Consider the following 56,235-nt stretch of genomic DNA (forward strand, 5'->3'; position numbering starts at 1 on the left):
GCATGTCCGCTGGTTGCGGCCGGCGCCCAAACCGCCTCGCCCTATCCGCCGATCACGATGCCGCTGAAGATCGAGCAGGTTCCGGGCAAGCCGGTCTGGTATTCCACGGGAAATCCCGGCATTCCCGGCAAGGACAACGAGGGCAATACGTCGAATGCCGGCTTCGTGGTCACGTCCGACGGCGTCGTGGTGTTCGACGCGCTGGGAACGCCGAGTCTCGGCTGGGCGCTGCTGCAGCAAATCCGCAAGATCACCGACAAGAAAATCCGCTACGTGGTCTTAAGCCACTACCACGCCGATCACATCTACGGCCTGCAGGCGTTCCGCGATCATACCGATGCGATCATCGTCGCGCAGGAGCGCTCGGGCGAATACAAGGACAATGACGAAATCGCCGACGAGAAGGCGAGCCAGCGCCTCGACCAGCGCCGCGCCGCCTTGTCGCCGTGGGTCGACGCCAACACCCGCGTGGTGCCGCCGGACATCACCTTCAACGAGCGCATGCGGATCACCCTCGGCGACCGGCGGCTGACGCTGATCTATGCGGGACCGGCGCACTCCTCCAGCGACATCATGATGATGGTCGAGCCGGACGGCGTCCTGTTCGCCGGCGATATCGTCCAAAACAGTCGCATCCCCTTCATGAACTCGGACGACGTCTCGACCACCCAATGGCTGCACGCGCTTGCCGAGGTCGAAAAGCTCGATCCGAAATTCATCATTCCCGGCCACGGCCGGACCTCGACGGAAGCCAAACAGGCGATCGGCTTTACCCGCGATTATATTCAATATCTGAGGGACAGGATGAGTGCTGCCGTGCAGAACTGGATCGATTTCGACGCAGCCTATAACGAGACCGACTGGTCGAAATACCGCGACCTGCCGGCGTTCGCGAGCAACAACCGCGGCAATGCCTACCGGATCTATCTGGAACTGGAGCAATCCCAGTTCAAAGCTGATAAACCCTGATTTTCGGATTAGACTTTTCCCAGGCGAGGCTGACATGGCCGAATATGTCGTGGAATTCGGCAAGGACGGAAGGCGGATCGAACCTGACGGTCGTCTCGACGCCGCTGCGTTCCACCGCAATCACCTGCCGATCCGGGAGGTGCTGCTGCGGCGGTTCGCCGGCAAAACCGGCGACGTCGTCGAGGCCGGCAGCGGCACCGGCCAGCATGCCGTCGATTTCGCCCGTCACATGCCCGATATCACGTGGTGGCCGAGCGATCTCAACGAGCAGCATCTCAGGAGCATCGATGCGTGGCGGGCGCATGCGGACTTGCCGAATATACGCTCGCCACTGCGGATCGACCTCTCCGATCCCGCATGGTGTCCCGAGATGCAGGATGGCCGCGGGCCAAAAAAATTGCTGGCGGTGTTTTGCGCCAATGTGGTCCACATCGCGCCGTGGCGGGTGACCGAAGGCTTGTTTGCCGGCGCCGGACGTTACCTCGGTGCGGACGGGCAACTCTTGCTGTATGGGCCGTTCAAGCGTGACGGCAAGCATACTGCGGTCAGCAACGCGGTGTTCGATACCAGCCTGCGCGAAGGCAATCCCGAATGGGGCGTTCGCGATATCGCGGATCTGGAACGGCTTGCCGGCAGCGCCGGCCTCGCGCTCGCCGAAATCGCCGAGATGCCCGCGAATAATCTGATCCTGGTGTTTGTACGCAAGCCAGGCGATTAAGTGCTTCGTGAGGCCCTGCGCAGCAAATGATTTTCCGCGCGGTTACGCCGCGCCGTCCAACCAGCCGATCTTGTTCCTCAGGAACGCATAGCCAAGCGCCGTGAAGGCGGCCCGTTCACTGTTGTCCTTGCCATAGCCGTGACCGCCGGCCGCGGGTTCGTAAAACCAGGCTTCATACCCCATCGCCTGCAGCTTGGCCGTCATCTTGCGGGCGTGTCCGGGATGGACGCGATCGTCGCGCCGCGTGGTGGCGATCAGGATCGGCGGATATTTCTGTCCGGGCCTTGCGGCGTGATAGGCGGAATAGGTTTGCAGCCACGCCCATTCCTCCGGCTTGTCGGGATCGCCGTATTCCGCGATCCAGCTCGGGCCCGCCAGCAGCTTTGAATAGCGGCGCATGTCGATCAGCGGGATCGTGCAGAACAGCGCGCCGAAGCGTTCGGGATAGCGTGTCAGCATGTTGGTGATCAGGATGCCGCCATTCGATCCGCCTTCCGCGGCGATTCGCTGCGGGCGCGTCACGCCGCGCCGTACGAGGTCGGCGGCCACCGCGGCGAAATCGTCATGCGTAAGCCGTTTCCCCGCAAGGCGCCCGGCCTCGTGCCAGCGCGAGCCGAACTCGCCGCCGCCGCGAATATTGGCGACGACACTGGTGCCGCCGCGTTCGAGCCAGAGCTTGCCGACAGCGGAATTGTAAGAGGGCCGCAGCGAAACGCCGAAGCCGCCGTAGGCGTTGAGATGAACCGGCGCATCGCCGGTCTCGGCGGCGGGTCCGGTCTGCACATAGGGAATGCGCTCGCCGTCGAGCGAAACGGCTTCGTGTTGGGTGACCACCAGCCCATCCGATGAAAACGTCCGCGGCGCGCGCTTGAGTACCGTCGGGCTTTTGACGCCCTCGATCAGCATCAGGGAGGACGGCGTCAGCGGATCCTGGACGTTGGCGAGCAGATCGCCGTTGCTTTCGGATTCCTCGGCATCGAGCGGCCAGACATCGACTACGCCGATCCCGGGCAGGCCGGGTATTCCGGCGCGGAACCAGCCATCGCCGGAGGGAGTCCAGACCTCGAACACGGGCCGCAATTCGTCGAGAATGGGCAGCACCAGTCTGCCGCCACTCCAGAAAAGGCCCTGCAATGCGCGCCGCGGTCCCGGCTCGAAAACAACTGCAAAATCGCGGTCACCCGCAAGATATGCCGACAACGAGATGCCGAGTACGGTATCCGGTGCATAGGTGCGTCCGCCCACCGTCCACGCCGTCCGCCGCTTGACGACCAACCAATCCCGATGAGCCTGCATCCAGATGTCGGTCGGCAATTCCAGTTTCGATTTCGCGCCGGTTTCGTCGCCGAGCCACAGATTGAAATTGAAGAAATCAAGCCGGTCGACGAACCACACGCGCGGCTTTGCGGCGGTCCGATCGATGTCGCAATAGGCCGCCATGTTGTCGGCGGCCGTTTCGAAAGCCACTGGCGCCGAATTCACCTCAGTGCCGCGGCGCCACAGCCTGACGGTTCTCGCGTAACCCGATGTCGTTGCCATTCCCTCACCATAGGCACTCGAAAGCAGGAGCGTATCGACGTCGAACCACTGGGCGCCGCCCTTGGCCTCCGGAAGCATGAAGCCGTCGGTGACAAAGCCCCTCGTATTGACGTCAAACTCCCGCAACGTGGCGGCATCGCTGCCGCCGCGTGAGAGGCTCAAGATCACGCGTGGACTCGTCCCCGGCTGGGCCTGTATCCAGGACCAGATCCAGTCATGACCCTCTTCGCGCGCAAGCTTGTCGACATCCAGCAGGGTTTCCCATTCAGGACTTGGCCCGCGAAACTCATCCAGTGTCGTTCGCCGCCAGATGCCGCGCGGATTGTCGACGTCTTTCCAGAGGTTGTAGAGGAAGCCGCCGCGCCGCCGGACATAGGGGATATTGTCCGGCCGATCGTAGATCGCCGCCAGCGTGTCGCGATCCCTGGCAAAGCCGGCGCCGCCGAACTTCTGCAGCGTCAGCCGGCTTTGCTGCTCGGCGAAATCCAGCGCGCGGCCGCCCTCGACCTCTTCCAGCCACAGATACGGGTCGTCGTCGGGAGCCGCGATCGTCGGCCGATCGTCGATTGCCATGGTTCGAACTCCACGAGCGCTCATCGCGCATGCCAGGAAACAGCATAAAGGGCAGGTTTCTGATTTACGCCGCGGCGCGTGCTCTGTGCAATGTGCATCGTTCGCATGGCGTGCGCCCGTTTGCGTCGGTTGATTGAGCGGACGCCTGCCGTCATAGTATCGGGAATCAATGGGGCCTGACCATAGTGGGCCGCATCCGGGCGGAAACCGCAGATGATCGACGTCACCGCAGCCAATGAGATTTCCGACGACGCCCGCGCGTGGTCCAATGTGCGGCGGCTGGCGGCGGCGCAGGCGTTGACCGGCGCCAACTCGGCGGTGATCTTCGCCACCGGCTCGATCATCGGCGCGACGCTGGCGCCCGACATGTCGCTCGCGACCGTGCCGCTCTCGATGTATGTGGTGGGTCTCGCCACCGGGACGCTGCCGACTGGCGCGATTTCGCGCGCCTATGGCCGCCGCGTCGCCTTCATCATCGGCACTGCTTGCGGTGTTGCGACCGGCCTGCTCGGATCGTACGCCATCCTGCACGCGTCGTTCGTCCTATTCTGCTGCGCGACCTTCCTCGGCGGGCTCTATGGCTCGGTGTCGCAATCCTATCGCTTCGCCGCCGCCGACGGCGCCAGCGTGGCGTATCGCCCGAAGGCCGTGTCGTGGGTGATGGCAGGTGGCGTGTTTGCCGGCGTGCTCGGTCCGCAACTCGTGCAATGGACCATGGATATCTGGCCGCCTTATCTGTTCGCCTTCTCCTTCGTGGTGCAGGCGGTGGTCGCGCTGGTCGCGATGGCGATCCTTTCCGGCGTCGATGCGCCAAAACCCGCGCCGGCGGATCTGCATGGCGGCCGGCCGCTGCTTGAGATCGTCCGGCAGCCGCGCTTCATCGCGGCGGCGATCTGCGGCATCGTCTCCTATCCGATGATGAACCTGGTGATGACATCGGCGCCGCTGGCGATGAAGATCTGCGGATTGTCCGTCAGCGATTCCAACTTCGGCATCCAGTGGCATATCGTGGCGATGTACGGGCCGAGCTTCTTCACCGGCACGCTGATCGCGCGCTTCGGGGCGCCCACCGTGGTTGCGATGGGCCTCGTGCTCGAAGCCGCCGCCGCCACGATCGGACTGACCGGCATCACCGCGATGCATTTTTGGGCGACGTTGATCGTGCTCGGGATCGGCTGGAATTTCGGCTTCGTCGGGGCGTCGGCGCTGGTGCTGGAAACGCACCGGCCGCAGGAGCGCAACAAGGTCCAGGCCTTCAACGACTTTCTGGTGTTCGGGACCATGGCGGTCGGCTCATTCTCGTCAGGTCAGTTGCTGGCGAATTACGGCTGGTCGGCCGTCAACATGGTGGTGTATCCGCCGGTGTTCCTGGGGCTGGTGGTCCTGACGCTGGCGTCGTTCGCAAGAAGGCGGCGCAGGCTGCGCGTCCTGCCGGACTTTCCCGAACCGAGTATCTGACCCGCCGCCTCCTGGAGGCTGACCGCTTTGAGCGCTGGAGGATCCATGCCGTCGCGCCAACGTCTCGATGAATTCATCGCCGTCGTCGAATCCGGCGATCACGCCGTCGCCATCGAGCGCTATTACACCGAGGATGCCAGCATGCAGGAGAATGCCGCGCCGCCGCGGGTCGGCCGCGACGCCCTGGTGGCCCACGAGCGCGGCGTGCTGGCGCTGATGTCGCATGTCGATTCCAGGGCGGTGTCGTCCGTGGTCGAGGGCGACCGCGTCGCCATTCACTGGATTTTCGAGCTGACGGACAAATCCGGCAAGCTGCGCCGTTTCGACGAGCTGGCCTTGCAGGAATGGCGCGGCGACAGGATTTTCCGCGAGCGCTTCTTCTATGATCCGTCCACAGTGAAGGCCTGATGACAACTGCTGACAGTTCGGCGGTGGTCGAAGCTTTGCGATGTCCGATCTATTATCTTTTGCCGTCATGGCCGGGCCTGTCCCGGCCATCCACGTCTTGGCCTCGTGAAGAAAGACGTGGATGCACGGGACAAGCCCCGGCATGACGGTGCAAAAGGCAGATGACGCCACATAGTTCTCATGACATCGCCATCGACGAAACCTCCGCCCGCTACGAGGGCTGGCGGATCGTCGCGGTGTGTTTTTGGGTGGCGACTTTCGGCTGGGGTTTCGGCTTTTACGGCCAAAGCGTCTACGTCGCCGAATTGCATCGCCTGCACGGTTGGCCGGCTTCGCTGATCTCAAGCGGCACGACGTTCTTCTACCTGTTCGGCGCGCTGATCGTGACCTTTGTCAACGAAGGGGTGCGGGCGTTCGGTCCACGCAACTGCCTGATCGGCGGGGTGATCGCGATGGCAGCAGCGGCCGCCATGATGGGGCAGGTCACAGCGCCCTGGCAGCTCTATCTGGCCGACGCGCTGCTGGCATTCGGCTGGGCCGGCACCAGCCTCGCCATCATCACCAATACGCTCGGCCTGTGGTTCGACCGCAAGCGCGGGATGGCGATCAGCCTGGCGCTGAACGGCGCAAGTTTTGGGGGCATCATCGGCGTGCCGCTGCTGGTGGCAGCGATCGGGCGCCTCGGATTTTCCAATGCCATGCTGGTCGCGGCCGGCACGATGCTGGTGGCGACGATCCCCGTCATTCTGCTTTTTGTCGGCCGTCCGCCCAGGCGGGGCGGCAACGCAGCGGAATTGGCGGCCGTGGCGGCACCGTCGCCATCGGCCATCCGCGCTCAAGCCTTGCGCGACGCAGCCTTCCTGACCGTGTCGATCTCCTTTGCGCTGGTGCTGTTCGCGCAAGTCGGCTTCATCGTTCATTTGATCGCGTTCCTCGACCCCTTGATCGGCCGAGGCAGTGCGGCGACAGCGGTCGCGCTGCTGACGGCGATGGCGATGGCCGGGCGCGTCGTGTTCTCCGCCGTGATCGACCGGCTCAATCAGAGGCTGGCTTCGGCGATATCGTTTGTGAGCCAGGCGCTGGCGCTGGCGATCATCATCCATTCGCGCGACGAAACGGTGCTGATCGCCTGTTGCGGGCTGTTCGGCTTTTCGGTCGGCAATCTGATCACGCTGCCGTCGCTGATCGTGCAGCGCGAATTCGATGCGCGATCGTTTGGCGTGCTGATCAGCCTGATCACCGCGATCAACCAGGTGGCTTACGCGTTCGGCCCCGGCGTCATCGGGCTGCTGCGCGATGCGTCGGGCAGCTACACATTGCCGTTCTACGGCTGCATCGCGCTGGAGCTGATCGCGGCGGCGTTGATCATGGTGCGAAAGCGCGCGTAGCCCGGATGGAGCGTAGCGCAATCCGGGGCAGGTATCACTCGGCCCTACCCATCCCGGATTGCGCTACGCTCCATCCGGGCTACGAAATTCTACATCTCCCGCTGCCGCAACAAATCCTCCAGATCGAGCCGGTGCGTGAACATCGCCAGCGATCCGTCCGGCTTGCGCGGCCATTGTTCCTTCGGCCGGTCCCAATACAGCTCGACCCCGTTCTCGTCCGGATCGCGCAGATAGAGCGCCTCGCTTACGCCGTGGTCGCTGGCGCCGTCGAGCGGAATTTTTGCCTCGATCAGACGGTGCAAGGCATCCGCCAGCGCAGGCCGTGTCGGATAGAGGATCGCGGTGTGAAACAGTCCCGTCGTGCCCGGCGGCGGCGGATGGCCGCCTTTGCTCTCCCAGGTGTTCAGTCCGATGTGGTGGTGATAGCCGCCGGCGGAAATGAACGCCGCGCCTGAGCTCAGGCGCTGCATGAGCTCGAAGCCGAGCACGCCGCAATAAAAGCCGAGCGCGCGGTCGAGGTCAGCGACCTTGAGATGCACATGCCCGATGCGTGTGCCGGCGATGATGGGTTGGTTTTCGGGCATATGTAATCTCCGTTCGGAAGCCTGCGTGCCCCGGATGCCGCGCAGCGCGTCAGCGGTGCGCTGCTAAGCCGGGGCCCATGCGTCGGTCCCGGCTCTGCGGTGCACCGCTGAAGAAGCGCTGCACCGCATCCGGGACACGTAAGAGGCTTTTCTCTTTAGACAAGCTCCGACACTTCCCCCGCCGGCAGTTCGAACTCGAACGTGTTCAGCGTCATCGACACCATGGTGTAGTAGCCGCACAGGCCGATGATCTCGACGATGCCGCGCTCGCCGACCAGCTTTACCGCTTCATCGTAGAGGCTCTTGGAGACGCCGTGGCCGTCGTGCAGCGACTTGGCGACGTCGTAGACGATCTGGCCCTTGGGATCGTCGAACTTTGGCGTGCGGCGGTCGCGGATGTCGTCGACGATTTTCTGATCCAGGCCGGCCTTGAGTGCGAGCCGCTTGTGGGCGAACCATTCGTAGTGCGAGGTCCAGTGCCGCGCGGTGACAAGGATCGCGATCTCCGACAGCTTATCGCCAAACACGGTGTCGAAGCGCAGGAAGCCGCCCAGCCGCGTGGCGTGCCGCGCCATCTCCGGGCTGTTGAGCCAGGCCATCATCGGCGGCGGCGGCCTGCCGCGCTTGCCGGCAATCGATTCATCGTAGGTCTGTTTCTGATCCGCGCTCATTTCGCCTGGCGAAAGCAACTTCAGCCGCATGTGGGTTTCCTCTGGTTTTTCAAGCGTTACGCAACCAGCGAATACACCCGATCGGCAATCGTGACCATATCCGTGGCGGCATGTGTCACGGCAGAGACATGTTGAATTCCGCACCGCGATGGCTAAGGTCGATCCAACATTTCAGGGAAACGCCATGACCGATCTGGAAAATTTCCGCCGCGAAACCCGAGTTTGGCTTGCCGCCAATTGCCCGCCGGAGATGCGCCGGCCGATGACCTCGGACGAGGACACGTTTTGGGGCGGCCGCAACACCAAATTCTCCTCCGAGCCGCAACGCGTCTGGTTCGAGCGGATGCGCGACAAGGGCTGGACCGTGCCGCACTGGCCAAAAGAATATGGCGGCGGCGGTCTCGACGGCGAGGAGACCAAGATCGTCCGTCAGGAAATGGCGGCGGTCGGCGCGCGGCAGCCACTGACCTCGTTCGGCATCTCCATGCTCGGCCCGGCCTTGTTGAAGTATGGCACCGAGGCGCAGAAGCAGGAGCACCTGCCGAAAATCGCCGCCGGCCTGATCCGCTGGTGCCAGGGCTATTCCGAACCGAACGCCGGCTCCGACCTCGCCTCGCTGCAGACCCGCGCCGAAAGCGATGGCGACGATTTTGTCATCAATGGCCAGAAAATCTGGACCTCCTATGCCAACTACGCCGACTGGATTTTTTGCCTGGTGCGCACCGACTCGTCGGCGAAGAAACACGACGGCATCAGTTTCATCCTGTTCGACATGGCCTCCAAGGGCGTCTCGACCAAGCCGATCCTCCTGATCTCCGGCCGCTCGCCATTCTGCGAAACCTTCTTCGACAATGTGCGGGTACCGAAATCCCATGTGGTCGGCACCGTCAATCGCGGCTGGGACGTCGCGAAATATCTCTTGCAGCATGAGCGCGCGATGATTTCCGGCATGGGCGAGCGCGGCGTCGGCCGGCCGCTCGGCCAGGTCGCCGCCGACTCCATCGGCACCGACGAACAGGGCCGGCTGGAGGATCCGATGTTGCGCGGCCAGATCGCGACCTTCGAAATCGACGAGGCGGCACTGGCGGCGGCTGCCGAGCGCGCGGTCGATCTGGCCAAGGCCGGCCAGTCGCATCCGGCGTTTTCCTCGGCGATGAAATATTACGGCACCGAACTGAACAAGCGCCGCTACGAAATCCTGATGTCGGCGGGCGGCATCGACGCGCTGGAATGGGAAAGCGAGCGCTCCAAGGGCGGCGCCCGCCCGCGCGCCTGGCTGCGCACCAAGGCCAACTCGATCGAGGGCGGCACCAGCGAGGTCATGCTCGGCATCGTGGCGAAAAGGATTTTGGATTTGCCGGGGGCGTAAGTCTCTCAGCGTCATTCCGGGGCACGCGAAGCGTGAACCCGGAATCTCGAGATTCCGGGTTCGCCGCTACGCGCCGCCCCGGAACGACGACCTAAACATCTCTAACTCGGAATTTGTCATGGCCCTCGTCCTCACCGAAGAACAGTCGATGCTGCGCGACAGCGCGCGCGGTCTCATCACCGACAAGGCGCCGGTGTCGCATCTGCGGCAGTTGCGCGACAGCAAGGATGCGACCGGATTTTCCCGCGATCTCTGGAAGAGCTTTTCGGAGATGGGATTTTCCGGCCTGCTGGTGCCGGAGGATTTCGGCGGAAGCGGGCTCGGCTGCGTCGAGGCCGGCGTGGTGATGGAGGAGATCGGCCGCACCCTGATGCCGTCACCATTCCTGGCCACCGCCGTGCTCGCGGCTTCCGCATTGTCGCGCGGCGGCAGTGCTGCGCAGAAATCCGAGCATCTGCCCAAAATCGCCGATGGTTCGCTGCTGGCGGCGCTCGCCATCGATGAGGGGACAAAACATCGCCCGCTGATGACCAAAATGCAGGCGGTGCGTTCCGGCAACGGCTTTCGGCTCAACGGCGACAAGGCGTTCGTGGTCGATGGCCACACGGCCGGTCTTCTGATCGTCGCGGCCCGTACCGCGGGCTCAGCCGGCGAGCGCGACGGGCTGACGCTGTTTCTGGTCGATCCCAAAACAAAGGGTATCGAGACCGAGCGCATCGCGATGGTGGATTCGCACAATGCGGCGCGCATCAAATTCGACAATGTCGAGGTCAACGCCGACGACGTGCTCGGCGAGGTCGACCAGGGCGGTGCACTGCTGGAGGGCGTGCTCAATATTGGCCGCGGCGCGGTCGCCTCCGAAATGGTCGGAGTCTCCGAGGAGGTGTTCGGCCGCACCGTCAGCTATCTCAGGGAGCGCAAGCAGTTCGGCAAGGCGATCGGCGAATTCCAGGCGCTGCAGCACCGCGCCGCCCAGCTCTATATCGACATCGAGATCACCCGCGCCGCGGTGCTGAAGGCGCTGCAGATGCTGGATGGGGATTTCGAGAAAGCGGGTGCAGCGGTCGCCGTTGCAAAGGCGCGCGCCGGCTCGACGGCAACGCTTGCGGTGCAGGAGGGCGTGCAGATGCATGGCGGCATGGGCATGACCGACCAGTTCGACATCGGCTTCTTCATGAAGCGCGCGCGGGTCTGCCAGGAATTGTTCGGCGACAGCAATTTCCACTCCGACCAGCTGGCGCGGATGAAGAGCTATTGAGGCTTCCGTCGCCCTTCGAGGCGCGCAAGAGCGCGCACCTCAGGGTGACGGAAACAACACTGCTGCAAACTATTCGACGTCATCTTGAGGTGCGAGCCTCTTCGGCGAGCCTCGAAGGATGGGCCGCGGGCGACGACGGCCTCAATCCGTCATTGCGAGCGAAGCGAAGCAATCCATAGAGCAACAAGAAAGAATGGATTGCTTCGTCGCTTCGCTCCTCGCAATGACGGCTTGGGCCGTCACCGGATCGGCGGTGCGTATTGTATCCCGCCGGCGCTCCAGAGCTGGTTGAGCCCGCGCGGAATCTTCAGCTTCGATTCGCTTCCGATGTTGCGCTCATAGACTTCGCCGTAATTGCCGACACGGCGGATGATGCGCACCGCCCAGTCCTTGGTCAGTCCGAGGTCCTCGCCATAGCTGCCTTCGGTGCCGACCAGCCGCATCACGTCGGGCTTCTTCGACTTCAGCGCCTCGTCGATATTCTTCGAGGTGACGCCGAGTTCCTCGGCGTTGATCATCGCATACAACGTCCATTTCACCAGCATCATCCAGTCGTCGTCGCGCTGGCGCACCACGGGGGCGAGCGGCTCCTTGGAGATGACGTCGGGCAGGATGACATGATCGTCCGGCTTTCCGAGATTGAGCCTCAGCGCGTAGAGCTGGGAGACGTCGGCGGTGAGGGTGTCGCATTTGCCGGAATCATAGGCTTTGACGACGTCGTCCAGCTTGGAAAACTTCATCTCCTCGAATTTCATGTTGTTGGTGCGGAAATAGTCCGCGAGATTGAGCTGCGTGGTGGTGGATTCCTGCACACAGACCTTGCTGCCGTTGAGATTGAGTGCGGAATCGATGTTGCGCGAGCGCGGCAACATGAAGCCTTGGCCGTCATAATAGGCGACCGCCGGGAAATACAGGTCGTAATTCTCCTCGCGCGACAGGTCCCATGTCGAATTGCGCGAGAGGATGTCCACGGTGCGGTTCTGCAGCTCCTTGAAGCGCTCGCTGGCGTCGAGCGGAACGAATTTCGCCTTGCCCGGATCGTCGAAGATGGCGGCGGCGACCGCGCGGCAGAAGTCGACGTCGAAGCCGGTCCAGTTGCCCTTGTCGTCGGGGATCGAGAAGCCCGGCAGGCCCTTGTTGACGCCGCACAGCACCTCGCCGCGCCGCACTGTCCGCTTCAAGGTGCGGGTGTCATATCGCTCATAAGTGATGGCGGCCGCCGCGACCGCGACTGCGACCGCCAGACCGATCACGAGGCCGCCTCGGAATGTGCGCATCATCTTTGTCTCGCCAATGAATGGGAAAAGGGAAAAGGATAAAGCCGAAAAGACAGTGCCGCCGAGGTTACAGTTCCGGCTTCTGCCGCACGATGACCTTGGTGCCGACCGGTACCCGATCGTAGAGATCGGCGACGTCGGCATTGACCAGCCGGAAGCAGCCCGACGAGACCTTGGTGCCGATCGTGTCGGGCCGGTTGGTGCCGTGGATGCGGTAGACGGTGGTCCCGAGATACATCGCGCGCGCCCCGAGCGGATTGCCGGGCCCGCCCGCCATGAAGCGCGGCAGATAAGGCTGGCGCTCGATCATCTCCGGCGGCGGCGTCCAGTCCGGCCATTCCTTCTTGTTGGTGATGCTCAACAGCCCCTGCCACTGGAAGCCGTCGCGGCCGACGCCGATACCGTAGCGGATGGCGCGGCCGCCGGGCTGGATCAAATAGAGATGACGCTCGGCGGTCGAGATGATGATGGTGCCCGGCGCCTCGGTGGTGCGGTAAAGCACCATCTGCTTCCGAAATTCCGGATCCAGTTCGAGGGAATCATCGGGCAGCAATCCCGGCTGGTCGCCGACATCGGGCTGTTGCGCATAACTGTGCGAGACCGAAAGCATCAACCCGGCGGCGGCGATCATCATCCAGACCAGGTGCCGTAACTTGATCATACAATCCTCTTTTCGTCGGCGTTTGCCAAATCAATTGGCCGCATCAAATCTCAGGCATGGCGCAATGGCAAGCCGTTCGGAACCGTTGCGGGAATGCTTTCAGTTTCCGGCAGTTAGCCGATATCGGGAATGTGTCCGAAAAGCGTCATTTGGGCGCGAGCCACAGCCTCAGGCCGAAGGCGACAATGCCAACCGTGCCGACGCCGCCGAGCCAAAGGGCTGCGAACCACAACAGACGCTGCCCCAGCGGCCGCGGATTTTGAACATCGCGCATCAATGATAACCGCTTTCGGGCCTGACCTTGCCGCGGAATACCCAATAGGCCCAGCCGGTGTAGCCCAGAATCAGCGGTATCAAGACGGCCACGCCGACCAACATGAAGATCTGGCTGCGCTCGGGAGAAGCCGCCTGCCAGATGGTGACGCTCCGCGGTACGATATAGGGATACATGCTGATGCCGAGTCCGAGATAGGACAGCGCGAACAGCAAGAGCGACAGCAGGAACGGCTGGTAATCGCTTCTGTTGGCAAGGCTGCGCAACAGCAGGACGCTGACGGCGGCGACCGCGATCGGCACCGGCGCGGTGAAGATGATGTTGGGCCAGGCGAACCAGCGCTGCGCATAGGCGATATCCAGGAACGGCGTCACGATGCTGACCGCGCCGATCGCCACCAGCATGGCGAACAGCAACGACCAGCTCAGGACAGAAGCCTTGTCGCGCAGCGCGCCCTCGGTCTTCATCACGAGCCAGGTGGCGCCCAACAGCGCATAGCCGATGGCCAAGGCAAGCCCGGTCATGATGCTGAATGGCGTCAGCCAGTCCCACCAGCCGCCGCCGTAGTGCCGGCCCTCGACATGGATACCCTGCAGGATGGCGCCGAGCGCAATGCCCTGCGCCAGCGCCGCCAGCAGCGATCCGCCGGCGAATGCGATATCCCACAGGTTTCGTTTGCCGGGCGGTGCCCGCCAGCGGAATTCGAAGGCGACGCCGCGAAACACCAGCCCGATCAGCATCGCGATGATCGGCGTGTACAGCGCCGGCATCAGTATCGCATAGGCCAGCGGAAACGCGGCCATCGTGCCGCCGCCGCCGAGCACCAGCCAGGTTTCGTTGCCGTCCCATACCGGCGCCACGCTGTTCATGATCACGTCGCGGTCGGTCTTGTCGGGAAACAGGGGAAACAGAATGCCGAGGCCAAGGTCGAAGCCGTCCATTACCACATAGACGAACACCGCGAACGCGATGATGAACGCCCAGACGGTTGCGAGGTCGATATTGGCGGTCATAGGGTTTGCCCTTCCGCCGCCACGCCGGCGGCGGGCGTGATGCCCGCGGCGCGGACCGGCGCATGGCTTGGGCCCTGCTCGCCCTGATGCGGCGGCTGCGCCATCAGCCGGAACAGATAGGTCAGGCCCGCCGCATAGACGATGAAATAGACGATAACGAAGGCGGTCAGCGACGAGCCCACCGCGGGCGCCGCGAGCGGCGAAGCGGAATCGGCGGTGCGCAGCAGGCCGTAGACCGTGAAGGGTTGCCGGCCGACCTCGGTGGTGAACCAACCCGCCACCACCGCGATGAAGCCGGCCGGCCCCATCGCGACCGCGAACAGATGCAGCAGCCGGCTTTCATAGAGCCTGCCTTGCCACCGCATCCACAGGCTGAACAGCCCCAGTCCCAGCATCAGGAATCCCAGCCCAACCATGATGCGGAACGACCAGAAGATGATCGGCACCGGCGGCCAGTTTTCGCGCGGCACGGTGTCGAGGCCCGCCATCGGCGCATCCAGGGAGTGCGTCAGAATGAGCGAACCCAGTTTCGGGATTTCGATGGCGTATTTGACCTTGCCCGCGGCCTGATCGGGCAGGCCGAACAGATAAAGCGGTGCGCCGTCCTTGTAGCTCTGGAAATGTCCCTCCATCCCCATGATTTTCACGGGCTGGTGCTCGAGCGTGTTGAGGCCGTGCTGATCGCCGGCGAGAATCTGGATCGGCGTCACCAGGGCGGCCATCCACATCGCCATCGAAAACATCACGCGCGCGCCGGGCAGGTGCTGGTCGCGCAGCAGATGAAACGCGCCGACGGCCCCGACCACCAGCGCGGTGGTGAGATAGGCCGCCAGCACCATATGCACAAAGCGGTAGGGAAACGATGGATTGAAGATGATCTTGAGCCAGCCGGCGGGGACGAACTGCCCGTCGGGGTTGACGGCGTAGCCGACCGGCGTCTGCATCCAGGAATTGGCGGAGAGAATCCAGAACGCGGAAAACAGCGTGCCGATGGCGACCAGCGAGGTCGCGACGAAATGCAGTTTCGGGCCGACCCGTTCCATGCCGAACAGCATTACGCCGAGGAAGCCGGATTCGAGGAAGAACGCGGTCAGTACCTCATAGGCCATCAGCGGGCCGACAATGGGACCCGCCTTGTCCGAATAGGCCGCCCAGTTGGCACCCAGTTCATAGGATATCACGACGCCCGAGACCACGCCCATGCCGAACCCGACCGCGAAGATCTTCAGCCAATAGTTGAACAGGTTGATGAAGACCTCGCGCCCGGTCGCCAGCCAAAGCGCTTCCAGCACCGCGAGATAGCTGGCAAGCCCGATCGAGAAGGCGGGAAACACGATGTGGAACGCCATCGTGAAGGCGAACTGCGCCCGGGCCAAATCCACGGCATCGAAGCCATTGAACATCGCGGCCATCCGTCGCTATCCAGAGCGCAGACTACCACGCGAGATGTGACGATGGTACCGCTTCCTTCAGGAAACCGTCGCTCAACTGGGAGCGTTCAGCAGGCGTGCGATGGTGCGGTCCATCTGCTCATACTGGCCTTCGCCATCGTGCTGGTAGACGATTTTTCCGCTTTGATCGACGATGTATTGCGCCGGCCAGTACTGGTTGCGCCAGGCGTTCCATGTCGCCGAATCGTTGTCCTGGGCGACCGGATAGATGATGCCGTGCCGCTTTAGCGCGGCTTGCACGTTGGCCGCCGATCGCTCGAACGGGAACTCAGGCGTGTGGATGCCGACGACGACGAGGCCGCGGTCTTTGTATTTGGCATAGAGTTCGGTGACGTGGGGCAGTGTGTTGACGCAATTGACGCAGCCATAGGTCCAGAAATCCACCAGCACCACCTTGCCGCGCAGGTCGGAGATGTTGAGCGGCGCCGAGTTGAACCAGTTGCTGATGCCTGCGAAGTTCGGCGCCGCGCCCTGCGCTGCTGCGACCGCGAACGGAGTCTTGTCGCGCGCGGCCTCGCCGGAGATGCCGGTGGCGGCCACAGCCGTCAGGCAAAGCGCGATCACGGAGGCGGAAGTGGCGAGCGTTCGTAGCGTCATGGAAGTCTCCTGGGTGTTGCAGTTGAATCAGAGGCCGATCTGGCCCTGCGGATAGAATGAGGTCAGCCACGCCACGACCTGCGTGTCGTATTGGAAATAGGCGAGAAGCGCGAAGCCGATCACCACCACGCCGAACCCTTGTTGCAGTCTCGGCGAGATGCGCGCGATGCTGCGCACCCGGGTGGTGACGGCCTGGCCGCCATAGGCGATCACCAGCATCGGGATCGCCGCGCCTGTTGCGTAGACGATCAGCAACAGGCTCGCCCATGCGGTATCCTTCGATGTCGCAACGACCGTGAGGATCGAGCCCAGCACCGGGCCGGCGCAGGGCGTCCAGACCAGGCCGAGCGTGGTGCCGAGCACGAAGCCGCCGATATTTCCCTCGTGACGAGCGGCGCCGCTCGTGAGTCCGCCGAATCTGATGGACAGCCACTCGAACGGCTTCGGCCAGATCATCAGCAGGCCGAATCCGAGCAACAGGATCGCGGCCGCGTTGCGCAGGATATTGGGATCAAAATCGAAGACGCGGGTGATCGCGCTCAGCAACAGCGCGGTTGCGGAAAACGAGATCACAAAGCCGAACGCGATCATCGCCGGCCGCGATGTGCTGCGCTGGCCGACCGACGCGCCGAGCAGGATCGGCAGCATCGGCAACGTGCAGGGCGCGGCCACGGTAACGATGCCAGCGAGCAAGGCGAAAATGAGGTTGAGCATCGGGCGAGCATCTCCACGCGGCAGCGCGCGTACTCGCCTTCTTCGCAGCGCCAAAGCCCGCCGTTACCCCGCCAGCGTCACGTATTCGTGAGACCTCGGCGCCGAAATGCCCCCAAACGCAGAGCGACCCGGAAGGGGGGCATCCCGTCCGGGTCGTTGGAGGCTTGGGAGGTTAAGAAACTTGGTCGGCTGTTGGTTGGTATAGCGGCTGATTTTTTCCGCCTGATGTCGTCGATTGTTTCATTTGTTTCGTGGGCCCTAAGCCTCAGGCCGCCAGGCTGTCGACGCCGGCGCCCCTGAGCAGGTCGGCGAGCTGCTTGCGGGCATAGAACATCCGGGTCTTCACGGTGCTCTGGGGAATGCCGATGATCGCACCGACCTCTTCCACCGACTTCTCATGGTAGTAAACGAGGTTGATGATCTCGCGATGCGCCGGCGACAGCTTGGCCACGCAGGCGCGCAGGATGGCGCTGGTATTGCTGCGGTCAAGCGATGCTTCCGGCGTGTCGGCCTCGTCGGCGATTTCAAGCACGTCGTCCTGGTCGATGTCCTCGTATTTGCGCTGGCGCAGCGCGGTCAGCGCCTTGAAACGGGCGATCGACAACAGCCAGGTGGAAACCTGCGAACGGCCCTCGAATTGGTCGGCGGTGCGCCAGACGTCGAGGAAAACCTGACTGGTGAGGTCTTCGGCCATCGTGGTGTCGCGTACGATGCGAAGCACGAAGCGGAAAACCCGCACATTGTGACGGGAATAGAGGATATGCATCGCGGTCCGGCTGCCTTCGGCGATACTTTCGAGCAGCATTTCGTCCGAGGTCGCTTGCGCTGCGATTATGCCTTGGCGGGCTGCGGCGTTGAGGGCGATGACATTCGGCATGACAGGCTCCCGGTGACCGCTATCGTCGCGGCGCTTTGTTGGGCCAAAGTGTTAATGAGCCAACGTTTCCGGACTTCTGCACGCAAAAGGGAAAATGGTTTCATGGTCAGGAGAATTGTTTCGTCGACCGCTCTGCGACGAAACAATCAGGCATGAAATGTGAGCTATTTCACATAGTTAGATTTTGGTGCGGGGGCTCGATCCGGCCCGCCGGAGGCCGCAAAGTGGCCCGCACTGGGGTCTTCAGCCCTGATTTATGTCGTCACGATGCACGGCCTGATTGTCCATGCTGGGTGGCACTTTTCGGGGGTTGCTTATTTGGGCTCGGTACAGGCCCAGATACAATATTCGCGGCCCGGACGGTCGGCGCGAAACGACTCGATGAACCCGCCCTGGCGCTGGGTCACGAACACGGTCTTGCCGTCATCGCCGCCGAAGGCGAGGTTGGTCGGTTCTTTCGCCTCGAGCTGGATTTCCCGCCTCAATTTGCCGGCCGGCGTCAGGACGGCGATGGTGCCCTTCAAAATGCGTGCGACATAAAGATCGCCAGAGGTGTCGGTGCGCAGGCCGTCGATGTCGAAATCGGCGAACCGCTTCACCAGCCGGGCCGAGGTGAGCCGGGTGCCCTCGATCCGGTACGCCCAGATTTCGCGGGTGTCGGACTCGCCGACATACAGCGTCCGGCCATCCGGGCTGAGATCGATGCCGTTGGTGGTGCTCATCTTGCGGTCGGCGGTCATCTTCTCGCCCACCACATTGCCGTCGGGCGACTTCTGCACCCGCCAGACCTGTCCGTCATGCCGTTTCCAGTTGGGATCGCTGGCGTAGAGGGTGCCGTCGACAGCCATCGTCAGGTCGTTCGGCTGATTGAAGTCGTCGGAATGGAAATAGGTTTCGACGGTTTTGCCGTCGCGGCTTATCAGGAAGATATTGTGCTTCTTGTAGTCAGCGACGAACATCCGCCCCGCCCGGTCGAAGCGGATCGCAACGCCGACGCTGCCCTCGGGTAGTGTCGCGAACAGTTCCGATTGCCCAGCGCCATTGGGCAGTTTTCCGATCGTGCCGGGTTTTGCGAAGTTGACGACATACAGATTGCCCTGCCGGTCGACCGCCGGTCCTTCGATCCCAAACGTGTATTCGCCGGAAGGCGTGACTTGCCTGCTCTGAAAGGGGGCATCCTGCGCGGCTGCGGAGGCCGCGATTATCGCGGCGACGGCAAATCCACCAAGGAACAAGATCGTTCTGTTCAAGAGGGTAACCGTTCGCATCCGGGGACTCGCCATTCAGATTGAGGTCGGCCGGACGGTGGACATGGCTGAAGCCGGGTTTTCTCTCAAGACGGCCTGTCGACGACGACGCGCCGGTGTTGCCGGGAATTGCGCCGCATTCGTGTCCCCCGCGATCAGGGAAACGCGAGCGCCGCCGGCTCGACGCTCGAAAGCGTCACTAAATTGGGCTGCACGCATAAAAGACCCACCTTGCAGGCCATGTCGAAAGGCATACTATTCCCGCCTTCAAGCCGGACGCTGATGATCCGGTAGCAGCAGGAGGAGATCATGCTGACAAGACGAGGATTTGCGGGTTTGGCATCCTGTGCGTTGTGTGGGCTCGCTGAATTCGCTGCGAGCGAAGTGTCGGCGCAGGGCACGCCGCCCCCGGCTCCGACCGGCTTCACCCGGAAAATTCTGTCGCAGATGGACGGGCCGGTGCCCGGCTATGTGACGCTCGTTGTCGAGGTCAACATCGATCCGGGCGTCCTCGTAGCGCGGCACACGCATCCGGGAATCGAGTCCGGCTACGTCGTTTCCGGCGGTCTCGATCTGCCGATCGAGGGACAGCCGGTGCGCACGCTCAAGCCGGGCGACGGCTTCCAGGTGCCGGTCGCAACACCGCATGCCGGCGGCAAGAACGGCGACGTAAAGACCGTGGTCGTCAGCACCTATGTCGTGGAGAAGGGTAAACCGCTCGCGTCTCCGGCCTGATCAGATCGACGATTCCGCCCTGGTCGATACAATGAAATCGTGAGAGAGGGTAGCCTTGGTCGGCTGCCCCTATGTTTCGCTCACGCCGGGCGTCACCCCCTTCACGCCTTCGCGATTCACAATCTTCCGACGCCGCCTTGAGTGCCGTCGGTGCCTTGGCTACAAACTTTTAGTGTCGTGCCGGGAGCCAAGCCATGAAGAAGATGATTCCGAGAACCTCGACGGCCGTCCTTCTGCTCACGATCCTCGGCTCGCCGCTCGCATCGGCGGCGCCGGTCAGCCTGACCGGACCGACGGCGCTCGCGGTGGCGGCCGTGGTGGCGCCGTATTCGCTGCTCATCCCCGGCGAAAGGAAAGTCATTGCCGGCCTGTTCGATGGCAACAGCAAGATCAGCTATCCCAAGAAGAAGCTGCAGGTCGCAGCCGATTCGGTGACCTGCAGGATCAGCAATGTCGCCATCGCCGAGCGCAGCTGCGATCTCGCCTTCGCGAAGGGCAAACGCTCCCTGAAAGGCCGCGCGGCCAACGAACTCTACGCAACGCTGGCCTCGGCCGGCGTCACCGCGGAAGGCGCGGCCGGCTCGATGATCGAAAGCGTCACGAAATTGAATTGCACGCTCGATCTCAACGCGATCAGTCAAAATGACGGCAGCGGCGCGAACTGTTCATGGGAGAGCGGGCAGTAGCCTCGGTGTAGGATGGGTGGAGCGAAGCGATACCCATCAATTGGCTCGGTTGGGTGATGGGTTTCGCTGTGCTCAACCCATCCTCCGGATTTATCATCCCTTCTCGCCGGCCGGCGAAAACAGATAGCCGCCGCCGCGGATCGTGCGGATCACCGCCGGCTTGGTGGGGTCGATCTCGATCTTGCGGCGGATGCGCATGATGCGCAAATCGACGGCGCGGTCGAAGGCTTCGGCGTCGCGGGCGTTGGCGAGTTCCAAGAGGCGCTCGCGCGACAGCACCCGCTTCGGATTGGCCGCGAACACTTTCAAGAGCGAGAATTCGGATGCGGTCAGGGGATGTTCGTTGCCTTCCTCGTCGCGCAGCGCCTGCGCCTCGAGGTCGAGCCATTTAGTCCCGAACCGCACCAGCTGGTCCTTCGCAGCCTTTGCCACGGCGGTCTCGGGCGCTGCCGCCGGCCCCCGCGCCGGCGTGCTCCGCCGCAGCACCGAGCGGATCCGCGCCATCAATTCACGCAATTCGCAGGGCTTTGCGATGTAGTCGTCGGCGCCGAGCTCGAGGCCGACCACGCGGTCGATCGGGCTCGCGGTCGCCGTCAGCATGATGACCGGGACGTTGATGCGGCTTTTCAGGTCGCGGATGATGGAAAGCCCGTCTTCCTCGGGCATGTTGAGGTCGAGCACCACCAGATCGGGCACGCTGGTCTCGATCGCGCCGCGCAGGCTCTTTCCCCCGTCGCACAGCGTCACGCTAAACCCGTGCATCTTGAGGTAATCGCCGACCATCTCGCGCGCCGGCGCCTCGTCGTCGACAATGACAATGTGCGGGCTCTGGCTCATGACATCTCGGTTGCGGGTAGTATCACGGTGAAGGTCGATCCCTGTCCGGGCCCGGCGCTCTCTGCGTTGACCTGACCGCCATGCATGTCGATGATGCGCTTGACGATCGATAGACCCAGTCCAGTCGAGCTTTCGCCGGCGGTGGGTTTTGCGGAAAGCCGCTGGAAGCGGCCGAACAGGCGGCCGAGGTCTTCCGGAGATAGGCCTGCGCCCTGGTCGGCGATGCGGATCACGGTTTTCTTGCCCTCATGGCTGACCACCACCGCGATCTTGCCGCCGATCGGCGAATATTTGATGGCGTTGCTGACGAGATTGTCGATCGCCTCGCGCATCCGGTCGGCGTCGCACATGGTGACGAAATTCGGCGGCGCCGACACCGTGATGGTCTGCTGCTTGTTGGCGGCCAGCGGCTGGTTGGCGTCGGCGACCTCGCTGACGAGGCCTGCGATATCGACCGGCTCGCGGCGGATCGAGATGTCGAAGGCGTCCGCCATCGCGTCCGAAATCAAATGATCGACCATCGAGGTCAGGCGCTTGGTGGCGTCGCGGATATGTTCGACCTGGGCGGTGACGCCCTCCTTGGAAGCGCCGGCACTGATCAGCTCGGTCAGCATTTCGGTGCGGCCAAGGATCACGCCAAGCGGGTTCTTCAGGTCGTGGGCGACGGTGCCGAGAATTTCATTCTTGAAACCGTTGGCGCGCTGCAGCCGCAGCCACTGCGACGACAGCCTGCGGTTGGCCTGCATCAGGGCGCGGGTGCGCTGCGCGACACGGTCCTCGAGCTGGGTATTGGCCTCGTGCAGCTGCTGATAGAGAATGACGTTGTCGAAGGCGATCGACAGCCGGCTGCCGAAGATTTCCACCAGCGAGCGGTCTGTCTCCGACAGTGGGCGCTCGGCCTGCAACAGCACCACGACCTCGCGGCCGCTGCCGGTGCGGATGTAGAGCACAGTGCGCTGGTCGGCGAATTCATGCTTGCGGCGCCGGAAGGCGGCTTCCACCATCGACCGCAGGTCGGGGTCGAGCGATCTGGATCCTGCGGCGCCGATGAAGCGGCTATAGCAGCCGGACCCTGCCAGCACCGAGAAATCGTCGTTCGCCGAGTTGCCGTCGTCGCGCAGCACCAGGATGCCGGCGCAATCGACGTTCAAGAGCGAGGCGATCTGGGTCAGCACGCCCTCGGCCAGCCGCTGCATCGACTTGAAATCGTACAGCGTCGAGGCGGCGTCGATGATGATTTCCAGCCCGCGTCTTGTCTGCACCATGCGCTCGAGCTGCTGATAGCTGCGCAGCGCCGCCGTCAGCGAGGTGAACAGCTTGTCGGCGGTAAGCTCGGTCTTCGCCTTGTAGTCGTTGATGTCGTACTGGACGATGACGCGGCGCTCGGGGGCCTGACCGGGCTGGCCGGTGCGCAGGATGATGCGGACGGTCTCGTTCTTCAGCTCGTTGCGGATGTATTCGACGAGATCGAGGCCGGCGGCGTCGGTTTCCATGATGACGTCGAGCAGCACCGCGGCGATATCCGGGTGCGCGCGCATCAAGGTGCGGCCCTCGGCCGCGGAATAGGCGGAGAGGATTTCCAGCCTCTGGCCGTTGAGATTGTAGTCGGAGAGCGCAAAGCGGGTGCCCTCATGCACCGCCTGGTCGTCGTCGATCACGGCGACCTTCCATTTACGCGCCGTCGAAGCTTCCGGCGCCGTGCCGGAATCGTCGATCAGGTGGAGGACATCGTCCTGTTCGGCCATTGAGGGGTTCCGTCGCTTGCCTGGTCTGCGGTTGCCGTGCCGCCCTTGGCGGCCCGGGGCATGATAATGCGAAATGTGGTGCCTTGTCCCAGCCTTGAATCCAGCATCATCCGGCCGCCGAGCTGCTGGGTCACAAGAGTATAGACGATATGCAGGCCCAGGCCCGTGCCACCTTCGTTGCGGCGCGTCGTGAAAAACGGGTCGAACGCCTGCCGCTGCACGTCCGGCGTCATTCCGGCCCCATTGTCGGCGAAAATGATCTCGACGTCGTCGGCCCCGCGCGGTCGCGCCGAGATCGAGATCGCCCCGGACCGGCCGTCGGCAAAGGCATGATTGGCGGCGTTGAGGAACAGATTGGTCAGGATCTGCCCGTAACTGCCGGGGTAGCCGTCGATCACGAGGCCCTCGGGCACGTCGACCGACAGCGCGATCGGCGACCGCTTCAGCACCGGCTTGAGGCTCGCGATGATCTGGTCGGTCGCCTCGCTGAGCGAGAATTGCCGGCGCTCGGCATGCGAGCGGTCGACCGCGACCTGCTTGAACGACTGGATCAGCTCGCCGGCGCGGTGCAGGTTCGCGACCAATTGTCCCGCCGCATCGCGCGAGGTGCGGACGAATTCCTCCAGCTGGGAGCGCCGCAACGGGCTGTCCGATCTGAGCTCGGCCTCGAACATATCCGCCCGCCGCGAGAAGCTCGAGGCCACCGTCAGGCTGATGCCGATCGGATTGTTGACCTCATGGGCGACGCCGGCAACCAGGCCGCCGAGCGCCGCCAGCCGCTCGGCGTCGATCAGGTTTTGCTGGGCGGTGTTGAGTTCGAGCAGCGCGCCTTCGGCTTTTTCCTTGGAGTCGCGCAACTCATCTTCGGTCTTGCGCTTGGCGATGGCGTTTTCGCGGAACACCTCGACCGCGCGCGCCATCGCGCCGACCTCGTCCCTGGCTGAGGTGCCCTGCACCTGGCGGTCGTAATTGCCCGAAGTGATGGCGTGCATGGCCGCCATGATCTGCTGCAGCGGCAGCCGGATCGACAGCGCGATCAGCACGCCCGCGGTGATGATGATGCCGAGAAAGATCACGGCGATCGACAGCACCTTGCGGGAGATGTCGGCCAGCGTCCGGTCGAAGGTTTCCTGCGCCTTCTGCTCGCGCGTCCGCATCTTGGCGGACAGATCGTCGATCGCCCCGATCGCCTCGGCCTGGCTGGCATCGATGGTGTTGCGCAACAGCTCGGTGCGGTTCGCAAGCTCCTCCGACAGTTTTGCAAGCCCCTGCCGCAACGCCTCGGTCCGCGCGTTCAGGCGCTGCAGCGCCATGCGCTGCAGGTCGTTGTCGGCCAGGTCCGACATCACGGGAATCGTCTTCTCGATGGTTTCGGTGTTGCGGCGGGCTTCTTCGGCGGACGCGGTCGCCAGCGACAGGTAATAGGCGTTGGCGGCGACCAGCATCGCGGTGAAGGCCTCGCGGGATTTTCCGAGCGCCGGCCAGATCAGCGCGTCGCGGTGTCCGGTCGCGCCCTCGATGATCGAATAGAGCCCCGCCATGTCGCGGGCGGGAGAGAGGACCTGGTCCTCATAGGTTTTCGAGATCGTCGCCTGCACGCCGCGCAACTCGCCAAAACCGTTGAGGAAGTGCTCGGTGACGCGCTCGAGTTCCTCCACCGACCCCGACAGCATCGGGTCGGTCGAGGCGCGGGTGGTCAGCGTTCCAAGCACGGCTTCGCGCAGCAGCAAGATCTCGGCGAACAGTTCGGGGCTCGGCTGGTTGATGTAGCGATGGATCAGGTTCTGCAGCCGGCCGGTTTCGCTCTCCAAGAGCGCCAGGATCTTGTCGGACTCCCGCACCTGCCGGACGTCGTCCCAGGCCGAACCCAGCACTTGCGCGCCGTTCCAGATCATCGCGACCAGCACCACGACGACCGCCGAGTTCAGTGCAGCGATCGACAGGATGCGCCAGCGGATCGGCACCGCGCGCAGCAGCCCGACGAGCAAGGCGCGGCCGCGCCCGGCAAGTCCCGGGCGCCGTTCCACCGCTTCGTCCCGCCTGGATGCCGCCAAGACCTGATCACTCCACCTTGCGAATGCGTTCGATCAGGGCCGCGGCCGCGGGGTCGCGTTGCGCCTTCTGGTAGATGCCCGCCATCGCGGCTTCGAACGGCTTGCGGTCGAAGTCGGTAACGATGGTGACGCCGGCGGCCTTCGCCTGCTGTTGCGACCGCTGCTCGAGGTCGATCCACTTCTCGCGCATGAAGCGGCTGGATTTTTGCGCGGCGTCGCGGAAAAGCTGGCGATCCTCGTTCGACAGGCTTTGCCAGGCCTTCAGCGACATCACCAGCACTTCCGGGCTCATGGTGTGTTCGGTGAGGGTGTAGAAGCCGGCATACTTGTAGTGACCCGTGGTGACGAAGGACGGCCAGTTGTTCTCCGCGCCGTCGATCAGTTTGGTCGCAAGTCCCGTGAGAACCTGGCCGTAGGGCAGTTCGACCGGCTCGGCGCCCAGCGCCCTGACCATGTCCGACATCAGTTCCGATTGTTGCACCCGAAGCCGCAAACCCTTGAGGTCGGCGATCGAGTGCAGCGGCCTGACGCTGTTGTAGATAGAGCGCGCGCCGGAATCGTAAAACGTCAGCCCGACGAATCCGTAAGGCTCGAAGCTGCCGAGGATATCCTTGCCGATCGGGCCGTCCAGCACCTTCTGCAGATGTTCGACCGAGCGAAACAGGAACGGCATCGCCAACACGTTCATGGCCGGCACGAAGGTTCCGATCAGCGCCACGTTGGTGCGATTGAGATCGATGGCGCCGGCGCGGGTCTGCTCGATGGTTTCCTTTTCCTCGCCGAGTTGGCTCGAGTGGAACACCCGGATTTGCAGGCGGCCGCCGCTGCCCTCTTCGACCAGGCGGCCCATGTAGCGCAGCGCCTGAACGGTCGGATAGTCCTCATTCTGGTTGTCGGCGGCGCGAAATTCACGCGCCGGCGCGCCCGTCGAGGCGGCCGTCAACAACAGCGCAAAGACAAGCACCACTATCCGCGAAAGGTGGGCGCGGCTGAACACAGGTAACTATCCCCCTATGATGATGTCTGCGGCGGGAAGAAAAGGTTCAATGCCTTCTGGCGGAGGCGGGCGGCCTCGGACCATTGTGCCAGCATGGTCAGCTTCGTCAATCCGCTGCCGCGATCTTGTTCCGTCCCGGATTGAAACGGCCGGCGTGGGGTTCTATGAGGGCGCGGGTAGCGCTTCGAGCTTGACAGGCTGGAAGGTTTCTATGGTGAAACTAATCCAAAAATTTCTGCAACTTGCTTCTGCGGCCGCCGTGCTCGGTTTCGCCTCGCCGGCATTTGCGGTCACCGACATCATGTGGTGGCATGCGATGTCGGGCGAACTCGGGCGGCAGCTGGAGAAACTGGCGGCCGATTTCAACGCCTCGCAATCCGAATACCGCGTGGTGCCGAGTTACAAGGGCAACTACACCGAGGCCGTCACCGCGGCGATCTTCGCGTTTCGTTCGCGCAGCCAGCCCGCGATCGTCCAGGTCAACGAGATCGCGACCGCCACCATGATGGCGGCGAGGGGCGCGATCTATCCGGTGTTCGAGCTGATGCGCGACGAGGCCGAGGCGTTTTCGCCCGCCGCCTATCTGCCGGCCGTCACCGGCTATTATGCCGACGCCGCCGGCAACATGCTGTCGTTCCCGTTCAACGTATCGACGCCGATCCTCTACTACAACAGGGACATGTTCCGTGCCGCCGGCCTCGACCCCGACGTCGCGCCAAAGACCTGGCCGGAACTCGGCGAGGCGGCGAAGCGGCTGCGGGCACAGGGCATGGCCTGCGGCTTCACCACGTCCTGGCCGTCCTGGATCAATGTCGAGAATTTTTCCGCCTACCATGACCTGCCGATTTCGACCGAGGCCAATGGCTTCAACGGTCTCGACGCGGTGCTCGATTTCAACAATCCGGTCGTGGTGCGGCACATCGCGCAACTGGCGGAATGGCAGGCCACGAAGGTGTTCGACTATGGCGGCCGCGCCACGTCGGCCGAGCCGCGGTTTCAGAACGGCGACTGCGGCATCTTCATCGGCTCGTCGGCGACGCGCGCCGACATCCTGAAAAATTCGAAATTCGAGGTCGGTTACGGCATGCTGCCGTACTGGCCCGACGTCAAGGGCGCGCCCCAAAACACCATCATCGGCGGCGCCACCCTGTGGGTGCTGCGCGACCGGCCGCGCGAGGAATACAGGGGGGTCGCCAAGTTCTTCGGCTTCCTTTCGAAGCCGGAGGTCCAGGCCGCCTGGCACCAGAACACCGGCTATTTGCCGATCACCCGCGCCGCCTTCGACCTGACCCGCGCGCAGGGCTTCTACGATCGCAATCCCGGCACCGCGATTTCGATCGAGCAGATCACCTTGAAGCCGCCGACCGTGAATTCGCGGGGCTTGCGGCTCGGCTCCTTCGTTTTGATCCGCGACGTCATCGACGACGAACTGGAACAGGCTTTTGCCGGCAAGAAAACCGCGCAAGCCGCGATGGATTCGGCGGTCGAACGGGGCAATCGGCTGCTGCGCCAGTTCCAGCGCGCCAACCCGGACCGGTAACCGCGCCCGATGCATGCATTGCCGAACCTGGAGAATATCGAGGCATACGACGCCTGGCGCGCCGACGCGGCGCAATGCCTGCCGGCGGCGCTCGACATCGCGCGCAGCCATCGCTTGCCGCATGGTGAGGCGCATCTGTTTGCGACCGGCACCAATCTCGTCGTCGCGCTCGACCACAAATTGATATTGAAGATTTTTCCGCCGCTGTTGCGTCATCAATTCGTATCGGAGCGGATGTCGCTGGCGCAGCTGCGCGGCCGCATCACGGTGCCGATCCCGGAAATCGTCCTCGAGGGCGAACGCGACGGCTGGCCGTATCTCGTCATCACCCGGCTCTCCGGCATCATTGGCAAGCAGGCGTGGCCTCACCTGCCGGAGGATCAAAAGCAGCGCCTGCTCGGCCGGATCGGCGAGACCATCGCGGAAGTGCAGCGCGTGCCGGTCGGAGAATTGTCCGCCATCGAACCGCGCTGGGATGAGTTCATTCCCGCGCAGATCAAGCGATGCCGCGCCCGGCACGAGCGCCTTGGGCTCGCGCCAAAATATCTGGACGGGCTCGACCAGTTCATTCGCGACGCGGCGCCCCTCATTCCGCTCGACGCGCCGCCGGTGATCCTGACCGGCGAATACATTCCGGAGAATTTTCTGCTGAGCGGCGACGACGGGAAGTTAGCCGGGCTGATCGACTTCGGCGACGTGATGACGGGATGGCGCGAATACGATCTGCTTGGCCCCGGCAGCTTCATGACGGCGGGAATACCGGATCGCGTTCACAGCCTGTTTCGCGGCTACGGATATACGAAGGCCGACGTCACGCCAGCACTGACGCGCCGGCTGATGGCGATGGGGCTGCTGCACCGCGCCAGCAATCTGAACTTCCAGATTTGCATCGAGGACTGGCAGCAGAAGGCCGGCGACCTGTTCGAACTGGAACGATTGCTCTGGCCGATTTGACTCGGCCGCCCATCACCCCTTGGATTGGATCAGCTGGGCCGCGTGACTGAGCACGCCGGCGATCGCGTCGAGACCCTGACTGCCGCCGCGGCCGATCGTCCTCGCCAGACCTATCGCGCTCGATATCGCCGCACGGCATTGCGAGATCGCCGAGAGCGCCTGAGTCATATTGGCGGCGGCCCGCAATCTCGAGGCGGCGGTGTGCAGCGCGGTTCGTGCGGCAGGCACCTTGACGTCGGAGATTTCGCTGCTCAAGCGATCCAGCACATTGGCGATACAGCTGTAGAGCACCTTGCCGCTGTTGCTGCCGCACGCCGAGACGCCGGCATCGGCGCTTTGCGCCGCCGCGGCCACCGAGGCGCCCGCCGCCGCCTCGCGGTTGGCGAACAGCGATCCCAGCACGATAAGCGCAGCCAGCAGCGCGGCGCGGGTGCATGTTGCGACGATCCCTTGGTTGGAGCGTCGATATCCGAATGCCCTTAACATCATTTATTCCCCCTTGGACTTCATTGAGCGCTCGCCGGCGTCACGATATTGCCGACGGTGAAGTCGCAGCGCACCGTCGTCATCTTCGGCTCACCCTTGAACGTGAACAGCTTTTGCCACTGTGATTTCCGGCACAGAATGCCGCTCGTAGCCTCTTCGACGATGACCACCGCATAGAGTCGGTCGCGCTTCTCGAACGCTTTCAGGCTGGTGTCGTCGGGAAACGTCTGCACCAGCGTCAGCACGCCGTGGCCAGAGTCCATGTCGGCGGCGATCCCGGCGATGCCGCTGATGGTGCGCCATTTGCCGTCCTCGATCATGGCTGCAATGAAGACACCTTCGGCGACGGTATTTTGCAAGATTTTTTGCTTGAGGAATTCCGGGCCGAGCTCGGGCGCCAGCCGCAACTTATTTTTCAGGGTGGGCGAATAGAACACCTTGTCGTTACCGCCCTCGAACACGATGGTAGTGCCTTCCGGCCCGCCGGCCAGCAGGTTCTGGAATTCATGTCCGCTCAGGACTTCCGCTGACGCGGCGTGGCAGGCGAGGGCCGCCAGCAAAGCTCCACAACAGAGCAGCCGACGCAGGCCGCTGCCGAAGAGCTGTTGCACAACGTTCATATTCGGGGATCCGATGGCGGGCAGGTCGGGATTTGCTATATTACATCCGATGCGAAATGTCGTGAAATCCTGGGCGCTGCCTGCCGCCGGCCTCATCGTGCATGCAATCTGCCAATGTTCGCTTGCCCTCGCCTCCGATCAGGCGAGACGAACCGTGCCGCCATCGGCGCCGCGGCTGGCGCTGGTGATCGGCAACGCCAATTACGTCAAGCTCGGTAAACTCGGCAACCCGGCGAAAGACGCGCACCTGATCGCCGAAAAACTGCGGCAGGTCGGTTTCGACGTCACGGAAAAGACCGACCGTGACCTCAAGGGCATGACCGAGGACGTCGACAGTTTCGCGCGAAAAATCAGGGAGCGCGGACCCGATACGGTGTCGGTGCTGTATTATGCCGGACACGGGCTGGAGAGCGATTCCATCAACTATCTGGTGCCGGTCAGTGCCGACATAAGGCGGCGATCCGACGTCGCCTCGACTTCGCTGAGCGTCAAGCGCGTCGCCGATCGGCTGGCGGCCGCCGGCAATGCGCTCAACATCCTGATCCTCGACGCCTGCCGCGATAATCCGTTTCCCGCAAGCGTGGCGCCCGCTGGCATCGTCGGCCTGGTACCGATGGGCGCGGTCTACGGCGTGTTCATCGCCTCCGCCACCGGATCGGGCAAGATTGCGTTCGACGGCGAGGATGGCCATAGCCCCTATACCAGGGCGCTGGCGGACGCCATGACCGTGCCGGGCGAAAAGCTGGAAGACGTGTTCAAGAGCGTGCGCCGCCAGGTCCGGCTCGCAACCGGCGAAGCGCAGATCCCCTGGGAGTCGACTTCGCTCGAAGCGGACTTCTATTTCGTCCCGCCGGCACCGCCGCCGAGCCCGGCTGCACAGCTGTTCGCGGCGGCCAAGGAAAACAGTAATGTCGCGCTGTACGATCTTTTGATCGAACGCTTTCCCGAAAGCCCCGAGGCAGCGCTGGCGAAACCGATCGCCGCCAAACTGAGGGAGGCGAACGCGAATGAAACCCCGGCCACGGCATCTTCAGCCGCGGCGCTGGTTCTGGCGCGCGCCGGGCAGGCGCAAACCCCTGAGGCCTTCGACCTCGTCGCATCGCTGTTTCCCGACACGCCGGAGGCGGCGGAAGCGCGCACCACGGCAGGGCGCTTGCGCGAGGCGGTCGTGCTCGACAGCGCCGGGCCGACCTATCAGGGCCGCGACCTGGTGCAGCGGATTCAGGAGCAGTTGGCTCGCCTCGATTGCATGACCGGCGAGGGCGATGGCGCGTTCGAAGCCGCCACCATCGAAGGATTGCGTCGCGCCTCGCAGCTGTCAGACGAGCGCTATCTCTGGTATCGCCCGACCATGGCCGCACTTCGGGCGCTGAAGAAGATCGATGTCAACGACGGCTGCGGCCGGCGGAAAGTGGTCGCGGCGCCGCGCTGCCTGCGCGTCAACAACGAGGATTTTTGCCCGTAGCGCATTTTCGCTTCGGACAGACGAGATGAATTCAAATCCAGACGTCGTTCGCGGCGGTGCGTTCGCCGCCCTGGTCACCTGTATTGGGCACGCCCCTTGGTTCGATCAGCAGTAGTTTGACCTCGTGTTCGGCATAAGGCTTGTGTTCGACGCCCTTCGGCACGACGAACATTTCGCCTGCCGACAACTTCACCGCGCCGTCGCGAAAATCGATCCGCAGCACGCCATCGAGGACGATGAAGGTTTCATCGGTGTCCTTGTGATCGTGCCAGATGAAGTCGCCCTCGAGCTTCACGATCTTGAATTGATAGTCGTTCATTTCGGCGATGACCTTCGGCTGCCACTGCTCGTCGAACAGTTTAAGCTTCGCGCCGAAGTTGATCGCCTGGTACTTCATCTGGTTTCTCCTGCGAATGCTCCTAGGATTTATAACCGACTGACGTGGCCGTAGGACGTTTGCCCAGGAAAAGTGGGCGTCGAATGAGTGCATCAATAATAGGCAACGCCATTTCTTTGTATGCAACTGATGCGGCATCCAGCCATTCTAAAAGCACGATATTCGGAAGCCATATCATGTGTTTAGGACGCCAATAGAGTTGCATTAAGGTTTGGCACGAACCTTGCGAAGTCGCTCCAAAAGCACGATTCCCGTAGCGTTGGAGCCATCAGATGAAGCGCCGCGATTTCCTGAAATCCGTCACCGGCGTCGCTGCCGGCGCCATGGTGCCGGCGCCCGCGATCTGGTCCGCGGCCAAGGCGGATGCCCGCTCCGAGACGCTGCTGATCGTCTCCGAGGGCGGCCCCAACAATCTCGACATCCACGGCGTCGGCACCAACGTGCCCGGCTATGAGGTGTCGTGGAATTGCTACGACCGGCTGATCAGCCATGAGATGAAGAGCGGCCCCGGCGGCGTGCCCTATTACGACCGCGACAAGTTCAAGCCCGAACTCGCCGAGGACATGAATGTCGGCGACATGTCGGTGACCTTCAAACTGAAGAAGAGCGCGAAATTCCACGACGGCACACAGGTGTCGGCCAAGGACGTCAAATGGTCGCTCGACCGCGCCGTCAGCGTCGGCGGCTTTCCGACGTTCCAGATGAGCGCGGGCTCGCTGACAAAGCCGGAACAGTTCGTCGTCGTCGACGACAACACCGTGCGGGTGGATTTCGCCAAGAAGGATCGCCTGACGATTCCGGATCTCGCCGTCATCGTGCCCTGCGTGGTCAATTCCGAACTGGTGAAGAAGAACGCCAGCGAGAAGGACCCCTGGGGCCTCGAATACACCAAGCAACAGACCGCTGGCTCCGGCGCCTACAAGGTGACGAAATGGACCGCCGGCACCGAAGTGATCATGGAACGCAACGACGACTGGGTCGGTGGTCCCATGCCGAAGATCAAGCGCGTGATCTGGCGCATGGTGCCGCAGGCAGGCAACCGCCGCGCGCTGCTCGAGCGGGGCGATGCCGACATTTCCTATGAATTGCCAAACAAGGATTTCCAGGAGCTGAAGGCCGCCGGCAAGCTCAACATCGTGTCGCTGCCGTTCTCGAACGGCATCCAGTACATCGGCATGAACGTGACCAAGCCGCCGTTCGACAATCTGAAGGTGCGGCAGGCGGTGGCTTACGCGATTCCGTATCAGAAGATCATGGACGCGGTGCTGTTCGGGCTCGCCAATCCGATGTTCGGCGCGCCCGCCGAGAAGCCGACCGAGGTGGCGTGGCCGCAGCCGACCAAATATGTCACCGACATGGACAAGGCCAAGGCGCTGATGGCGGAAGCCGGCTATCCCAACGGCTTCGAGACCACCATTTCATTCGACCTGAATTTCGCCGGGATCAACGAGCCGCTCTGCGTGCTGACGCAGGAGAGTCTCGCGCAGATCGGCATCAAGACCACGATCAACAAGGTGCCCGGCGCCAACTGGCGCACCGAGTTGAACAAGAAGGAGATGCCGCTGTTCACCAACGTGTTCTCGGGCTGGCTCGATTACCCCGAATATTTCTTCTACTGGTGCTATCACGGCAACAATTCCGTCTTCAACACCATGAGCTACAAGTCGCCTGCGATGGACAAGTTGATCGACGGCGCACGCACCGCCGCCGCCAGCGGCGATACGGCGGCCTATGACGGCGACGTGAAAGGTTTTGTCGATCTCGCCTTTGCCGACATCCCGCGCATTCCGCTGTACCAGCCCTTCGTCAACGTTGCGATGCAGAAGAACGTCTCCGGCTATCAATACTGGTTCCACCGCCGGCTCGATTATCGCGCGCTGGTGAAGGGGTGAGTGGAGAATAGCAGGCGAATAGCGAATAGGGAGTAGCGAATAGTGGAAGAAAGCAGCCCGCATTATCCATTCGCCATTCGCTATTCGCCATTCGCCGCGCGCTGGAGCGCGCCATGCTGACCATGATCGGCAAGCGGCTGATGTTCGCGATCCCCTCGCTGATCGGGGTTGTGATCGTCACCTTTCTCTTGACGAGGGCGCTGCCGGGCGATCCCGCGGCCTATTTCGCCGGTCCTGCCGCAAACAAGGAGGCAATCGAGCAGATCAGGAAGAAGCTCGGCTTCGACAAGCCGCTGATCGAGCAGTTCTTCCGCTACACCAGCGATCTCGCCCATGGCGATTTCGGCAATTCGCTCACGACAGGCCAGCCGGTCGCGACCGAAATCCGCAACCGCCTGCCGGCGTCTGCCGAACTGACGCTGCTCGGCCTCGTGGTTTCGATCGTGATCGCTATTCCCCTTGGCATTCTCGCCGCGACCAGGCCGGGCTCCTGGATCGACCATCTCTGCCGGGTCACGACCACGGCCGGCGTGTCGCTGCCGGTGTTCTTCACGGGGTTGGTGCTGGTCTATGTCTTCTATTTCCGGCTCGGCTGGTCGCCGGCGCCGCTCGGGCGGCTGGATGTGTTTTATAGCGCGCCGCCGACGGTGACCGGCTTCTATTTGATCGACGCGCTGATCGCCCGCGATTTCGAGGTGTTTCGTTCCGCGCTGAGCCAGCTGATCCTGCCGGCGATGACGCTCGCGATCTTCTCGCTGGCGCCGATCGCGCGGATGACGCGGGCCTCGATGCTGGCGGTGCTGTCGTCGGATTTCGTCCGCACCGCACGTGCCTCCGGCCTGTCGCCGGGCACGGTGATCGTCACCTACGCCTTCCGCAACGCCATGCTGCCGGTCATCACCACACTCAGCATGGTGTTCTCCTTCCTGCTTGGTGCCAACGTGCTGGTGGAAAAAGTGTTCGCCTGGCCGGGCATCGGCTCCTATGCGGTGGAAGCCCTGATCTCGTCGGACTTCGCACCGGTGCAGGGCTTCGTGCTGACCATGGCAGTCATGTATGTGCTGCTCAACCTGATGATCGATATCCTCTATGGCGTGATCGATCCCCGGGTGAGGCTTGAAGGGTGAGTGTGGAAGCATGAGCACCGTTGCGCCTGCCGTTGAACCCGCCGCACCCGCACGCACCTCGGGGCTATCGGCGATCTTCGAGCACACCCGTTACGTGCTCGGCGAGAATCGCGTCACCGCGTTTGCGTTCGGGCTCCTGATCGTGATCGTGTTCGCGGCGCTGTTCGGCCCCTACATCGTTCCCTACGATCCGCTGGCGTCCGATACCGCGGCCGCGCTGAAGCCGCCGTCGCTGGCGCATTGGTTCGGCACCGACCAACTGGGCCGCGACATCTTCAGCCGGGTCATCGTGGCGACGCGGCTCGACACCTTCATCGCGGTGGCGTCCGTCGTGCTGGTATTCCTGATGGGCGGGCTCGCCGGCATCGCCGCGGGCTATTTCGGCGGCTGGACCGACCGCATCGTCGGCCGCATCGCCGACACCATCATGGCGTTCCCGCTGTTCGTGCTGGCGATGGGCATCGTGGCGGCGCTCGGCAACACCGTGCAGAACATCATCATCGCGACCGCGATCGTGAATTTCCCGCTTTATGCCCGCGTCGCGCGCGCCGAGGCCAATGTGCGCCGCGACGCCGGCTTCGTGCAGGCGGCGCGGCTGTCGGGCAATGGCGAATTTCGGATCCTGCTGGTGCACATCCTGCCCAACATCATGCCGATCATGATCGTGCAGATGTCGCTGACCATGGGCTACGCCATCCTCAACGCCGCCGGCCTGTCCTTCATCGGACTCGGCGTGCGGCCGCCGACCGCCGAATGGGGCATCATGGTCGCCGAAGGCGCGGGCTTCATGGTGTCGGGCGAATGGTGGATCGCGCTGTTTCCGGGCGTGGCGCTGATGATCGCGGTGTTCTGCTTCAACCTGCTCGGCGACGGCCTGCGCGACATCGTCGACCCCCAGCGAAGGACGTGAGGGGATGGGAAAGTCATTTCGCGATGTTGCTCTTCACCTCGCCCCGCTTGCGGGGAGAGGTCGCCGCGCTCTTGCGCGGCGGGTGAGGGGGAGCCTCAGCGCACTCCTCTGCCTGCTGTATTCGCTGATAGAGGCCCCTCACCCCAGCCCTCTCCCCGTAAGAACGGGGAGAGGGAGCCGACCTCACTCGCGGAGGCATTGAATGACCGCGCCGCCGCTGCTCGACGTTAACGACCTCACCGTGGAATTCGCCACCCGCCGCGGTATCGTCAAGGCCGTGCAGCACGTCAACATCTCCGTGGCCAAGGGCGAGACGCTCGGCATTGTCGGCGAATCCGGTTCCGGAAAATCGGTGACCTCCTATGCGGTGATGCGGATTCTCGACCGCGCGGGAAAAATCGCCGAGGGCTCGGTGATGTTTTCCGGTATCGACGTCAAGAACGCCAGCGAAGACCAGATGCGCGATTTGCGCGGCCGCGAAATCTCGATGATCTTCCAGAACCCGCGCGCGGCGCTCAATCCGATCCGGAAAGTGGGCGACCAGATCGAGGACGTGCTGCGCCAGCATGTGCAGCAGTCGCAGGTCGGCGACCGCGGCGAGAAGGCGATCGAGGCGCTGGAGCAGGTCAAGATCGCCCGTCCGCGCGAGCGCTATCACGCCTATCCGTTCGAACTGTCGGGCGGCATGTGCCAGCGCGTGGTGATCGCGCTGGCGCTGGCCTGCAATCCGCAGCTCCTGATCGCCGACGAGCCGACCACCGGCCTCGACGTCACCACGCAGAAGGCGGTGATGGATCTGATCGTCGAGCTGACCAAGCGGCGCGGCATGTCGACCATCCTGATCACCCACGATCTCGGCCTGGCGGCGGCCTATTGCGACCGTGTGGTGGTGATGGAAAAGGGCAGGGTGGTGGAAACCGCGCTTTCCGCCGATATTTTTGCCAATCCCGAGCACGCCTATACCAAGAAGCTGATGCGCGCGACGCCCCGGATCGGCGTCTCCCTGCGCGATCTGCTGCCGGAGGAAGAAGCCGCGGCGTTGCCGCCGGTGGCGCCCCAGCCATCAGCCGTCATGGCCGGGCTTGACCCGGCCATCCATCCCTCTTCGCAAGACTCTTCTTCAGCAATGGATCCCCGGGTCAAGCCCGGGGGTGACGATACCGTCAAGCAGCCCCTCCTGCTCGTCGAAAAACTGGTGAAAGAATACCCGCGCCAGGGGGCCACCGCCACTTTGTCAAAACTGTTCTCGCGCAAGCCGCCGGTCGAGCTGGAGAATTTCCGCGCGGTCGACGGCATCAGCTTCTCGGTCGGCCGCGGCGAGAGCGTCGGCCTGGTCGGAGAATCCGGCTGCGGCAAATCCACCACCTCGATGATGGTGATGCGGCTGCTGGACCAGACCTCCGGCCGCATCGCGTTCGACGGCGACGAGATCGGCGCCATCATGCCGAACGCGTTCGCGCGGCTGCCGCTGCGCAAGAGCATCCAGATGGTGTTCCAGGATCCGACCGACAGCCTCAATCCGCGCTTCACCGCGGCGCGCGCCATTGCCGATCCGATCATGCAACTCGGCAATATCAAGGGGCGCGACGCACTCCGTGCGCGCTGCGAGGAGCTGGCCGGCCTGGTCGGCCTGCCGGTCAACCTGCTCGATCGCTTCCCGCATCAATTGTCGGGCGGCCAGAAGGCCCGCGTCGGCATCGCGCGCGCCATCGCGCTGCATCCGAAACTCGTGATCCTCGACGAGCCGACGGCGGCGCTCGACGTCTCGGTGCAGGCGGTAGTGTTGAACCTGCTGCAGGATCTGAAGGCGTCGATGGGCATGAGCTATCTGTTCGTGTCGCACGATTTGAACGTGGTGCGGCTGTTGTGCGACCGGGTCATCGTGATGCGGACGGGGCGAATCGTCGAGCAGGGGCCGTCGGAACGGGTGCTGGGCGACCCGCAGGATGCCTATACCAGGGAGTTATTGACGGCGATCCCGCACCCCCCATTGCCGGTTCATTAGCGCATTTTCGAGCGAAGTGGAGACCGGTTGGCATGAAGAAAACGCGTCAAACAAGAATCTAGAGCATGAAGCGGAAAGATGCTAACCGGGGTTGCGAAACGATCCTGTCGATGGGAGCAAAATGGCCGCCGATCCGCTTGACGATTATGTCGATGCCGCAGCCAAGGCGTTGGCGCTGCCGATCGACCCCGCCTGGAAGCCGGCGGTCAGGGCCAATCTCGAGATCTCGCTGAGGATCGCGCGGCTGGTCGATGAATTCCCGCTCCCCGACGAAACCGAGCCGGCCAGTGTCTTTGCAGCCTGATCTCGCGATTCCCCAAGGCGCCGACGGACTGTCGGCCGCGGAAATCGCCTCGGCCGTATCGGGCCGGAGGTTGTCCGCGCTCGGCGTCACCGAGGCGGCGCTGGCGCGGATCGCCAAACACGATCGCATCCTGAATTGCTTCACCGACGTGACCGCCGATCGCGCCCGCGCCCGGGCGCGCGCCATCGACGCCGCGATTGCAACCGGCAAGAAAGTCGGCCCGCTCGCCGGCGTGCCGTTCGCGGTGAAAAACCTGTTCGATGTGCAGGGGCTTTCGACCCGCGCCGGATCGAAGATCAACCGCGACTTGAAACCGTCGCCGCGCGACGCCACCCTGATCGAGCGGCTGGAGGTTTCGGGCGCCGTGCTAGTCGGCGCGCTCAACATGGGCGAATACGCCTACGATTTTACGGGCGAGAATGTCCACGACGGACCATCGCGCAATCCGCATGATCCGACGCGGATGACCGGCGGCTCCTCCGGCGGCTCCGGCGGCGCGGTCGGCGGCGGCCTGGTGCCGATCGCACTGGGCTCGGACACCAACGGCTCGATCCGGGTGCCGTCCTCATTCTGCGGCATCTTCGGATTGAAGCCGACCTATGGCCGTCTGTCGCGGGCGCGGTCGTTTCCGTTCGTCTACAGCCTCGATCATCTCGGCCCGTTCGCGCGCAATGTCGCGGATCTCGCGCTGGCCTATGACGCGATGCAGGGACCCGACCCGGAGGACGCAGCCTGCACGACGCGGCTCGCCGAGCCGGTGAGTGCGCTGCTTGCGCAGGACATCGGGGGCCTGCGGATTGCGATCGCCGGCGGATATTTCCAGAAGAGTGTTTTTCCCGAGGCTGTCGAGGCCGTCGCCCGCGTCGCCAGGGCGCTCGGAGTTACGCGCACGGTCGAAATCCCGGAGGCCGCACGCGCACGTGCCGCCGCCTATATCATCACCGCTACCGAGGGCGCCTCGCTGCATCTCGATCGCCTGCGCCGGCGTGCGGGCGATTTCGATCCAGCGGTGCGCGACCGCTTGCTGGCGGGCGCGATGATCCCGGCACCTCTGGTCGACCGCGCGCAGAAATTCCGCCGCTGGTATCGCGCGCAGGTGCTGGAACTGTTCAAGTCGGTCGACGTCATCCTCGCGCCTGCAACGCCCTGCGTCGCGCCAAAACTCGGGCAGACGACCTTCGTGCTCGACGGCGTCGAGCTTCCGGTGCGCGCCAATATCGGTGTCCACACCCAGCCGATTTCCTTTATCGGGCTGCCGGTCGCGGCGGTCCCGGTGCCGCTGGAGCCGATGCCGATCGGGGTGCAGATCATCGCCGCGCCCTGGCGCGAGGACATCGCGCTGCGGGTGGCTTTCGCGCTGGAGCGCCAAGGCGTGGTCGCAGCACCTCCGCCGAGGGGAATCTGACATGCAGGTCGATCTCCCCGACGTGCTCTCGGAGGTATCAGCGCAATTCGAGCGCTACGAGAAGGCGCTGGTATCGAACGACGTCGCCGTGCTCGATCAATTGTTCCGCGCCGACCCCAGGACGCTGCGCTACGGCATCGGCGAAAATCTCTACGGCTATGATGCGATCGTGGCGTTTCGTGCCGCGCGCTCGCCGATCGGCCTCAACCGCACGACCGCGCGGACCGTCATCTCCACCTATGGCCGCGACACCGCGGTCGCCTCCACGCTGTTCTATCGCGATACCTTGCCGGGCAAGGTCGGCCGCCAGATGCAGACCTGGGTGCGATTTGCCGAGGGCTGGAAGATCGTCGCCGCCCATGTCAGCATCATCGACGAAGGCGGAACACCCAGGGGTCAAAAGGCATGAGTCTTGACGATCTCCCGGCAGGTTCCGCGCCACGTCCAGAGGCTGAGACGGTGGTCCCGCGCGTCGACCGCGCTTCGCCCCACCCAATCAAGATTACGCGCGCGGAGGAATTGCGGCTGCAGCTCGCGGACGAAATCGTGCGCGGCGCGCTGCCGCCGGGCGCGGCGCTGGACGAGACCGACATCGCACGCCGCTTCAACGTGTCGCGCACCCCGGTGCGCGAGGCGCTGCGCCAGCTCGCAGCCTCGGGCCTGGTCGATTCGCGGGCGCATCGCGGCGCGGTGGTGGCGCGGCCCTCGATCCAGCGGCTGACCGGGATGTTCGAGGCGATGGCGGAGCTGGAAGCGATGTGCGCGGGGCTTGCCGCGGAACGCATGCAGCCCGGCGATCGCCACCGGCTGGAGGCGATCCACGAGGAATTGCGGGTGTTGAGCCATGCCGGCAATCCCGACCGCTTTCACGAGGTCAACGAGCGCTTCCACAATGCGATCTATGCCGGTTCGCAGAACGGCTACATCGCCGAGATTACGCTCGCGACCCGGGTGCGGGTGCAGCCGTTCCGCCGCGCCCAGTTCCGCAATCTCGGCCGGCTGGCGAAATCCCACGCCGAGCACGACCGCGTCGTGGTCGCGATCCTGCGCGGCGACAAGGCCGGCGCGGCCGTCGCGATGCGCGCGCATATTGAGCTGGTGCGGGATGAATACGAGGTTTATGCGGTGTCGGTGTAATCGTCATTCCGGAGCGATGCGAAGCATCGAACCCGGAATCTCGAGATTCCGGGTTCGCATCTTCGATGCGCCCTGGAATGACGGGGGTCACTCCGCCGCGGCTTCCGCCATAAAGGCGCGCCAGCCGCCGAACGCGGAAATCTCCCGTGTGCCGTTGACGTCGGCGGCTTCGACAATGAAACCCTTGACGCCGCGGCCGTCGGCGAGCCGCACGGTGCCGATCGACAGCGGCGGCGGCACGGAGGCCACGAATTTGCCGAACGCGGCGGCGGGCAGCGCCCAGATTTCCAGCTCGATCGACGCGCCCGCTCCGGCTGCCACCCGCAGCATCCCGGGCTTCGGTGGCGTGGTTTCCAGCGCATAGAGCTTGTAGTCCGGCGCGGTGGTGGCCTGTTCCAGCAGCCGACCGCCGAGCGTCTTCAATTCGCCGTTCAGCGCCATGCCCGACAGATGCGCGCCGACCACGGCGATGGCGATCTCGTCGCCACTGACGCCGGCCGGCAACGTCACCAGCGGCGGCTGCGGCAGGCCGAGCGCGCCCATCGGCAATTTCGTGTCGGCGTGGAACATGCGGCCGATGCTGGAGAGCCGCGCGTCCTGGCCGGCCGGCGCTAGCAGCGTGATGCCGAACGGGATGCCGTCCGGCCGCATCGAAGCCGGCAGCGCGAGGGCGCAGAGGTCGAGCAGGTTGACGAAATTGGTGTAGGTGCCGAGCCTGGAATTGAGTTCGAGCGGATTGGCCAGCACCTGCGCGGTGGAATACACCGTCGGCGTCGTCGGCAGCACCAGCGCGTCGATATTGGCAAAGCCGCGCTCGGCGATCTTGCGCAGCCCCTGCAGCCTGTACAGCGCCGCAAAAGTGTCGGCGGCGGAAAGCCTCGAGCCTGCGATGATGATCTCGCGCGTCACCGGATGGATCGCGTCCGGCGATGACGCCAGCAGGTTGCGGATCACCAGATAGCGCTCGGCGACCCACGGCCCCTCATAGAGCAGCCGCGCGGTTTCGTAGAACGGTTCGAGGTCGAACTCGACCAGCGTGGCGCCGAGCGAAGTCCAGCGCTTCAGCGCCTCGGCATAGGCAGCCTCCGAGGCCTTGTCGCCGAAGAAGATCAGCTGGCCTTTATTCGGCACTCCCAGCCTGAGATTGGCGGGAAACGGCGTCATCTCCGCCAGCCGCCGGTCGCGCGAATAGGGGTCGGCGCCGTCCGGGCCGGCGATCGCCTGCAGCGCCGTCATGGCGTCGTCGACGGTGAGCGAGAATACCGAGACGCAATCCAGCGTCCGGCAGGCCGGCACCAGGCCCGCGGTCGAGACCAGGCCAAGGCTCGGCTTCAGCCCGACGATGTTGTTGAGCATCGCCGGCACCCGGCCGCTTCCGGCGGTGTCGGTGCCGAGCGCGAGCGGCACCAATCCCGCCGCCACCGCGACCCCGGAGCCTGAACTCGATCCGCCCGGAATCAGATCGGCGCGCAGCAGATTTTTGGGAATACCGTAGGGCGAGCGTGTGCCGACCAGGCCGGTAGCGAACTGATCGAGGTTGGTCTTGCCGATCACGATGGCGCCGGCCGCGCGCAGCCGCGCCACCGCGGTCGCGTCATGCGTCGGAGAATAGGAAAACGCCGGACAGGCCGCGGTGGTCGGCATGCCCGCCACGTCGATATTGTCCTTCACCGCGACCGGAACGCCGAAGAGAGGAAGCCGTGCGGCATCCTTTTTCGAGGCCAACTGCTCGGCTTCGGCCAGCGCCTGGTTTTCGACGCGCAGGCTGATGAAAATGGCGGGATCGTCATGCGCGCGAATCCGCGCAAAACTGCGCGCCACGGTTTGCGCGGGCGTCAGCTGGCCGGCGCGATGCGCGGCGACGATCGCTGCGACGGTTTCCGTCACCCGCGGCCCCAGTCGCAGACGAAGTCAATCGGCGGATCGGGCAAGCACGCCGTTTCCGCGGTCCGAAAGCGCAGGACTGGACAGAGGTTCGCCATCAATAACTGCTCTCCCGGAGGCGGCAACCGCCTCCCTATCGAAGCAAGCGGTGTGCCATTGTGTACACCCGCGGAGGGCGCCGGAACACGACAAATTTTCTCAATTTATCAGCTGCTTGACCTGAATTTGGACGGCTCCATGCGCGACCCGCCGGCCGAGTCGCTCAGTCGGGTTTGCTTATTTTGTAGGCAGGGTCTCGTGTCGCCGCCGGGCCCACCACCTTGCTGGAGCCCTGCGTGATCAGCCGCGCGGCGCGCTGGTCGCGCAGATAGACCCACAGCCAGCTGATCGCGACCTGAAGCCGGTTGCGCAGGCCGATCAGGAAATAGATGTGGGCGATGCTCCAGATCCACCACGCCAGCACGCCGCGCAGCTTGAACGTTCCGAAATCGATTACCGCCCTGTGCTTGCCGATCTGCGCCAGGCTGCCGGAATTTTTGTAGTGGAATGGCGGCAGCGTTTCGCCGCGCAGCCGCGCCTTGATGGTATCTGCAACATAGCGGCCCTGTTGTTTGGCTGCCGGCGCGATGCCGGGCACCGGCTTACCGTCGGGACCTGCGATCGCGACGGTATCGCCGATCGCGAAAATATCGGGATGGCCCGGCACGGTGAGATCGGGATCGACCTGCAGGCGGCCGGCGCGGTCGGCCGGTGCGTTCAGCCATTCGGCCGCGGGCGAGGCGCGCACGCCGGCGGCCCAGATCAGGGTTTTGGCTGCGAGCTGCTCGCCGCCATACATCACGCCATCGGCCGAGCATTCGGTAACGGGTTTTCCCAGCACCACCTCGACGCCGAGACTTTCCAGCGAGCGCTGCGCGTAAGTCGAAAGATCGTCGGCAAAGCCGGCCAGCACGCGCGGGCCCGCCTCGATCAGCACCACGCGCGCGTGCTGGGTGTCGATGTTGCGGAAGTCCGGCGGCAGCGTGTCCCGCGCCAATTCCGCGATGGTGCCGGCGAGTTCGACCCCGGTCGGGCCGGCGCCGACAATGACGAAGGTGAGGAGCGCCGCGCGCCGCGCCGGATCGGTCTCGCGTTCGGCGCGCTCGAACGCGACCAGAATCCGCCGCCGCAGCGTGGTGGCGTCCTCCAGCGTCTTCAGGCCAGGCGCGAACGGCTCCCATTCGTCATGGCCGAAATAAGCGTGGAAGGCGCCGGTGGCGAGAATCAGGGTGTCGTAGGACAGCGTATCGCCGTCATCGAGCAGCACGCGCTTGTTCGCGGCGTCGACGCCGTTCACGGTGGCGAACAGCGTCGTGACTTCGGCGCGGTCGCGCAGCAGATAGCGGATCGGCCAGGCGATTTCGGACGTGGCCAATGAGGCGGTCGCGACCTGGTACAGCAGCGGCTGGAACAGATGATGGTTGCGCCGGTCGACGAGCGTGATCGCAACCGGCGCGCCGGCCAGCCGAAAGGTGGCTTCCAGTCCGCCAAAACCGGCGCCGACGATGACCACGCGGTGGGGATTTGGCAGCTGCGCCTGTTCGGTCGTCATATGGAAACGCCCCTGGTTTCAGATCTCTCCGTCCGCTCGATTGATGTAGGCGTTTGGCGGGTTCCGTCCAAGGCCGATTTTCCGATTGATCGATAGCGGAAACGTATCGTCGGTCACGCGTTGCGCGGCAGCTGCGCAAGCGTGACGCGGCGGCGCGCCGGCAACCATAATCCCGCGACGGCTCCCAGCAGTGAAAGTCCGGCCGCAACGCGCATGGAAGCCGCGAAACCGGCGCTGAAGCTCGCCGCCGAATCGACCGCGCCGTTGGCGGAAAATACCGCCACCATGGCGGCGATGCCGAACATGCCGCCGAGAAAGCGCCCCATGTTGAAGACGCCGGAGGCCTTGCCGATCTCGGTTGCGGCGACCGAGCCCAGAATCGCATTCTGCGCTGCCGGCATCGCCATCGAAACCCCGACGCCCGCGAGCAGCAGCGGCGCGACCAGCTCCGAATAGGTCATGCCGGGTGCGGCATTGATCGCGATCCAGCCGAGCCCGATCGCCTGCATCAGCAGCCCGGCCACGACCAGCGGCCGTTCGCCGGCCTTGTTGACGAGCGCGCCCGCGATCGGCGCGGTGAGGAATAGCGTCGCGGTCCAGGGCAGTAACCGCAGGCCTGCGCCAAATGGTCCGTAGCCGAGCGCGGCCTGCAAGAATTGCGGCAGCAGGAACAGCATGCCATACATCGCCGCATAAAACAAAAAGCTCGCGGCAACGCCCGATGCAAAGGCGCGCGCCCGAAACAGCCGCATCGGTACCATCGGCGCGGACGCCCGCAGCTCCCACGCCACGAATGCCACCGCCAGCAGCGTCCCGGTGGCGAGCGCGCCGACCGTCTCACGACTGCTCCATCCGGCCATATTGCCGCGCAGCAGTCCCCAGACCAGCGCCAACGCCGCGGCGGCGACGATCGCGAGTCCCGGAATATCCAGCTTGGCCGATGACCCAAAACTCTCGCGAAGCCGCGAAAATACCAAGGCGATGGCGATCAAGCCGATCGGCAGGTTGATCCAGAAGATCCATCGCCAGCCAAAGCTCTCGGTGATGAAGCCGCCGATGGCGGGACCGATGATGAGGGCAAAGCCGGTGACGCCGCTGAAGATGCCGAGCGCCTGCGCGCGCTCTTCTTTTGGAAACGCACCGCTCAGAATCGCCATCGCCAGCGGCATCACCAATGCGGCGCCGGCGCCCTGGACGGCTCGCGCCGCGATCAGCGATGCCGCGCTGCCCGACAGCGCGCATCCCACCGAGGCCAGTGCAAACACGAAAATGCCGCCGGCAAACATCGCCCGGCGCCCGAACCGGTCGCCGATCGCAGCGCCGGTCAGCAGCAGCACCGCGAAGCTAAGATTGTAGGCATTGACCGTCCATTGCAGCGTCTCGACCGACGCATCGAAGTCGCTGCGGATGGTGGCAAACGCCGTGGTGACGACCTGGCCATCCAGCGCCATCATGAACGACGCCAGCGCGGTTATGCCAAGCGTCCAGTTCCTGGTCTGGCGATCGTCCAATTCCTGCATGGTTCCTCTCCCGATCCGTGGCCGCGGCATGCGGCTGCTGACCGACAAGACGAACGGGGAGCACGTAAGGATACGGCCCAAAATATTTTGTTTTCGGCCGAATCCTTTGGCCGGCGCCGTACGTCTCTCAGCCGGTACACGATGATTTGCATCGCGAATCCCGCCATGGAGAGGATGATGAAACGGACCTTGATCAGGTATAAGACCAAGCCGGAGTCGGCAGACCGCAACGCGGAACTGATCGCCGGCGTGTTTGAGGAATTGAAAGCGGCCAAGCCAGCGGGCGTCCGCTATCTTTCGCTGCGGCTCGACGACGATAGTTTTGTGCATTTCGTCGAGACCGAAGCCGACAGCGATGCGATTCCAAAACTGGCGGCTTTTCAGGCGTTTCAGAGCGGGATTCGCGAACGTTGCGTCGAACCGCCGCTGGCCCGCGGCGTGACCATCGTCGGCAATTATCGGATGCTTGGGGAGCCCTGAGCATCCGGCTTAGACGTTCGGAGGCAGAATGAAACCGGTCCCCGCTGCATCGGCCGCCGCCGATCTTGACGGTCTGTTCGCCGAGATGCGGCCAAAACTGCATCGCTACTGCGCGCGCATGGTAGGCTCCGTGATCGACGGCGAGGACGTACTGCAGGATGCCCTGATCAAGGCGGTGGAGTCGTTTGCATCAGCGGGACCGATCGGCAACCCCGCCGGCTGGCTGTTTCGGATCGCGCACAACACCGCGCTGGACTTTCTGCGACGGCGCAACCGGCAGCAGGCTTTGCAATCGGGCGAGGAGGTGGACATGATCGCAGACCCCGCCGACACCGTGGCGAGCCGCCAAATTGCCGGCGCCAGTCTTCGCACCTTCATGCGGCTTCCGGTTGCCCAACGCTCCAGCGTGATCCTGATGGATGTGCTGGGCTGCTCGTTAAAGGAGGCCTGCGAGGTGATGGATTTCAGCCTCCCCGCGGTAAAGGCCGCGCTGCACCGCGGACGCACGCAGCTTCGCGAGCTTGCCGATGAGCCGGACGATCTGCCGCAGCAGAAGCTGTCGGAAGCCGACCGCGATCGCCTCGGCGCCTATGTCGCGCATTTCAACGCGCGGGATTTCGACGCCATCCGTGCCATGATATCGGATGATGTGCGGCTCGATCTCGTCAACAAGATGCGCATGAACGGCAAGGCCGAGGTTTCCAGATATTTTGGGAATTATTCGAAGATCGAGGACTGGCACCTGGTGCCGGGGCTGGTGGAAGGACGCCCTGCCATCCTGGTGTTCGATCCCAACGTGCCCGGCTCGGCGCCGAAATATTTCATGCTGCTGCAATGGACTGCCGGCAAGGTCGCCGATATCCGCGACTTCCGCCACGCGCCCTACATTATCGAGGGCGCCGAATATCTGATCTGAATGGCGACAGGGAGAATGCAGATGACTGCCAGCAAAGCCCCGCATCCGCCGATTGCTTCGCGCGAGCAATGGCTCGGCGAGCGCAAGAAACTTCTCGCGCTGGAGAAGGAACTCACCCGGCAATACGACCGCGTCAATGCCGCGCGGCGCCGGCTGCCGATGGTCAGGATCGAAAAGAACTATCTGTTCGAAAGTCCGGGCGGCAAGCAGTCGCTGAAGGATCTGTTCGAGGGCCGCCGCCAACTCGTGGTCTATCACTTCATGTTCGATCCCTCATGGGAGAATGGCTGTTCGGGCTGCACCCGCTATGCCAACGCGATCGGCGATCTCAGCATGCTGAACGACCGCGACACCACTTTCGTCCTGGTGTCCCGTGCGCCGCTGAGCAAGCTCGAGGCCTACAAGCAGCAAAAAGGATGGCGGCTGCCCTGGGTTTCTTCGTTCGGCAGCGACTTCAACTACGACTTCCATGTCACCAATGACGAGCAGGTGGCACCTATCGAATACAATTACCGCAACAAGGCCGAGCTGGAGGCGAACAAGGTGACCAACGCCATGTCAGGCGAAGAGCACGGCCTCAGCGCCTTCTTCCGCATCGGCGACGACGTCTTCCACACCTATTCGACTTACGCGCGCGGCACCGAAGGGCTCACCAGCGCCCGCGCACTGCTCGACATGACGCCGTACGGGCGGCAGCAGGATTTCGAGGACTCGCCGCCGGGCTGGCCGCAGCGGCCGACCTACGGATAGGTGACGGGCGGGCCGCGGTCGCCTGGCCAACGCAATCCAAACCAAAGCACAATAGGCACTATAATTCTTGCCATCCCCGGCAAATGCGAATTATGGTGCAGATGGCGGCATGCGTCGAAGGTTTTAAGAGGGGCCTTCGGTTCGTGCTTGCTGCCGGCCTGCCATTTCGCGCACAAAACACGGCAACTGACAAAGAGAAGCCCGAAACGGAGCCGGAGCGCTCCCCGAACGGGGCAGGTCGATCGACGGGCGACACAAGCAATCACGAGGAGGGAGACTCTATGAGAACGGCATTCTGGCTGGCGGGCGCGACCGCCCTGGCGCTGGCGAACCCGGCGATCGCAGGCGACACCATCAAGATCGGCTTCGTCTCGACCTTCAGCGGTCCGACCGCCGTGATCGGCAACGACATGCGCAATTCGTTCGAGCTGGCGCTCGACCACATGGGCCGCAAGATGGCCGGCAAGCCGGTCGAGGTGATCTACGAGGATGACGGGCAGAAGCCCGACGTCGGCAAGCAGAAGACCGAAAAGCTCGTGCAATCCGATCATGTCGACTTCATCGCCGGCTATATCTGGTCGAACGTGCTGTTGGCGTCGCTGAAGACCGCGGTGGATTCGCAGACCTTCCTGATCTCGGCCAACGCCGGCCCCTCGCAGCTCGCCGGCGAGTTGTGTTCGCCTTACGTGTTCTCGACCTCCTGGCAGAACGACCAGACCCCGCAGGCGATGGGCCTCTACATGAACCAGAAGGGCGTCAAGTCGCTATTCCTGATCGGCCCGAACTACGCCGCCGGCAAGGACATGCTGGCCGGCGTCAAGAGTACCTTCAAGGGCGAGGTCAAGGGCGAGGAATACACGGTGTGGCCGACCCAGCTCGACTTCTCGGCCGAGTTGTCGAAGGCGCGGGCGTCGGGCGCGGAGTCGATCTTCGTGTTCTATCCGGGCGCCGCCGGCGTGCAGTTCCTCAATCAATATGCCCAGGCCGGCCTCAAGGCGCAGATGCCGCTCTATACCGCGTTCACCATCGACGAATTGTCGCTGCCGCTGCAGAAGGACAACGCGCTCGGCGTTCCCGGCGCGCAGGAATGGGTCAACGACCTCGCGAACGAGCAGAACAAGACGTTCGTGGTCGACTACCGCAAGAAATATCCGGGGCTGCGCCCGACCTATTACGGCGCGCAGGCCTATGACGCAGCCCAACTGATCAACAGCGCGGTGGTCGCGGTCAAAGGCGACACCAGCAAGAAGGACGCGATGAAGGCCGCGATGGAAAAGGCCGATTTCAAATCGCTGCGCGGCGCCTTCAAATACGGCAACAACCACATCCCGATCCAGAACTTCTATCTGCAAGACGTGGTCAAGGACGCCGACGGCATGCTGTCGCTGAAGACGGTCGCCACCATCGTCAAGGACGATCAGGATCGCTTCCACGACAAATGCCCGATGAAGTGAGCGGGGGCGTCAAAATGCAGCGGCGGCGCCTTTCGCGCTGCCGCTGTTTTGCTTTCGGCACATCTTTTGCTACCGACTTCCAGCGGGACGAGTTTGGTTCGATGTGGCAGCGAGCTTCTCCCTCTCCCCGCTCTTCGCGGGGAGAGGGTTGGGGTGAGGGGCTCTCTCAACCAGCACGACTCGCGGAGAGTCCCCCTCACCCGAAATTCGCTGACCGCGAATTTCGACCTCTCCCCGCAAGCGGGGCGAGGTGGATCGGAGTCCTGTGCCAATTCAACTCAACGCCATCATGCCATAAGCCTCCATGCTGCTTGTCGTCGAACAATTTCTGAACGGGTTGCAGTTCGGCCTGCTGCTGTTCCTGCTGGCGGCGGGATTGACGCTGGTGTTCGGCATCATGGATTTTGTGAATTTGGCGCACGGCTCGCTCTACATGATGGGCGCCTATTTTGCCGCCACCTTCGTGGCGTGGACCGGAAATTTCATTTTCGGCATCATCCTGGCGCTTGGTGCGACTTTACTGCTCGGCATCGCCCTGGAATTTGTCGCGCTGCGGCATCTCTATGGCCGCGATCATCTCGACCATGTGCTGGCGACCTTCGGATTGATCCTGTTCTTCAACGACGCGGTGCGGCTGATCTGGGGTCCGGCGGGGCTGGCGCTGTCGTTGCCGCCCTGGCTGACGGTGCCGATCCAGGTCGTCCCCGGCGTGTTCTATCCGGCCTATCGGCTGGCGATCATCGTGGTCGCGCTCGCGGTGGCGCTGTTGCTCTATATCGTGGTGATGCGCACACGGCTCGGCATGCTGATCCGCGCCGGCGCCTCGAACCGTGAGATGATCGGCGCGCTCGGCATCAACATCAAGCTGCTCTACACGCTGGTGTTCGGCCTCGGCGCGGCGCTGGCCGGCCTCGCCGGCATGATGCAGGCGCCGATCCTCACCGTGCAGATCGGGATGGGCGAGAACATCCTGATCCTAGCCTTCGTCATCATCGTGATCGGCGGCATCGGCTCGATCCGCGGTGCGTTCCTGGCCGCAATCTTCGTCGGCCTGATCGATACGCTCGGCCGCGCCTTCCTGCCGGATTTGCTGCGGAAAATCCTGAGTTCGGCCGCGGCCTCGACCGCGGCGCCGGCGCTGTCCTCGATGCTGATCTATTTGCTGATGGCGATCGTGCTGGTGGTGCGGCCGGAGGGGCTGTTTCCGGCCAACCGGCGATGAAAGGTTTGTTCAATGTCCGCAACGCGGCGGCGGTGCTGGTTGTCGCCGGTCTGCTGCTGCTGCCGCTCTATACCACGCTGAGCGGCAATGTGTTCGCGCTGACGCTGTTCACCCGCATCGTGATCTTCGCGCTCGCCGCCTCATCCCTCAACCTCATCATGGGTTATGGCGGCATGATGAGTTTTGGCCACGCCGCCTATCTCGGCATCGGCGGCTATGCGGTCGGAATTCTCGCCGCCGAGGGCGTAGGCTCCGGATTCATTCAATGGCCGGTGGCGCTGCTCGCTTCCGCGCTGTTCGCGCTGGTGATCGGCGCGCTGAGCTTGCGCACCCGCGGCGTCTATTTCATCATGATCACGCTGGCGTTCGCGCAGATGGCCTATTACGTCGCCTCCGGGCTGTCGCGCTACGGCGGCGACGACGGGCTGACCATCTACAAGCGCAGCGACTTTGGCGGCCTCATCAACCTGTCGAACCGCGTGCAGTTCTATTATCTCTGCCTCGGCTGTCTGTTCGCGGGCCTCTATCTGATCTGGCGCATCGTCCGTTCGCGCTTCGGCATGGTGGTGCAGGGGCTGCGCTCCAACGAGCAGCGCATGCAGGCGATCGGCTTTCCCGCCACCCGCTACCGGCTGGCCTGTTTCGTCATATCCGGCACCATGTGCGGATTGGCCGGCGCATTGCTCGCCAACAACACCGATTTCGTCAGCCCCGCCGTGATGTACTGGACCCGTTCCGGCGACCTCATGGTGATGGTGATCCTCGGCGGCATGGGCTCGCTGTTCGGTCCGGTGATAGGCGCCATCGTCTATCTCGTGCTGGAAGAATTCCTGTCGCAGGTCACCGAATACTGGGCGCTGATCCTGGGCCCGCTGCTATTGTTGATCGTGCTGTTCGGGCGCGGCGGCATCGACGGGCTGCTTGGGAGGTTTTCCCGTGGCTGAACCCCTGCTGCGCGTGGAGAACCTGGTGCGGCGATTCGGCGGCATTGTCGCCACCGACAACGTCTCGCTCGATGTCGCCAAGGGCGAGCTGCATGCCATCATCGGGCCGAACGGCGCCGGCAAGACCACGCTGATCAGCCAGCTGACCGGGCAGTTGCTGCCGCATTCGGGGAGCATCCGGCTTGCCGGCCGCGACATCACGCGCGTGCCGGCCTATCGCCGCAGCGCGCTCGGGCTGGCGCGCTCGTTCCAGATCACCTCGCTGCTGCCGAATTTCACCGCCGCCGACAATGTCGCACTCGCAGCCCAGGCGCATGACGGTCACTCCTTCCGCTTCTGGCGCGACGCCCGCAAGGTGAGCCATCTGCGCAAAGCCGCGCGGGACGCGTTGGAGCGGGTCGGGCTCGGGGATCGCGCCGGTGTGCTGGTCTCGCGGCTCAGCCATGGCGAGCAGCGCGAGCTCGAGCTCGCGGTCGCGCTCGCCACAAAACCGCAATTGCTGCTGCTGGATGAGCCGATGGCAGGATTGGGCGTCACCGAATCGGCGCGCATGGTGAAGCTGCTGCAGGAATTGCGGCGCGAGGTGTCCATCGTGCTGGTCGAGCACGACATGGACGCGGTGTTCGCGCTGGCCGACCGCATCAGCGTTCTGGTCTATGGCCGCGTCATCGCCTCCGGGCCACCGTCGGAGATTCGCGCCAACGAGGAAGTCAGGCGCGCCTATCTCGGCGACCAGCATGTGGTGGTCCGCCATGTCTGATGAAGAATTGGCTGATCCGGCGCCGCTGCTCGAAGTCGATGGCATCGAGACCTGTTACGGCCTCAGCCAGGTGCTGTTCGGCCTGTCGCTCACCGTGCGCTCCGGCGAGATGGTGGCGATGATGGGCCGCAACGGCATGGGCAAGACCACCACCGTCCGCTCCATCCTCGGGCTGACGCCGGCGCGCGCGGGCGCGATCCGCTTTGCCGGGCACGAGGTGCGAAAACTGCCGTCGTACCGGATCGCGCAGCTCGGTATCGGGCTCGTCCCGGAGGGCCGCCAGATTTTTCCGAATTTGACCGTGCGTGAAAATCTCGTCGCCGCCTCCGGCAATCGCCTCGGCAGTCGCGACCCCTGGGGCATCGAAAAGATCCACGCGCTGTTTCCGCGATTGGCCGAACGCGGCAGCAACATGGGCAACCAGCTCTCCGGCGGCGAGCAGCAGATGCTGGCGATCGGCCGCGCGCTGATGACCAATCCGCGATTGCTGATTTTGGACGAGGCCACCGAGGGACTGGCGCCGCTGATCCGCGAGGAAATCTGGCAGTGCCTGTCGATGCTGAAAGCGCGCGGACAAAGCGTGCTGGTGATCGACAAGAACATCGAACACCTCACGGCCATCGCCGACCGCCACTACATCATCGAGCGCGGCCGCGCGGTATGGAGCGGCACGTCGGAGCAATTGATCGCCGCGCCGGAGCTGCAGCATCGGTATTTAGGGGTGTGAAGCTCGCCGACCGCGTCATGGCCGGGCATAGCCGTCTGAAGGACGGCGTCGCTTCTGCTCGCCTACGCCCGGCCATCCACGTCTTACTTTGCCAGAAGAAAAGACGTGGATGCCCGGGTCAAGCCCGGGCATGACGAGTTGACTGGCGTTTCCTCGTCATTGCGGGAAGCGAAGCGACGAAGCAATCCACCTTTCCGCTTGCCGCACTATGGATTGCTTCGCGGAGCCCGTCATCGGGCGGCGCTTCGCGCCGACCCGTTGGCTCGCGCTGGCGACGCGACCCGCGCCCTCACAGATACTTCACGATCCTCAAGCCCAGGATCTCGTGCTTGTAGCGCGGGGCGACCGGCGAGATGCTGTCCCACTGGATGGCAAGGCCCGCTGCCGAGGCTTCATCGAAGATTTCGAGTGATGGCCTGAAGGCCTCCAGCAGTCGCCGTTTGATGTCCGCGGCGATTTCCGCGTCCGACCGGGTCGTGACGAGCTGGACGATGGGCTCCTTGTCTTCGACGATGCTCATTTCGATGCTTCCGTTTCGCGATTGATGCCGGACCGATTCAATCGCTTCTCGTCGATTTGCACCGTGACATCGGTCACGCAGCAGAGTCATGGCCGGGCTTGACCCGGCCATCCACGACTTGCTTGCTTCGTATCTGACAAAGACGTGGATGCCCGGGTCAAGCCCGAGCATGACGAGTTGACCAGCGTTTCCTCGTCATTGCGAGGAGCGAAGCGGCGAAGCAATCCACCTTTCCGCTTGCCGCACTATGGATTGCTTCGCGGAGCCTGTCATCGGGCGGCGCTTCGCGTCGACCCGTTGGCTCGCAATGACGGCCGCCGCCCGCTACTTCGAGAACGGAACGTACTGCTGGTATTCCTTCGGCACCTGGCTGCGGTAGCGCGAGGGCACGGTCCCGCTGTCGATCGACCTGTCGATCTCCTGCTGTCGCGTCGTCTTTTTCGCCGACTTCTTTTTCTTGGTTCCCGCGTCCTTCTCGGTCGTGGTCGTCGCCGGTGGCGGGGTGGCCGCGGCAGCAGGCGGCGTTGTCGCCGGCTGCGCGGCGGGCGCTGCGGTTGCCGGCTGCGTGGTCGGCGCCGGCGCCGGTGTCGCTGCCGGCGCGGTGGTGGTCGCCGCCGGCGTATCCGTACTGGGTGTGGTCTGCGCCAGCAACGTTCCTCCCGGCGGACACATCAACAAGCCGGCCGCTATCGCAATACGAGAAAGTTTCTGCATTTGAAAACTCCTGCCCTTTTTCTGCCCGCAGGGGAGATGGTGATCTAATGCCGCAAACATACACCGCTGCCGCAGCACGCGTTATTCCTTTTTTTCGTCATTCCGGGATGGTGCGTTAGCACCAGACCCGGAATCTCGAGATTCCCCGATGCGCAATTGCGCATCTGAGGTTCGCGCTTCGCACGCCCCGGAATGACGGAGAAGCCCTCAAAACATCTCGAAATATTCGCGATGCTCCCAGTCCGACACTTCAGCCTGGAAGCGCTCGATCTCGGCGTTCTTGATGTGGACGTAATAGTCGACGAAGCCCGCGCCGAGCGCGTCGCGGAAGAAGGCATCGTCCTTCAGCGCGGTCACCGCCTCGCGCAGCGTCTTCGGCAGCAGGTCGGCTTTGGTCTCATAGGGCGTGTCCGCCGACGGACCGGGATCGAGTCCGCGGTCGACGCCGTCCAGCCCGGAGAGGATCTGCGAGGCCATGTAGAGATAGGGATTGGCGGCGGGCTCGCCGATGCGGTTTTCCAGCCTTGTGGCGGGATCACCGGGGCCGCCGAGCACGCGCACCATCACGCCGCGATTGTCGCGGCCCCAGATCGCCCGGTCCGGCGCCAGCGAATAGGTGCGGTAACGTTTGTAGCCGTTGATGGTCGGCGTCGTGAACACCGCCGAGGCGCGGGCGTGCTTGAGCAGCCCGCCGAGATAGTTGCGGCCGAACGGGCTCAGGAAATCGCCGCCGGCGCTTGCCATGAACGCGTTATCACCGCCGGTGCGCGACACGATCGATTGATGCAGGTGCCAGCCCGACGCGAACACGTTGGGCAATTTCGGCCGGCACATGAAGGTGGCGTGATAACCGTGCCGGTGCGCGATCTGTTTCACGGCGCTGCGGAACAGGATCATGGTGTCGGCGGGCTCGAGGCCCTTCCTCGGCGCGAAGGTGAACTCGCATTGGCTCGGGCCATACTCGAGCTCGACCGAGCGCAGCGGCAGGCCGAGCGCCACGATGTCGCGCCGGATGATCTCCAGCACCGGCTCCATCTGGTCGTAGCGCTGCTCGGCCAGGTATTGATAGCCGTGCGACAGCGGGCTGACATCGGGCGGCGTGCCGGGCTGGCCGGCATGCTCCGGCGACATCTTTGCGTCATCGAGCCTGAAGATGTGGAATTCGACTTCGAGACCGGCAACAAAATCGTAGCCGCGCTGGCCGAGCTTTTCGAGCACCGACTTGTAGAGGTTGCGGGTCGCGAACGGCACCGGCCTGCCGTCGGCGAAATGGACGTCGCACAACAGCCAGCCGGTGCCGGCCGACCACGGCAGCACGCGAAAGCTCGTGGGGTCCGGCACCATCAGCGCATCCGCGGCGCCTTCCATCTCGCGCATGCCAAAGCCACCGCCGGAGGTGAACACAGGAAACACCGTCTTGTGCGCGGTGTCCTTGGCGAACATCGTGGAGGTGATGCTGCAGCCGCTCTCCAGCGCCGCCAGCGCCTCGGCTGCCACCAGCGTCTTGCCGCGCAGGATGCCGTGCTGGTCGGGGAACGAGAAGCGGATGACTTCGAGCTTTTGCTCCTCGACGATGCGCCTCAGCCGCGTCGCCGCCTCATGCTGCTCGTCGGACCAGAGACCGTGACGCCTGACAAAACTCAACGCATGGCTCCTTCACTCTTTTTCGTCATGGCCGGGCCTGACCCGGCCATCCACGTCTACCTTTCTTAAGAGCAGCAAGGACGTGGATGCCCGGGACAAGCCCGGGCATGACGAAGCGATGCGCCATCGTTACACCACCCTCAAATGCGGCGCCTTCTCGGCGATCTCCGCAGGCACCGGCGCGGCCCAGGGCGCGCCGCGGCGGCGCTTGACGTCGACTTCCATCCAGTAGGTCTCCCAGCCGCGCGTCGGGCCGATGCCGTCCATGGTCGCCGGGCCCTGGATGCTCCTGGCATGCGCGGCGTCGAGGAACATGAAGGGCTTGGCACCGCCCGAAACCTTCTCGATCTCCTGCCGGAGCAGGCGGCGATACGCCACGATCGCCTTGTCGGCGGTGCCGAGATGCTCGCGGGTGCGGTCCTGGATCGGACCCATTGATTCGATCGCCCACTGGTCGTGGACGTTGATGTCCATGCCCATGCCGGTGAAGGTCTGCGTCGCCTGCTCGTGCGGATCGAAGCCATAGTCATTCGCCTTGTTGCGGCGTGACTTGTAGTCAGGCAGCTCGTACGTCGCCAGCCGCTGGTCGCGCATCTTTGTCTTGTCGATCGGCGTCGAGTAGGAGGTGAAGATCGAGTACCAGTAGCAATTCTCGTCGTCGATCGGCACGTGATACTGCGTGATCGTCATCTCGGTGTTCATGGGGATGACAAAGGCGTGCGGGAACAGCTGATTGGTGACGCGCACATGGGTCCGCTCGGCGTCGA

The 56,235-nt window shown here is 63.8% G+C and carries 54 protein-coding genes (2 of these 54 running past the window's edge); 28 read left to right on the top strand and 26 right to left on the bottom strand.

What is annotated here, in order from left to right; translation table 11 throughout:
- Both VK804_RS03370 and VK804_RS03375 read left to right on the top strand, forming a co-directional pair.
- Positions 1–969: the 3' portion of an MBL fold metallo-hydrolase gene (locus VK804_RS03370; protein WP_414642705.1), read on the top strand. Its footprint begins 33 nt before the window's first position; the window shows 969 of its 1,002 coding nt (coding positions 34–1,002); its start codon lies beyond the left edge, outside the window; the stop codon is at positions 967–969.
- Positions 970–1,003: 34 nt separating this feature from the next.
- Positions 1,004–1,687 (top strand): DUF938 domain-containing protein, encoded by a 684-nt coding sequence (locus tag VK804_RS03375; RefSeq protein ID WP_325367812.1) that lies wholly within the window; start codon positions 1,004–1,006, stop codon positions 1,685–1,687.
- A gap of 42 nt (positions 1,688–1,729) precedes the next feature.
- Here VK804_RS03375 and VK804_RS03380 read toward each other — a convergent pair whose 3' ends face one another.
- Positions 1,730–3,799 carry a prolyl oligopeptidase family serine peptidase gene (locus VK804_RS03380; protein ID WP_325367814.1) on the bottom strand — a complete coding sequence of 690 codons (2,070 nt, stop codon included), beginning with the start codon at positions 3,797–3,799 and terminating at the stop codon, positions 1,730–1,732.
- A gap of 213 nt (positions 3,800–4,012) precedes the next feature.
- Here VK804_RS03380 and VK804_RS03385 point away from each other — a divergent pair, with 213 nt between their 5' ends.
- The 3 genes from VK804_RS03385 to VK804_RS03395 all read left to right on the top strand — a co-directional run bounded on the left by VK804_RS03385 (position 4,013) and on the right by VK804_RS03395 (position 7,053).
- Positions 4,013–5,257: an MFS transporter gene (locus tag VK804_RS03385; RefSeq protein WP_325367816.1), complete on the top strand. Its 1,245-nt coding sequence runs from the start codon at positions 4,013–4,015 to the stop codon at positions 5,255–5,257.
- Between the two features lie 45 nt (positions 5,258–5,302).
- Positions 5,303–5,665: a nuclear transport factor 2 family protein gene (locus VK804_RS03390; RefSeq protein WP_325367818.1), complete on the top strand. Its 363-nt coding sequence runs from the start codon at positions 5,303–5,305 to the stop codon at positions 5,663–5,665.
- 161 nt (positions 5,666–5,826) lie between these two features.
- Positions 5,827–7,053, top strand: a complete 1,227-nt coding sequence (locus VK804_RS03395) for an MFS transporter (protein ID WP_325367820.1) — start codon at positions 5,827–5,829, stop codon at positions 7,051–7,053.
- Positions 7,054–7,142: 89 nt separating this feature from the next.
- Here the strand turns inward: VK804_RS03395 and VK804_RS03400 are convergent, their stop codons facing one another.
- On the bottom strand, positions 7,143–7,637 hold the full coding sequence (locus tag VK804_RS03400; RefSeq protein WP_325367822.1) for a VOC family protein: 495 nt from the start codon (positions 7,635–7,637) through the stop codon (positions 7,143–7,145).
- Positions 7,638–7,792: 155 nt separating this feature from the next.
- A complete protein-coding gene (locus VK804_RS03405) occupies positions 7,793–8,338 on the bottom strand; it encodes a carboxymuconolactone decarboxylase family protein (RefSeq protein ID WP_325367824.1) in 546 nt (181 codons plus the stop codon).
- Positions 8,339–8,492: 154 nt separating this feature from the next.
- Between VK804_RS03405 and VK804_RS03410 the strand changes: the two genes are divergently transcribed.
- Both VK804_RS03410 and VK804_RS03415 read left to right on the top strand, forming a co-directional pair.
- Complete coding sequence (locus VK804_RS03410) at positions 8,493–9,677, top strand: acyl-CoA dehydrogenase family protein (RefSeq protein ID WP_325367826.1); 1,185 nt, start codon at positions 8,493–8,495, stop codon at positions 9,675–9,677.
- A gap of 118 nt (positions 9,678–9,795) precedes the next feature.
- Positions 9,796–10,935, top strand: coding sequence for an acyl-CoA dehydrogenase family protein (locus VK804_RS03415; protein ID WP_325367827.1), 1,140 nt, complete (start codon positions 9,796–9,798; stop codon positions 10,933–10,935).
- A gap of 239 nt (positions 10,936–11,174) precedes the next feature.
- On the opposite strand, the gene VK804_RS03420 is transcribed toward VK804_RS03415, so the two are convergent.
- The 9 genes from VK804_RS03420 to VK804_RS03460 form a co-directional block, all read right to left on the bottom strand.
- The gene (locus VK804_RS03420) at positions 11,175–12,212 is read right to left on the bottom strand and encodes an amino acid ABC transporter substrate-binding protein (RefSeq protein WP_325367936.1); all 1,038 of its coding nucleotides are present in this window, start codon (positions 12,210–12,212) and stop codon (positions 11,175–11,177) included.
- Positions 12,213–12,279: 67 nt separating this feature from the next.
- Positions 12,280–12,873 (bottom strand): L,D-transpeptidase, encoded by a 594-nt coding sequence (locus tag VK804_RS03425; protein ID WP_325367828.1) that lies wholly within the window; start codon positions 12,871–12,873, stop codon positions 12,280–12,282.
- A 145-nt stretch (positions 12,874–13,018) separates the two neighbouring features.
- Positions 13,019–13,147: a DUF2474 domain-containing protein gene (locus VK804_RS03430; protein ID WP_325367830.1), complete on the bottom strand. Its 129-nt coding sequence runs from the start codon at positions 13,145–13,147 to the stop codon at positions 13,019–13,021.
- Positions 13,147–14,160, bottom strand: a complete 1,014-nt coding sequence (gene cydB / locus VK804_RS03435) for a cytochrome d ubiquinol oxidase subunit II (protein WP_325367832.1) — start codon at positions 14,158–14,160, stop codon at positions 13,147–13,149. The genes VK804_RS03430 and cydB overlap by 1 nt, the downstream gene beginning before the upstream one ends.
- Positions 14,157–15,563 (bottom strand): cytochrome ubiquinol oxidase subunit I, encoded by a 1,407-nt coding sequence (locus VK804_RS03440; protein ID WP_325367938.1) that lies wholly within the window; start codon positions 15,561–15,563, stop codon positions 14,157–14,159. The genes cydB and VK804_RS03440 overlap by 4 nt, the downstream gene beginning before the upstream one ends.
- A gap of 81 nt (positions 15,564–15,644) precedes the next feature.
- A complete protein-coding gene (locus VK804_RS03445) occupies positions 15,645–16,208 on the bottom strand; it encodes a thioredoxin family protein (protein WP_325367834.1) in 564 nt (187 codons plus the stop codon).
- Positions 16,209–16,235: 27 nt separating this feature from the next.
- The gene (locus VK804_RS03450; protein WP_325367836.1) at positions 16,236–16,922 is read right to left on the bottom strand and encodes a cytochrome c biogenesis CcdA family protein; all 687 of its coding nucleotides are present in this window, start codon (positions 16,920–16,922) and stop codon (positions 16,236–16,238) included.
- 265 nt (positions 16,923–17,187) lie between these two features.
- Complete coding sequence (locus tag VK804_RS03455; protein ID WP_325367838.1) at positions 17,188–17,799, bottom strand: sigma-70 family RNA polymerase sigma factor; 612 nt, start codon at positions 17,797–17,799, stop codon at positions 17,188–17,190.
- Positions 17,800–18,113: 314 nt separating this feature from the next.
- Positions 18,114–19,049: an SMP-30/gluconolactonase/LRE family protein gene (locus VK804_RS03460; protein WP_414642706.1), complete on the bottom strand. Its 936-nt coding sequence runs from the start codon at positions 19,047–19,049 to the stop codon at positions 18,114–18,116.
- Between the two features lie 306 nt (positions 19,050–19,355).
- Here VK804_RS03460 and VK804_RS03465 point away from each other — a divergent pair, with 306 nt between their 5' ends.
- The gene (locus tag VK804_RS03465) at positions 19,356–19,781 is read left to right on the top strand and encodes a cupin domain-containing protein (protein ID WP_325367840.1); all 426 of its coding nucleotides are present in this window, start codon (positions 19,356–19,358) and stop codon (positions 19,779–19,781) included.
- Positions 19,782–19,975: 194 nt separating this feature from the next.
- Positions 19,976–20,467 (top strand): hypothetical protein, encoded by a 492-nt coding sequence (locus VK804_RS03470; RefSeq protein WP_325367843.1) that lies wholly within the window; start codon positions 19,976–19,978, stop codon positions 20,465–20,467.
- Positions 20,468–20,560: 93 nt separating this feature from the next.
- Here VK804_RS03470 and VK804_RS03475 read toward each other — a convergent pair whose 3' ends face one another.
- From VK804_RS03475 to VK804_RS03490, 4 genes are all read right to left on the bottom strand, one after another.
- Entirely contained in the window at positions 20,561–21,304 is a 744-nt protein-coding gene (locus VK804_RS03475; protein WP_325367845.1) for a response regulator, read from the bottom strand.
- Positions 21,301–23,049 carry an ATP-binding response regulator gene (locus VK804_RS03480; RefSeq protein WP_325367847.1) on the bottom strand — a complete coding sequence of 583 codons (1,749 nt, stop codon included), beginning with the start codon at positions 23,047–23,049 and terminating at the stop codon, positions 21,301–21,303. The genes VK804_RS03475 and VK804_RS03480 overlap by 4 nt, the downstream gene beginning before the upstream one ends.
- The gene (locus VK804_RS03485; RefSeq protein WP_414642709.1) at positions 23,019–25,013 is read right to left on the bottom strand and encodes a sensor histidine kinase; all 1,995 of its coding nucleotides are present in this window, start codon (positions 25,011–25,013) and stop codon (positions 23,019–23,021) included. Before VK804_RS03485 ends, VK804_RS03480 begins: the two co-directional genes overlap by 31 nt.
- Positions 25,014–25,110: 97 nt before the next feature.
- Positions 25,111–26,100 carry a TRAP transporter substrate-binding protein gene (locus VK804_RS03490; RefSeq protein ID WP_325367851.1) on the bottom strand — a complete coding sequence of 330 codons (990 nt, stop codon included), beginning with the start codon at positions 26,098–26,100 and terminating at the stop codon, positions 25,111–25,113.
- Positions 26,101–26,311: 211 nt separating this feature from the next.
- On the opposite strand from VK804_RS03490, the gene ugpB reads away from it, so the two are divergent.
- Both ugpB and VK804_RS03500 read left to right on the top strand, forming a co-directional pair.
- Positions 26,312–27,640 (top strand): sn-glycerol-3-phosphate ABC transporter substrate-binding protein UgpB, encoded by a 1,329-nt coding sequence (ugpB, locus tag VK804_RS03495; protein ID WP_325367853.1) that lies wholly within the window; start codon positions 26,312–26,314, stop codon positions 27,638–27,640.
- A gap of 9 nt (positions 27,641–27,649) precedes the next feature.
- Positions 27,650–28,594: an aminoglycoside 3'-phosphotransferase/choline kinase family protein gene (locus VK804_RS03500; RefSeq protein WP_325367855.1), complete on the top strand. Its 945-nt coding sequence runs from the start codon at positions 27,650–27,652 to the stop codon at positions 28,592–28,594.
- 12 nt (positions 28,595–28,606) lie between these two features.
- On the opposite strand, the gene VK804_RS03505 is transcribed toward VK804_RS03500, so the two are convergent.
- Positions 28,607–29,083 carry a hypothetical protein gene (locus VK804_RS03505; RefSeq protein WP_325367857.1) on the bottom strand — a complete coding sequence of 159 codons (477 nt, stop codon included), beginning with the start codon at positions 29,081–29,083 and terminating at the stop codon, positions 28,607–28,609.
- Between the two features lie 17 nt (positions 29,084–29,100).
- Complete coding sequence (locus VK804_RS03510) at positions 29,101–29,691, bottom strand: hypothetical protein (protein ID WP_325367859.1); 591 nt, start codon at positions 29,689–29,691, stop codon at positions 29,101–29,103.
- A 70-nt stretch (positions 29,692–29,761) separates the two neighbouring features.
- On the opposite strand from VK804_RS03510, the gene VK804_RS03515 reads away from it, so the two are divergent.
- On the top strand, positions 29,762–31,165 hold the full coding sequence (locus VK804_RS03515) for a caspase family protein (RefSeq protein ID WP_325367862.1): 1,404 nt from the start codon (positions 29,762–29,764) through the stop codon (positions 31,163–31,165).
- Between the two features lie 31 nt (positions 31,166–31,196).
- Here the strand turns inward: VK804_RS03515 and VK804_RS03520 are convergent, their stop codons facing one another.
- Complete coding sequence (locus tag VK804_RS03520) at positions 31,197–31,562, bottom strand: cupin domain-containing protein (protein WP_325367864.1); 366 nt, start codon at positions 31,560–31,562, stop codon at positions 31,197–31,199.
- A 272-nt stretch (positions 31,563–31,834) separates the two neighbouring features.
- Here VK804_RS03520 and VK804_RS03525 point away from each other — a divergent pair, with 272 nt between their 5' ends.
- The 8 genes from VK804_RS03525 to VK804_RS03560 all read left to right on the top strand — a co-directional run bounded on the left by VK804_RS03525 (position 31,835) and on the right by VK804_RS03560 (position 40,342).
- A complete protein-coding gene (locus VK804_RS03525) occupies positions 31,835–33,454 on the top strand; it encodes an ABC transporter substrate-binding protein (protein ID WP_325367866.1) in 1,620 nt (539 codons plus the stop codon).
- 113 nt (positions 33,455–33,567) lie between these two features.
- The gene (locus VK804_RS03530; RefSeq protein WP_325367868.1) at positions 33,568–34,581 is read left to right on the top strand and encodes an ABC transporter permease; all 1,014 of its coding nucleotides are present in this window, start codon (positions 33,568–33,570) and stop codon (positions 34,579–34,581) included.
- Positions 34,582–34,591: 10 nt separating this feature from the next.
- Entirely contained in the window at positions 34,592–35,491 is a 900-nt protein-coding gene (locus VK804_RS03535; protein WP_325367870.1) for an ABC transporter permease, read from the top strand.
- A 202-nt stretch (positions 35,492–35,693) separates the two neighbouring features.
- Positions 35,694–37,496 carry an ABC transporter ATP-binding protein gene (locus VK804_RS03540; protein ID WP_325367872.1) on the top strand — a complete coding sequence of 601 codons (1,803 nt, stop codon included), beginning with the start codon at positions 35,694–35,696 and terminating at the stop codon, positions 37,494–37,496.
- A 121-nt stretch (positions 37,497–37,617) separates the two neighbouring features.
- The gene (locus tag VK804_RS03545; protein WP_325367874.1) at positions 37,618–37,800 is read left to right on the top strand and encodes a DUF4089 domain-containing protein; all 183 of its coding nucleotides are present in this window, start codon (positions 37,618–37,620) and stop codon (positions 37,798–37,800) included.
- Positions 37,801–37,828: 28 nt separating this feature from the next.
- On the top strand, positions 37,829–39,205 hold the full coding sequence (locus tag VK804_RS03550; protein WP_325367942.1) for an AtzE family amidohydrolase: 1,377 nt from the start codon (positions 37,829–37,831) through the stop codon (positions 39,203–39,205).
- 1 nt (position 39,206) lies between these two features.
- Positions 39,207–39,614 carry an oxalurate catabolism protein HpxZ gene (hpxZ, locus tag VK804_RS03555; RefSeq protein WP_325367876.1) on the top strand — a complete coding sequence of 136 codons (408 nt, stop codon included), beginning with the start codon at positions 39,207–39,209 and terminating at the stop codon, positions 39,612–39,614.
- Positions 39,611–40,342: a GntR family transcriptional regulator gene (locus VK804_RS03560; RefSeq protein WP_325367878.1), complete on the top strand. Its 732-nt coding sequence runs from the start codon at positions 39,611–39,613 to the stop codon at positions 40,340–40,342. Before hpxZ ends, VK804_RS03560 begins: the two co-directional genes overlap by 4 nt.
- Before the next feature lie 87 nt (positions 40,343–40,429).
- Here the strand turns inward: VK804_RS03560 and atzF are convergent, their stop codons facing one another.
- From atzF to VK804_RS03575, 3 genes are all read right to left on the bottom strand, one after another.
- A complete protein-coding gene (gene atzF / locus VK804_RS03565; RefSeq protein WP_325367880.1) occupies positions 40,430–42,229 on the bottom strand; it encodes an allophanate hydrolase in 1,800 nt (599 codons plus the stop codon).
- 259 nt (positions 42,230–42,488) lie between these two features.
- Complete coding sequence (locus tag VK804_RS03570; protein ID WP_325367882.1) at positions 42,489–43,817, bottom strand: NAD(P)/FAD-dependent oxidoreductase; 1,329 nt, start codon at positions 43,815–43,817, stop codon at positions 42,489–42,491.
- A 113-nt stretch (positions 43,818–43,930) separates the two neighbouring features.
- On the bottom strand, positions 43,931–45,337 hold the full coding sequence (locus VK804_RS03575; RefSeq protein WP_325367884.1) for a DHA2 family efflux MFS transporter permease subunit: 1,407 nt from the start codon (positions 45,335–45,337) through the stop codon (positions 43,931–43,933).
- A 177-nt stretch (positions 45,338–45,514) separates the two neighbouring features.
- Here VK804_RS03575 and VK804_RS03580 point away from each other — a divergent pair, with 177 nt between their 5' ends.
- The 8 genes from VK804_RS03580 to VK804_RS03615 all read left to right on the top strand — a co-directional run bounded on the left by VK804_RS03580 (position 45,515) and on the right by VK804_RS03615 (position 52,590).
- Entirely contained in the window at positions 45,515–45,817 is a 303-nt protein-coding gene (locus VK804_RS03580; RefSeq protein ID WP_325367886.1) for a hypothetical protein, read from the top strand.
- A 28-nt stretch (positions 45,818–45,845) separates the two neighbouring features.
- A complete protein-coding gene (locus tag VK804_RS03585) occupies positions 45,846–46,733 on the top strand; it encodes a sigma-70 family RNA polymerase sigma factor (protein ID WP_325367888.1) in 888 nt (295 codons plus the stop codon).
- Between the two features lie 21 nt (positions 46,734–46,754).
- Positions 46,755–47,483: a DUF899 domain-containing protein gene (locus VK804_RS03590; RefSeq protein WP_325367890.1), complete on the top strand. Its 729-nt coding sequence runs from the start codon at positions 46,755–46,757 to the stop codon at positions 47,481–47,483.
- A gap of 281 nt (positions 47,484–47,764) precedes the next feature.
- On the top strand, positions 47,765–48,937 hold the full coding sequence (locus tag VK804_RS03595; RefSeq protein ID WP_325367892.1) for an ABC transporter substrate-binding protein: 1,173 nt from the start codon (positions 47,765–47,767) through the stop codon (positions 48,935–48,937).
- Positions 48,938–49,241: 304 nt separating this feature from the next.
- Positions 49,242–50,159 (top strand): branched-chain amino acid ABC transporter permease, encoded by a 918-nt coding sequence (locus tag VK804_RS03600; RefSeq protein WP_325367894.1) that lies wholly within the window; start codon positions 49,242–49,244, stop codon positions 50,157–50,159.
- Complete coding sequence (locus VK804_RS03605; RefSeq protein WP_325367896.1) at positions 50,156–51,103, top strand: branched-chain amino acid ABC transporter permease; 948 nt, start codon at positions 50,156–50,158, stop codon at positions 51,101–51,103. The genes VK804_RS03600 and VK804_RS03605 overlap by 4 nt, the downstream gene beginning before the upstream one ends.
- Positions 51,096–51,863 (top strand): ABC transporter ATP-binding protein, encoded by a 768-nt coding sequence (locus VK804_RS03610; RefSeq protein WP_325367898.1) that lies wholly within the window; start codon positions 51,096–51,098, stop codon positions 51,861–51,863. The genes VK804_RS03605 and VK804_RS03610 overlap by 8 nt, the downstream gene beginning before the upstream one ends.
- Complete coding sequence (locus tag VK804_RS03615) at positions 51,856–52,590, top strand: ABC transporter ATP-binding protein (RefSeq protein WP_325367900.1); 735 nt, start codon at positions 51,856–51,858, stop codon at positions 52,588–52,590. The genes VK804_RS03610 and VK804_RS03615 overlap by 8 nt, the downstream gene beginning before the upstream one ends.
- Before the next feature lie 289 nt (positions 52,591–52,879).
- Here VK804_RS03615 and VK804_RS03620 read toward each other — a convergent pair whose 3' ends face one another.
- From VK804_RS03620 to VK804_RS03635, 4 genes are all read right to left on the bottom strand, one after another.
- Positions 52,880–53,110: a hypothetical protein gene (locus VK804_RS03620; protein WP_325367902.1), complete on the bottom strand. Its 231-nt coding sequence runs from the start codon at positions 53,108–53,110 to the stop codon at positions 52,880–52,882.
- A 324-nt stretch (positions 53,111–53,434) separates the two neighbouring features.
- Positions 53,435–53,824 (bottom strand): hypothetical protein, encoded by a 390-nt coding sequence (locus VK804_RS03625; protein WP_325367904.1) that lies wholly within the window; start codon positions 53,822–53,824, stop codon positions 53,435–53,437.
- Between the two features lie 207 nt (positions 53,825–54,031).
- Complete coding sequence (locus VK804_RS03630; RefSeq protein WP_325367906.1) at positions 54,032–55,468, bottom strand: glutamine synthetase family protein; 1,437 nt, start codon at positions 55,466–55,468, stop codon at positions 54,032–54,034.
- A 129-nt stretch (positions 55,469–55,597) separates the two neighbouring features.
- Positions 55,598–56,235, bottom strand: partial view of an aromatic ring-hydroxylating dioxygenase subunit alpha gene (locus tag VK804_RS03635; protein ID WP_325367908.1) — the 3' portion only. It continues 718 nt past the right edge of the window; only the last 638 of its 1,356 coding nucleotides appear in the window; the start codon falls outside the window, past its right edge — the gene reads right to left on this strand; its stop codon occupies positions 55,598–55,600.

The sequence above is a fragment of the Bradyrhizobium sp. genome, assembly GCF_035484855.1.
Taxonomy (GTDB): Bacteria; Pseudomonadota; Alphaproteobacteria; order Rhizobiales; family Xanthobacteraceae; genus Bradyrhizobium.

What these genes read in the sequence shown, in the direction of transcription:
- VK804_RS03465 (WP_325367840.1), top strand. Translation starts at nt 19,356, where the DNA reads ATGCTGACAAGACGAGGATTTGCGGGTTTGGCATCCTGTGCGTTGTGT.
- VK804_RS03505 (WP_325367857.1), bottom strand. Translation starts at nt 29,083, where the DNA reads ATGATGTTAAGGGCATTCGGATATCGACGCTCCAACCAAGGGATCGTC.
- VK804_RS03500 (WP_325367855.1), top strand. Translation starts at nt 27,650, where the DNA reads ATGCATGCATTGCCGAACCTGGAGAATATCGAGGCATACGACGCCTGG.
- ugpB (WP_325367853.1), top strand. Translation starts at nt 26,312, where the DNA reads ATGGTGAAACTAATCCAAAAATTTCTGCAACTTGCTTCTGCGGCCGCC.
- VK804_RS03445 (WP_325367834.1), bottom strand. Translation starts at nt 16,208, where the DNA reads ATGACGCTACGAACGCTCGCCACTTCCGCCTCCGTGATCGCGCTTTGC.
- VK804_RS03625 (WP_325367904.1), bottom strand. Translation starts at nt 53,824, where the DNA reads ATGCAGAAACTTTCTCGTATTGCGATAGCGGCCGGCTTGTTGATGTGT.
- VK804_RS03570 (WP_325367882.1), bottom strand. Translation starts at nt 43,817, where the DNA reads ATGACGACCGAACAGGCGCAGCTGCCAAATCCCCACCGCGTGGTCATC.
- hpxZ (WP_325367876.1), top strand. Translation starts at nt 39,207, where the DNA reads ATGCAGGTCGATCTCCCCGACGTGCTCTCGGAGGTATCAGCGCAATTC.
- VK804_RS03540 (WP_325367872.1), top strand. Translation starts at nt 35,694, where the DNA reads ATGACCGCGCCGCCGCTGCTCGACGTTAACGACCTCACCGTGGAATTC.
- VK804_RS03590 (WP_325367890.1), top strand. Translation starts at nt 46,755, where the DNA reads ATGACTGCCAGCAAAGCCCCGCATCCGCCGATTGCTTCGCGCGAGCAA.
- VK804_RS03545 (WP_325367874.1), top strand. Translation starts at nt 37,618, where the DNA reads ATGGCCGCCGATCCGCTTGACGATTATGTCGATGCCGCAGCCAAGGCG.
- VK804_RS03390 (WP_325367818.1), top strand. Translation starts at nt 5,303, where the DNA reads ATGCCGTCGCGCCAACGTCTCGATGAATTCATCGCCGTCGTCGAATCC.
- VK804_RS03560 (WP_325367878.1), top strand. Translation starts at nt 39,611, where the DNA reads ATGAGTCTTGACGATCTCCCGGCAGGTTCCGCGCCACGTCCAGAGGCT.
- VK804_RS03405 (WP_325367824.1), bottom strand. Translation starts at nt 8,338, where the DNA reads ATGCGGCTGAAGTTGCTTTCGCCAGGCGAAATGAGCGCGGATCAGAAA.
- VK804_RS03410 (WP_325367826.1), top strand. Translation starts at nt 8,493, where the DNA reads ATGACCGATCTGGAAAATTTCCGCCGCGAAACCCGAGTTTGGCTTGCC.
- cydB (WP_325367832.1), bottom strand. Translation starts at nt 14,160, where the DNA reads ATGACCGCCAATATCGACCTCGCAACCGTCTGGGCGTTCATCATCGCG.
- VK804_RS03455 (WP_325367838.1), bottom strand. Translation starts at nt 17,799, where the DNA reads ATGCCGAATGTCATCGCCCTCAACGCCGCAGCCCGCCAAGGCATAATC.
- VK804_RS03620 (WP_325367902.1), bottom strand. Translation starts at nt 53,110, where the DNA reads ATGAGCATCGTCGAAGACAAGGAGCCCATCGTCCAGCTCGTCACGACC.
- VK804_RS03425 (WP_325367828.1), bottom strand. Translation starts at nt 12,873, where the DNA reads ATGATCAAGTTACGGCACCTGGTCTGGATGATGATCGCCGCCGCCGGG.
- VK804_RS03385 (WP_325367816.1), top strand. Translation starts at nt 4,013, where the DNA reads ATGATCGACGTCACCGCAGCCAATGAGATTTCCGACGACGCCCGCGCG.
- VK804_RS03380 (WP_325367814.1), bottom strand. Translation starts at nt 3,799, where the DNA reads ATGGCAATCGACGATCGGCCGACGATCGCGGCTCCCGACGACGACCCG.
- VK804_RS03580 (WP_325367886.1), top strand. Translation starts at nt 45,515, where the DNA reads ATGAAACGGACCTTGATCAGGTATAAGACCAAGCCGGAGTCGGCAGAC.
- VK804_RS03605 (WP_325367896.1), top strand. Translation starts at nt 50,156, where the DNA reads ATGAAAGGTTTGTTCAATGTCCGCAACGCGGCGGCGGTGCTGGTTGTC.
- VK804_RS03400 (WP_325367822.1), bottom strand. Translation starts at nt 7,637, where the DNA reads ATGCCCGAAAACCAACCCATCATCGCCGGCACACGCATCGGGCATGTG.
- VK804_RS03615 (WP_325367900.1), top strand. Translation starts at nt 51,856, where the DNA reads ATGTCTGATGAAGAATTGGCTGATCCGGCGCCGCTGCTCGAAGTCGAT.
- VK804_RS03475 (WP_325367845.1), bottom strand. Translation starts at nt 21,304, where the DNA reads ATGAGCCAGAGCCCGCACATTGTCATTGTCGACGACGAGGCGCCGGCG.
- VK804_RS03375 (WP_325367812.1), top strand. Translation starts at nt 1,004, where the DNA reads ATGGCCGAATATGTCGTGGAATTCGGCAAGGACGGAAGGCGGATCGAA.
- VK804_RS03480 (WP_325367847.1), bottom strand. Translation starts at nt 23,049, where the DNA reads ATGGCCGAACAGGACGATGTCCTCCACCTGATCGACGATTCCGGCACG.
- VK804_RS03530 (WP_325367868.1), top strand. Translation starts at nt 33,568, where the DNA reads ATGCTGACCATGATCGGCAAGCGGCTGATGTTCGCGATCCCCTCGCTG.
- VK804_RS03420 (WP_325367936.1), bottom strand. Translation starts at nt 12,212, where the DNA reads ATGCGCACATTCCGAGGCGGCCTCGTGATCGGTCTGGCGGTCGCAGTC.
- VK804_RS03600 (WP_325367894.1), top strand. Translation starts at nt 49,242, where the DNA reads ATGCTGCTTGTCGTCGAACAATTTCTGAACGGGTTGCAGTTCGGCCTG.
- VK804_RS03440 (WP_325367938.1), bottom strand. Translation starts at nt 15,563, where the DNA reads ATGTTCAATGGCTTCGATGCCGTGGATTTGGCCCGGGCGCAGTTCGCC.
- VK804_RS03575 (WP_325367884.1), bottom strand. Translation starts at nt 45,337, where the DNA reads ATGCAGGAATTGGACGATCGCCAGACCAGGAACTGGACGCTTGGCATA.
- VK804_RS03535 (WP_325367870.1), top strand. Translation starts at nt 34,592, where the DNA reads ATGAGCACCGTTGCGCCTGCCGTTGAACCCGCCGCACCCGCACGCACC.
- VK804_RS03430 (WP_325367830.1), bottom strand. Translation starts at nt 13,147, where the DNA reads ATGCGCGATGTTCAAAATCCGCGGCCGCTGGGGCAGCGTCTGTTGTGG.
- VK804_RS03450 (WP_325367836.1), bottom strand. Translation starts at nt 16,922, where the DNA reads ATGCTCAACCTCATTTTCGCCTTGCTCGCTGGCATCGTTACCGTGGCC.
- VK804_RS03520 (WP_325367864.1), bottom strand. Translation starts at nt 31,562, where the DNA reads ATGAAGTACCAGGCGATCAACTTCGGCGCGAAGCTTAAACTGTTCGAC.
- VK804_RS03415 (WP_325367827.1), top strand. Translation starts at nt 9,796, where the DNA reads ATGGCCCTCGTCCTCACCGAAGAACAGTCGATGCTGCGCGACAGCGCG.
- VK804_RS03595 (WP_325367892.1), top strand. Translation starts at nt 47,765, where the DNA reads ATGAGAACGGCATTCTGGCTGGCGGGCGCGACCGCCCTGGCGCTGGCG.
- VK804_RS03525 (WP_325367866.1), top strand. Translation starts at nt 31,835, where the DNA reads ATGAAGCGCCGCGATTTCCTGAAATCCGTCACCGGCGTCGCTGCCGGC.
- VK804_RS03585 (WP_325367888.1), top strand. Translation starts at nt 45,846, where the DNA reads ATGAAACCGGTCCCCGCTGCATCGGCCGCCGCCGATCTTGACGGTCTG.
- VK804_RS03395 (WP_325367820.1), top strand. Translation starts at nt 5,827, where the DNA reads ATGACGCCACATAGTTCTCATGACATCGCCATCGACGAAACCTCCGCC.
- VK804_RS03470 (WP_325367843.1), top strand. Translation starts at nt 19,976, where the DNA reads ATGAAGAAGATGATTCCGAGAACCTCGACGGCCGTCCTTCTGCTCACG.